Source organism: Kitasatospora sp. NPDC034035 (assembly GCF_055575755.1).
In genome coordinates this window covers 1-57,272 of the sequence record NZ_JBVISA010000024.1, presented here as the reverse complement: position 1 = coordinate 57,272, position 57,272 = coordinate 1, and the positions used below count along the sequence as shown (strand labels likewise).

Below are 57,272 nucleotides of genomic sequence, written 5' to 3'. Positions count from 1 at the left end.
ATGCTCGCTACCCGCCGCCCCCGCACGTTCGCTGTGCGTCTGGACTCCCGCACGGACTCGACCCCGGTCGCCCGCCACCTCCTGCGCGCCTACCTCGCCGCGCTCCCCGCCGGCGACCGCTACTGCGATGTCGCCGAACTCCTCCTCGGCGAACTGTTCGCGAACGCCGTCCAGCACTCCGACGCGCCCGCCGACCGTCTCATCGAGGTCCGCTTCGCCCTCGTCGGCAGCCGCCTGCGCATCGAGGTCCACGACGCCGGCACCGGACGCCCCGCCCTCAACTCCCCCACCCTCGACGACGAGCACGGACGCGGCCTGTTCCTCGTCAACGAGCTGGCCGAGCGCTGGGGTTGCTGCCCGCGTTCGGGCGGCATCGGCAAGTTCGTCTGGGCGCTGGTCGCGCCCTCCTTCTCCTTCGCCACCGTCTGAAGGAGTGCCGCCGATGCAGCCGCCCCTCGCCTCGCTCGCCCGGCACGCCCTCGCCCAGGGCACCGCCCCCGCCGAGGTCTACGCCCTCCTCGCCCGCCGCAGCAACGAACCTCTGCCGTCGGCCCGGGCGGTCTGCCTCGCCCTCGACATCCCCCTCGCCAAGACCACCCGCCGCCTCAACGACTGCTACCACTCCCTCCTCGCCAACCCCCGCCCCAACTCCGAGGCCGACACCGGCGAACTCCTCGAAGCCCTCGGCGTCTTCGACGTCCCCGTCACCCTCACCGACACCGACCGCGCCCTCATCGACCTCTTCCTGGTCGCCATCGACGCCATGGGCGGCATCCGCCCCGGCCACCAGCACGGCCTCGCCCGCTGGTTCACCACCGGCAACCTCACCACCGCCTACCTCTCCCTGGCCGCCGCCCACCCCATGCCCCGCACCGGCGACCCCACCACCTACTGGACCACCCTCATCACCGCCGGCGAACTCCTCGCCGCCGCCCCCAGCCCCGACTTCCGCATCAAACTCGCCCTCGCCCACTGCCGGAACCAGGCCCGGAAGGCCACCGTCGGGTGATCTACTGGATGCCCAACACACGTTTGCCGCCGGCTACTTGAGGCCTTCACCGTGTTCCGCGACGACCGCCCGCGCGACATCCGCGTCCCCACCGACCGCGAGACCGCCGAGCGCTGGGACGCCGTCACCGACCTCACCCTCCGCCCGCCGGCGGCGTTCTGAACCCTCCGACCCCGCCGGTCCGGATACCCGTCGTTGACCGCCCCGGCCCGACCTCCCAATCCCGGGGGACCGAACTACTCCATCGGGCACGAAGAATGGGGTTAGGCTGTGAAGATGGTTGCGAACTGCACAGAAGAAGTGGCCATCAGCGAACCGGAGTTCGTCAGTGCCCCCGCCCTGATCCTTCAGTCCCTCGCCGCCGATCCCGACCGACGGGCCATCACCACCGCCGACGGTGCGGTGATCACCGCCGGCGACTTCGCCGCCGCCACGTACCGCCTCGCCCACGAACTCCTCGCCCGGGGCGCGGCACGCGGCACCACCGTCACCCTGCTCACCGGCAACACCCCCGAGGCGTTGAGCGCCCGGTACGCCGCCGGGCTCGCGGGCGCGCGGGTGGTGAACCTCTACGACGGCATGAGCGCGCCGACCCTCGCCGAGATCGCGGCCAGCGTCGACACCGCCCTCCTTCTCGTGGACGCCGAACGGTACGCGACCGCAGCCGAGTTGCTCCCCCTCGTCGACGTGCCGACCGTCCTCACCCTGGGACCCGGCCCCGGCCCGTCGACCATCGGCGCGGACGTCATCGCCGCGTCCGCCCACCACCCCGCCGAGCCGCCCGCCGTCCGAGTCGGCCCCGACGACGACCTGGGCATCCGCCACACCGGCGGCACCACCGGCATCCCGAAGGGCATCCGCAGCCTGCACGGGCCCTACCGTCGCGTCTTCGACGCCCCGATCGGCAGCGACCCCGCCGACGGCGCGCCCCGGCTCCTCGCAGCCACCCCGCTCGCCCATCTCGCGGGCGTCCTCTGCGACCTGACGCTCCACCATGGCGGATCGGTGGTCCTCCAGCGCTCCTTCGACCCCGGCGCGGTGCTGGCCGCCGTCGAGCGCGAACGCATCACCGACCTCTGGGCGCTGCCCCCACTGCTCTACCAGCTGCTCGACCACCCGGCGGTCGGCCGGACCGACCTGTCCAGCCTGCGGCAGATCGCGTACGGGGGCTGCGCCGCCTCGCCGACCCGGATCCGCGAGGCGCTCAAGGTGTTCGGGCCGGTCCTGACGGGCGCCTACGGGATGTCGGAGGCACAGCTGATCTCCGTGCTCACCCCGCAGGAGCACGACCGGATCGGGCCGGGCGGCAGCCGGGTCCCGGTCGGCCGGCCCCTCCCGGGCGTCGAGGTGGTGATCCGGGCCGCCGACGGCACCGGGCTGCCGACCGGCGAGCAGGGCGAGATCCACATCCGCGCCGCCACCATCATGGCCGGGTACTGGAAGCGGCCCGACCTCACCGCCGAGGTCCTGCGCGACGGCTGGCTGAACACCGGCGACATCGGCTACCTCGACGAGGACGGCTACCTCTTCCTGGCCGACCGCCTCAAGGACAAGATCATCGTGGTCGGGGGGCACGTCTACCCCGACGAGGTCGAGGAGTTGCTCCTCACCCACCCGGCGATCGCCCGGTGCGCGGTCTACGGGGTGCGCGACGCCCAGGAAGCGGAGCACGTCCACGTCGCCGTCGTCCCCGCACCCGGGCAGCAGCCCGAACTGGCGGACATCCGCGCGTACGTCACGGCCCGCAAGGGCCGGATGTACGCACCGGAGGCCCTGCACGTGATGGCCGAGATCCCGCTGACGGCCGTGGGCAAGCCGGACAAGAAGCTGCTGCGCGACTCCCACGCGGGCTGAGGACGGCCCCGGGGGGCGTTTCCCTTCGATTCAATCAAACCCTCCGAAGGGAAACGCCCCGGTCGACAGCGACCGGTCGTCAGCCCACCAACAGTCGGGGCACACACCGTCGGGGCAACCCGGACGGGTACGCCATCATGGCGCCATGGCAGATGAAACGATCACCGCTCGCACTATCGCCGACCGTTACCTCGACCACGTGGCCGCCCAAAGCCCCTTGAACGCCGCCTGGTTGGGCCTGCACCCCGGCGACGACCGGCAGCCGGACCTCTCCCCCGAAGGATTCGAGGCGCTCGCCGACCTCGCCCGACGCGCCCTCACCGACCTCGACGCCACGACCGCCGCCACCGGCCCCGCCCCGGAAGACCCCGCCGACCAGAACTGCGCCCGACTCCTCCGCGAACGCCTCACCGCCGAACTGGCCGTCCACGACGCCGGCGAGAACCTCCGCCAGCTGCGCAACATCTCCGCGCACGTCCACCAGGTGCGGAAGATCTTCACCTACATGCCGACCGCCACCGACGACGACTGGGCCACCGTGGCCGGCCGGATGCGCAACCTGCCCGCCGCACTCGACGGCTACCGGGCCACCCTCACCGAAGGGATGAACCGGCGCCTGCTCGCCGCGCCCCGCCAGGCCGCCACCGTCATCGACCAGCTCACCGCCTGGACCGGCGAAGGCACCGGAAACGCGGGATGGTTCGCCGACTTCGTCACCCCCGGCCCCGAGCAGCTGCGCGGCGAACTGGACGCCGCCGCCCTCCGGGCCACCGCCGCCGTCGCCGAGTTCCGCGACTGGCTGCGCGACACCTACGCGCCGGCCACCGCCGACACCCCGGACGCCGTCGGCCGGGAACGCTACCGGCTCGCCGTGCGCCACCACACCGGCGCCGACATCGACCTCGACGAGGCGTACGCCTGGGCCTGGAGCGAATTCCACCGCACCGCCGCCGACATGCGTGCCGCCGCCGAACGCGTCCTGCCCGGGGCGGGCGCCCTCGCGGCGATGCGGCACCTGGAACGGCACGGCCACGCGGTCCAGGGCGAGGAAGCGATCCGCGACTGGCTGCAGCAGACCATGGACCGGGCGATCACCGCCCTCGACGGCACCCACTTCGACATCTCCGGACCACTGCGCCGGGTCGAGTCCCGGATCGCACCGGCAGGCAGCGCCGCCGCGCCTTACTACTCCGGCCCCAGCCTGGACTTCAGCCGCCCCGGCCGCACCTACCTGCCCACCCTCGGCCGGGACACCTTCCCGACCTGGCAACTCGTCAGCATCTGGTACCACGAGGGCGTTCCCGGCCACCACCTGCAACTCGCCCAGTGGGTCGCCGTCGCCGACCGACTCAGCCGCTACCAGACCACCCTGGGCATGGTCAGCGCCAACGTCGAAGGCTGGGCCCTGTACGCCGAGCGCCTCATGGACGAACTGGGCTTCCTCGACGACCCGGCCCACCGCCTCGGCTTCCTCGACGAACAGATGCTGCGCACCATCCGGGTGATCATCGACATCGGCATGCATCTCGGCCTCGCCATCCCCGCCGACGCGGGCTTCCACCCCGGCGAACGGTGGACTCCGGAACTCGCCACCGAATTCATGGCCACGTACAACGGCAGTCCCGCCGACATGCGCGACAGCGAGATCGTCCGCTACCTCGGCTGGCCCGGCCAGGCCATCGGCTACAAGATCGGCGAACGCGCCTGGCTCCAGGGACGCGAAGCCGCCCGCCACCGCCAGGGCGCCGCCTTCGACCTCAAGACCTGGCACATGAAGGCCCTCACCCAAGGCTCGCTCGGCCTCGACGACCTGGTCGAGCAGCTCGCCGCACTCTAGGAGCGGCGGGAACTCCAGGAACCGGCTCCGAACGCCGGGAACGGCGCCGTACTCGAGGAGCGTCGCACAACCCCCGCCAAACCCCCCGGAGACCCCCACCGGACTTCACCCCACCGTGGGGTTTCGCTCAACGAACCACCACCCCGCTGCCGAGAAGCCAAGAGGGGTGGCGGCGCTGAGGGCTGCCACCCCACCTCCCCCACCCGCACCGGCCCTGCCTGACTCCTCCGTCCGACTCGCCCTCGCCGCCTCCGACGACCACGTCCTAGTTCTCCTCCCGGCCCTCCTCCCGGCCCTCCTCCCGGCCCCGGAAGGCCCTGCGGTACTCGCGCGGCGCGACGCCGACCCGCGCCGTGAAGACCGGGCGCAGGGAGACCGCCGAGGTGAAGCCGCAGCGGGTGGCGACGGTGTCGACGGGGAGGTCGGTCTCCTCCAGGAGGCGTTGGGCGGTGAGGATGCGCTGGTCGAGGAGCCAGCGGGTCGGGGTGGTGCCGGTGGTGGCGGTGAAGTGGCGGGCGAAGGTGCGTTCGGACATCAGGGCGGCGGCGGCCATCCGGGGGACGGTCCAGGGGGTGTCGAGGGAGGCGAGGATCTCGGCGCGGACGCGGGAGAGCGGGTCGTCGGCGGTGGGGGCCGGGACCGGGGTGGGGATGAACTGGGCCTGGCCGCCGGCCCGGAAGGGGGCGGTGACCATGGCGCGGGCGATGGTGGCGGCGGCCTGCTGGCCGTGGGCGGTGCGGACGAGGTGGAGGCAGAGGTCGATGCCGGCGGCGACGCCGGCCGAGGTCCACAGGCCCTCGCCGCCGGTGAAGAGCACCTCGGGGCGGACCGTCACCGCCGGGAAGCGGCGGGCGAGTTCGGGGGCGAGGGCCCAGTGGGTGGTGGCTTCGCGGCCGTCGAGCAGGCCGGCTTCGGCGAGGACGAAGGCGCCCGCGCAGAGCGAGGCGATGGGGATCCCGGCGGCGGCGACGGCCCGCAGGGCGTTGAGGACGGCGGGGTCGAGGTCGGCGCCCGGGTCGTCGACGCCCGGCACCACGACCAGGTCGCAGTCGGCGAGCGCGGCCGGCCCGTGGTCGGGGACGCGTTCCAGCCCGCCGCCCAGCCGTACCCGGGCGCCGTCCGGGCCGCAGACCCGCAGGTCGAAGGCGGGCAGCCCGGGTCGGGAGGTCCGGTTGGCCCACACCTCGCCGATCACCGCGTAGTCGAAGGCCCGGACACCGTCGAAGATCAGGCAACCCACGGTTCGCATGGCAGAAATCTACTGGCAGGAATCTATCGATGGGTGACGTTTCTGCCCATCACGGCCCCGGCACCCGGACGAGCACGATGGACCCATGACGAACACCGACGCCTTCGACGCCCCGCTCACCCTCGACTCCGACGCCGTCCTCATCGTGATCGACGTCCAGAAGGGCTTCGAGGACCACGACTTCTGGGGCCCCCGCGACAACCCGCAGGCCGAGCAGCGGATCGCCGAGCTGATCGCCGCCTGGCAGGCCACCGGCCGCCCGATCGTCACCGTGCAGCACGCCTCCAAGGCGGGGCCGCTGGCCGAGGGCGCGCCGGGGTACGAGCTGAAGGACTTCGTCGCCGAGGTCACCCCGGCGCTGCACATCGTCAAGACCGTCAACAGCGCGTTCTACGGCACCCCCGACCTGCACGCCTGGCTCCAGGAGCGCGGCGCCCGTCAGCTGGTCGTCACCGGGATCATCACCAACGTGTGCAACGAGACCACCGCCCGGATGGCCGGCAACCTCGGCTACGACGCGATCTTCCCGACCGACGCCATGCACGGCTTCGACATGACCGGCCCCGACGGCACCACCCTCCCCGCCGCCGAACTCGCCCGCGCCACGGCCACGGTGCTGCACGCGATGCGGTTCGCCAAGGTGGTGACGGCGGACACGGTGCTCCAGGCGGCCAAGGCCTGAGCAGCCAGGGTCCGAACGCTCGGGCCTGAAAGCTCAGACCTGAAGACTCAGACCTGAAAGCTCAGGCCTGAACGCCGAGCCTGAACGCTACGGCCTGAGCAGCGGCTCGTACGCGTTGCCCTCCACGGCGTTGAGCAGCACGAACTCCGGCCCGAGGCCGAACGCGACCTCCCGCAGCCGCGCCAACGCCTCGGCCTCGGAGGGGACTTCGAGCCCAAGCGCGGCGGCGGCCGCGTCCCGGTCGGCGAAGTGCCCGGGCTCCTCCTCCAGGTAGTCCTCGGCGGCCTCCGCGCACTCCGCCGCCGTGAGCCGCCAGCAGTCCCGCCACCACGGCACGGCCAGCAGCAGCCGGACCAGCTCCGGCACCCCGACGGCCAGCAGGGCGGCGCCGCCCTCGGAGTCGGCGTACAGGACGGGCCGTTCCTCGCCGCCGTCGCCGCAGAGGAAGTAGGTGCCGCCCGCGCCGTCCTTGGCCACCGCCTCCAGGGCCGCGCCGGAGGCGAGCACCACCTCCTCGACGTGCTCGTAGCTCCGGGAGGGGTCGAACTCGCCTGTGCAGGTCAGGTAGTCGGCGGCGGCGTCGTTGGCGCGGATCGCGTCGAGGAGGGACATGGCGGCCACCCTACGGCGCACCGCTGACAGGGCTCACCCGGCCGGGAACCACCCCGCCGGGAACCACCCCGCAGGGGCTCACGCCGCCAGCCGCTCCGCCAGGAACTCCTCCCAGGTCCGCCGCCCGTGCTCCGCCCCGGTCAGGGTCAGGTTCTCCCCGGCCCGGTACGCGCGCCCGACCTTGCCCGGCACCCGTACGGGCAGCTGGCGGCGGCTGCGGCCCTGCGCCTCCAGGTACCGCCGGGTCAGCTCGCCCATCTCGTAGACGGTGGGGCCGGCCAGGTCGGGCACCGTTCCGGCCGGCTCGTCCAGCGCCAGTTCGACCATCCGGGCGGCGACCTCGCGCACGTCCACGGGCTGCCAGCGGATCCCGCCGGGCGCCGGGACGAGCGGCAGCTTCGCCATCTTCGCGACCACGGTGAACGCCAGGTCGTGGAACTGGGCGGCCCGCAGGATCGTGTACGGCAGGCCCGAGCCGGCCACCGCCTCCTCGGCGGCGTGCTTGGCCCGGAAGTAGCCGAGCGGGATCCGGTCGGCGCCGATCACCGAGATGTACACCAGGTGCCGCACGCCGGCCCGCCGGGCGGCGGCGACGAGCAGCCGGGTGGCGGTGTCGTCGCCCTTCGGGCCGCCCGCGAGGTGCAGCACGGTGTGCACGTCGGCCAGTGCCTCGTCCAGCCGGGCGGCGGCCTCGGCCGGGTCGCCGAGCAGGTCGCCGCGCACGTAGGTCACGCCGTCGGCGGCGGCCCGGTCCTGCCGGCTGAGGACGCGGACCGGCCACCCGGCCGCGCGCAGCAGCGGTACGACCTGCTTGCCGAGGGTGCCGGTGCCGCCGGTGACCAGCACGGGGTTGTTCGTCACGAGATCCACGGTCGTCTCCGATTCGTCCCTGGCGGGGAGTTGATCTCTCCGCCGCAGCCGTTGTTGGGTGGCTTCTGCTGCTCTGACCCACGGCGACGAAGGAATGTGACACGGTGGACGAGAATTCTTCTCCGGATGCCCGCAGCGCCCGAGCCGCGCTCTTCGAGGAGCAGCGCCCGCATCTGAAGGCCGTCGCCTACCGGATGCTCGGCTCGATCAGCGAGGCCGAGGACGCCGTCCAGGACACCTGGCTGCGGTACGACCGCACCGACACCGCCGGGGTGGAGAACCTGGGCGGCTGGCTGACCACGGTGGTCTCGCGGGTCTGCCTGAACCTGCTGCGGGCCCGCGCCCTGCGCCGGGAGGAGCCGCTGGAGCCCGCCGGGCCGGGCGGCGAGCCGGGCCCGCCGCGCATCCCGGACCCGCTGCTGCGGCGCGAGGGCGTGGTGGATCCCGAGCAGGAGGTGATGCTCGCGGATTCGGTCGGGCTGGCGCTGATGGTGGTGATGGAGTCGCTGTCGCCGGCCGAGCGGGTCGCTTTCGTGCTGCACGACCTGTTCGCCGTGCCGTTCGAGGAGATCGCCCCGCTGATCGAGAAGACGGCGGCCGCGACCCGGCAGCTGGCCAGCCGGGCCCGCCGCAAGGTGCAGGGGCAGGCACCCGCGCCGGACCCGGACCTGGGCCGGCAGCGGCTGGCCGTGGACGCCTTCTTCGCCGCCGCCCGCCACGGCGACCTGGACGCGCTGCTCGCCGTGCTCGACCCGGACGTGGTGCTGCGCTCGGACGGCGGGGCGGTCATGGCCCGGCACACGGTGGTGCTCTCGGGCGCCGCGACGGTGGCCGGCCAGGCCACCCTGTGGGGCACGCTGTCGCCGTTCGCCCGCCCGGCGCTGGTCAACGGCACCGCGGGCGCCGTGGTCATCGGCGACAACGGCCGGGCGCTGTCGATCATGGCGTTCACCGTGGTGGACGGCGCGATCGTGGCGATCGACGTGCTCACCGACCCCGATCGGCTGGCCGCGCTGGACCTCTCGGACTTCCGGAGCGTCTGAGACACGAAGGGGTGGGAGGGCAGGCGAGCGCCCTCCCACTCCGACAGCCTCAGCGACGTCCCGCCGGCGCCGACAGCCACCGCCGCCGCCCGTCAGCGCCCGACCGCGCCGTCCAGCTGCTCGCGGATGATGTCGGCGTGCCCGGCGTGCCGCCCGGTCTCCTCGATCATGTGGACCAGCACCCAGCGCATCGACGGCGCCTCGGCGTTCGGCCGCAGCGAGCGCACGCCCGGGCGGTCGAGGTCCGGGGCGGCCGCCGCCACCGCGTCGGCCCGGGCGATCGCGTCCCGGTACGCGGCGATCTCGTCGGCCACCGTGGCGCCGTCCAGCGGGATCTCGTCGGACTCCAGCGGCTCCTCCCCCAGCCCCTGGTAGGCCCACTCGAACCAGTTGAGTTCGACGGCCGTCAGGTGCCGCACCAGCCACAGCAGGCTGGTGCCGGAGGCGACGCCGGGGCGCCGGGCGTCCTCGTCGGAGACCCCGGCGAGCTTGCCGATCACCGCCTCGCGCAGGTATCCGAGGAAGGCCAGCAGAGTGGTCGGCTCGTCGGTGTTGACGCCGGGCGGGCGGTTGTCGGAGCGCTTGCGCGCGGTGCTCTCGGTCACCGCGCCACCCTAGCCAGGGCTTTGACGCTCGGTCACCAGCCCTGGGCGGAGACCCAGCCGGCGAGGTGCCGGGCGCAGTCGTCGACCGACTCCCGCCAGGTGTGCGCGGCGCCGCCCCCGGCCTCGTCGCTGACGTGCTTGACCAGCCGCACCGGCACCCCGGCCCGGTGGGCGACGGTGGCGACGGCGTAGCCCTCCATGTCGACCAGGTCGGCGTGCTCGGCGAGCCGGTCGCGGGCGGCGATGTCGGAGACGAACAGGTCGCCGGTGGCCAGCACCGGTCCGTCGCCCTTGCCGATCACCAGCGGGGCGCCGTACTGACGCCCGGTGAGCGCCTGCAGCGCGGGGGTGTCGAGGTCGTGCTGGATCACCTGGACCACGTGGTGGGTGCCCTCCCAGCCGGGGCGCAGCGCGCCGGCCGTGCCCAGGTTGATCACCTCGGAGGGCTTCTCGCCCTGGGCGAGGACGGTGGCCAGCGCGGCGGCGGCGTTGACCTTCCCGATCCCGGTGAGCAGCACGGGCAGTCGGTCGTCCAGGTGGGCGGCCTCCTCGCGGACGGCGACGACGAGCAGCGGGCGGTCGGGCGAGATCGTTCCAAGCAGGCGCATGGGCCCATCGTACGGAGCGAAGGGGTGCCGCACCCGGGAGCGCGCGCCCACGAACGGACCCGCGCGCTCCGCCCGGTCGGGGGAACCACGGAGGGTGCGGGCCGCGTCGGACGGTTCGCCACCTCTCCGTACGGGCCTCGGCCGCCGCGGTGCGACGGCGTGCGGAAACCGTGCACGACATGCTCAAGATCGGCGCAAGTCAGGTGTGGCCGGGGAGAGTCACGGCCATACTGCTGCCATCGGCCGGGCCCGGGGAACGGGCCGGCTCCAGGGGAGGATGAGGCGGGTGGCGACACCAGTAGGCAACGGCGCTCCGGGCGCCGCGATCCCGGCACGGCCGGACGGTCCACCGGGAGCCCCGGCCGCGCCGGGAACGCCGGTCGCCGTGCGGCCCGGCAGGGCCCCGGCGCCCAGACCCGGCGGAGCGCCCGCCCGGCGCCCCCGGGCGGTCGTCGCCACCGGCGTCCGCGCCCGGCTCGCGCAGGCCACCCGGACGGCGCCCGGCCGACTGCGGCTGGCCGGGGTGGTGCTCGCGGTGCTCACCGTGGCGTTCGGCGGGCTCACCGCCTGGCAGTTGGAGACCAGGGCGCAGGCCGCGGACCGGGTGGTCTCGTACAGCCAGCCGCTCAGTCGGGACGCCGCCGAGATCCACCGCAACCTGGCGGACGCCGCGACCACCGCGGCGAGCGGCTTCCTGCTGGCCGGGGCCGAGCCGAAGGACGTCCGGGCCCGCTACGAGCAGGACCTCGCCACGGCCGCCAAGCTGGTCGCGCAGGCCGCCGCCCGGACCACCGCGACCTCCCCCGCGCAGGACTCACTCGCCCGGCTGAACCAGCAACTTCCGACGTACGCCGGTCTGGTGGAAACCGCCCGGGCCGACAACCGGCAGGGCATCCCGCTCGGCGGCGCCTACCTGCGGTACGCCTCCGAGCAGATGCAGACCGTCCTGCTGCCGGCCGCCGCCGAACTGGCCGCCGCCGAGAACCAGGAGCTGGCGAACGACTACGCCGCGGCCAAGTCGGTGCCGTGGGGGGCGTACGGCCTGGCGGTGGTCACCCTGGCGGCGCTGGTCTGGGTGCAGCTGACGCTGTTCCGCCGCACCAACCGGGTGTTCAACATCGGCCTGCTGGGCGCCACCGCCGCCGTGCTGGCCGGCGCGCTCTGGCTCACCGTCACCGGGCTGACCACCAGTTCGGCGCTGAAGCGCAGCGACACCGAGGGCGCGACGCCGCTGCGGGCGCTCAACTCCGCCCGGGTCGACGTGCTGACCGACCGGCTGGCGGAGAACCTGCACCTCGTCGCCCGCGGCTCGACCACCAAGTACGCCGACCAGTGGACGAAGACCACCGAGCACCTGGAGGGGGCCGCGTCCCGGGACGCTCCGCTGGAGCGGCGCACCGGCTCGCTCCCGGAGGCCGTCCGGCTCGCGCCCTCGGCCGCCGAGCCGAGCGTCCGGGAGGCGGTGACCCAGTTCGACCAGTGGCGCGACCGGCACGACGCGGCCCGGAAGCTGGAGGTCGACGACGCCGACTACCAGGGCGCCCTGGACGCGACCGTGACGGCCACCGCCGACACCCACACCGCCGACGCCTTCTTCAACGCCACCGACCGGGCGCTCGCCCGGGCCGCCGACATCGAGCAGGACCGGTTCGAGCAGTCCGCCGAGGGCACCGGCGGGGACCTGCGGGCCGCCGCCGGCGCGGCCGCGCTGCTCGGCCTGCTGGCCGCGGCCGCCGCGCTGCGGGGCCTGGGCCGACGACTGGCCGAGTACCGGTAGCCGGTAACCGGCAGGGAGGAAACGGACAGATGCGCAAGAGAACCGTACGGACCAGGCCGGTCGCCGCCCTGGCGCTGCTGGCGGCCGGCGCCGTCGTGCTCGCCGGCGGCGGCCCGGTCGGCGCCGCACCGGCCGGGCCGGGTGCCACCGCGCCGCAGGCCGCGCAACAAGGGCAGCAGGGACAGCAGGCGCAGCAGGACCAGGCCGACTGCGACGTCTACAAGAGCGTGCCGCCGAGCACCGAGGACGGCCCGGCCGTGAAGGCCATCAAGGCCAAGCGCAGTCTGGTGATCGGCGTCGACCAGAACAGCTACCGCTGGGGCGCCCGCAACCCGAACACCGGCCAGATCGAGGGCTTCGACATCGATCTCGCCCGGGCGATCGGCACCGCCATCATCGGCGACCCGGACAAGGTGGTGCTCAAGCCGGTGGCGACCGCCGACCGGATCGACGCCATCCAGAAGGGCCGGGTCGACCTGATCGTCCGCACCATGACGATCAACTGCCAGCGGATGAAGGACGTCGCCTTCTCCAAGCCGTACTTCAACATCACCCAGCGCGTCCTGGTGCCGAAGGCGTCCCCGGCGAAGGACATCGACGACGCGGTCAAGGGCCGGACGGTCTGCGTCGCCGACGGCTCCACCGCCCAGACCGTACTCAAGGACAACAAGACCATCGGACAGGTCGTCACCGTGGGCAACCAGCTGGACTGCCTGGTGCTGCTGCAACTCGGCAAGGCGGACGCCGTCATGACCGACAACGGCCTGGCGGCAGGTCAGGCCGCCCAGGACCAGACCGTGCGGATCGTGGACGGCGAGGTGCAGCCGGAGGTGGTCGGCGTCGCCATGCTGAAGGAGAGCCCCGACCTGACCGCCCGGGTCAACCAGGTGCTGGCCGACTACTACGCGCGCGGCGACTGGGCCCGTTCGTACGAGCACTGGCTCAAGCCGTACATGCTCAACGACGCCGACCACTACTGGCCGGGCACGCACTGAGGCACCCGGAGGCACGCACTGAGGCACCGACAGGGCATCCGGGCCCGGGGCGTTGACGCGGTCTTGACGCCCCGCGCCCGTTCCGCCTCAACGGCCACCGGCTAGGGTTCGGGACGATCACCGCGGGGAGACCGGTGGTGGACACGGGGGGTTGTCGTGGGATCGCACGTCATGCGCGTCAGGCGCCTCGGGATCGCACGCGAGGAAGGAAGGACACCGCGGTGGCGGCATCGGCTGGCCCGGTACTGAGCCGGGAGGAGGTGGACCGCGCGCTCGCGCGCCTCGGCGCGGAACGGGACGCGGTCGAGTCGGCGCTGCTCGCCCTGCAGGACCACCCGGGCCTGCGGCTGCTGGACGGCGCCGAGCTGGCCGGGCGCACCCTGGAGCGCTGGTCGGTCGCCGGGAAGGGTCTGCCGCTGCTCTGGGCGCTGTTCGACCGCTACTCCGAGGCGCTGGCCTCGGCGCGCGCCGTGCGGGCCCGCAAGGCCAAGCCCGGCGCGCCCGAACTCGCCGAGCTGAGCGAGCTGTTGACCGGCGACGCGGTGACCGTCCCGGGCGGCGCGGTGCCGGACGGGCCGCAGCTGCTCGGCGCGCCCGCCAAGCTGGTCGAGCGGATCAGCCTGGACGCGCTGATGGCCCGGATGAACTCCTGGTACGCCTCCGTGCTGGAGGTGGTCAGCGCCGCCGACGCGGTCTGGTCGGCACTGCCGGCCCGGATCGACCTGCTGCTGGCCGAGCTCCACCGGGTGCGGACGCTGGCCGGCTCGCTCGGCGTACGGACCGGCGGCCACCCGCTGGCCGACGACATAGCCGCGATCGAGAAGGACCTCACCGAACTGCGCACCGAGGTGCACGGGGACCCGCTGGCGCTGTGGCGCCCGGCCCGGGTGCCCGCCCAGCGCGGCACGGTCCCGGAGGGTTCGGCCTTCGCCGGACCCGCCGGGGTGGTGGACACCGAGCGGTTCGACCGGGCCGGGCGGGCGCTGGACGGCGTCCGGCTGGAGCTGGAGGACCTGCTGCGGCTGCGCGACGAGGCCGAGGAGCGGCTGCAGGGCGTCGGCGACCTGCTCCAGCGGGCCGACGCCACGCTGGCCGAGGCCCGCCGGGCGCGCGGCGAGGTGCTGGCGAAGATAGCGGCCAGCGACGTCCCGGCGGTACCCGGCCCGGCCTCGGCACTGCGCGAGCGGATCGTCGCGGCGCTGGACCTGCGGCAGGCCGGGCAGTGGGGCCGGCTGGCGCCACTGCTGGACACGCTGGAGGACGCCGCCGCCAAGGAGCTGGCCCGGGCCCGGCAGGCGCTCACCGAGGTGACCCAGCCGCTGGCCGTCCGGGCCGAACTGCGCGGCCGGCTGGACGCCTACAAGGCGATGTCGGCCCGGCTGCGGGTCTCCGAGGACCCGGAAGTGATCGAGCGGTACGAGAAGGCGCGCTGGCTGCTGTGGAGCGCGCCGTGCGACCTGCGGGCGGCGGCCGCCGCAGTGGCCAGGTTCCAGCAGTCGCTGCGGCCGGCCCAGGCCGAGGCCGCGCAGGTTCAGGAGGCGACCGGCGAGGCGCCGGTCGACGGACAGGTCCAGGGGGGCTGAGGTTGATGGGCGGGACGTGCGTACGGCCGGAGTGCTCCGGCAGCGGCAGGATCGACGCCGACGGCTACTGCGACGAGTGCGGGCTGGCCCCGGCGGGCGGGACCACCGCGGCACCGAAGACACCGACGGCCGCTGCGGCGACCGCGGCGGGAGCCCGGGCCGGGGACGGTGCCGCCGGCCCCGGGGCGGCCTGCCCGCGTGACTGCTCCGGCACCATCGACGCGGACGGCTACTGCGACGAGTGCGGTCTCACCCCGCCCGGCGCCGACACCGGCGTCACCCAGCCCTACGTCCCCTCCGCCCGGGTCTCCCCGGACTCGGGGCGCAGCGGCTCGGTGCGCTCGATGTCGGCCCGCACCGGCTCCGCCCGCTCGATGTCCGGCCGCTCCCGCTCGCACCGCTCGACCCGCACCGGCTCCGCCCGCTCGGTCTCGGTGCGCTCCTCCCGGGCCAGCGCCAGCGCGGGCACCCGCAACCGGCTGGGCGCCGGCCTGGTCACCGTGCCGACCGTGGAGACGGCCGACCCGGCGCAGGCGGTGCTGGCCAACCCGGAGGTGCCCGAGCGCAAGCGGTTCTGCTCCAAGTGCGAGGCCCCGGTGGGCCGGGAGAAGAACGGCAACCCCGGCCGCCCGGAGGGCTTCTGCACCAAGTGCGGCACGCCGTACTCGTTCACGCCCAAGCTGCGCCGGGGGGACCTGGTCGGCGGGCAGTACGAGGTGGTGGGCTGCCTGGCGCACGGCGGGCTCGGCTGGATCTACCTGGCGGTGGACCGGCGGGTCAACGACAAGTGGGTGGTGCTGAAGGGCCTGCTGGACACCGGGGACGAGGACGCGCTGGCCGTGGCCGTCGCCGAGCGGCGCTTCCTGGCCGAGGTCGACCACCCGAACATCGTCCGGATCATCAACTTCGCCGAGCACCCGGACCTGCGCACCGGCTCCACCGACGGCTACATCGTCATGGAGTACGTCGGCGGCAAGTCGCTCAAGGACATCGCCAACGACCGCCGCACCCCGGACGGCCGGCGCGAGCCGCTGCCGGTCGAGCAGGCGATCGCGTACGCGCTGGAGGCGCTGCCGGCCTTGGGCTACCTGCACGGCCGGGGCCTGGTGTACTGCGACTTCAAGATCGACAACGCGATCCAGAGCGGCGACACGCTCAAGATCATCGATATGGGCGCCGTCCGCCGCCTCGACGACGACGGCCCGATCTACGGCACCATCGGCTACCAGGCCCCGGAGATCGCCACCGACGGCCCCTCCCCCGCCTCCGACCTGTACACCGTGGCCCGCACCCTCGCCGTGCTCACCTTCGACTTCCAGGGCTACAGCACCACCTACCGCGACTCGCTGCCCGGCCCGGAGGACGTCGAGGCTTTCGCCCGCTACGAGTCGTACTACCGCCTGCTGGTCCGCGCCACCGACCCGGACCCGGCCCGCCGCTTCTCCTCCGCCGAGGAGATGGCCGACCAGCTCACCGGCGTGCTGCGCGAGATCCTGGCCCTTCAGAACGACCGGCCCTACCCCGCGCTCTCCACCCTCTTCGGCCCCGAACTGCGCGTCGTGGACACCGAGTTGGTGCTGCCCACCGAGCAGGCCGGGCAGCTCCGGGTGGCCGCCCTGGACCCGGCCGCCGCCGCCCTCGCCCTGCCCATCCCCCGGGTGGACCCGAGCGACCCCAACGCCGGCTTCCTCGCCACCCTGCTCTCCCCCGACCCCGAGGAGGCCCTCGTCGCCCTGGCCGGCATCCCCGCCGTCTCGGTGGAGAGCCGGCTGCGCGAACTGCGCGCCCTGCTCGAACTCGGCCGCCACCGCGACGCCCTGACCCGCCTCGACGCGCTGGAGCAGGACCACCCCGACGACTGGCGGGTGGTCTGGTACCGCGGCCTCACCGCCCTGGTCGGAGCCTCCGAAGAACTCCCCGAGGGCAACGGCGAGCGCCCTGAGGGCGAGCACGCACCCCGAGTCACCGCGGAGGCGAGCGGGCGAATGACAGCCCTGCGGGCGGCGGCCGAGGCCTTCGACGCCGTGTACGACGCCTTCCCCGGCGAGGCCGCGCCCAAGCTCGCCCTCGCCATCTGCGCCGAACTGCTCGGCAACGGCGGTGACGCGGCCGAGTTCTACCGGCTGGTGTGGGCCACCGACCAGGCCTACCTGAGCGCCGCCTTCGGGCTGGCCCGGGTCCGGCTGGCCGAGGACGACCGGGCCGGCGCGGTCCGCGTCCTGGAGTCCGTCCCGGCCACCTCCAGCCAGTACACCGCCGCCCGGATCGCCACCGTCCGGGCCCGGCTGCGCGAGCGGCCCGCCACCGACGAGCTGGCCGCCGACCTCGACGCGAGCTCGGCGCAGCTGACCGCGCTGCGGCTGGACGACCGGCGCCGCGAGGAGCTCTCCGTCGAGGTGCTCGGCGCGGCCCTCGGCTGGGTCGGCGCCGGGTCGGCCGGGTCCCGGCAGGCCGCCGACCTGGCGGTACTGGGACGTCCCGCACAGGAGCGGGAACTGCGCTTCGCCCTGGAACAGTCATACCGGGTACTCGCCCGGTTGGCCGACCGGGCCGAGATCAGGATCGAGATGGTGGAACGGGCCAACCGTGCCCGTCCCAGGACGTGGGTGTAGCCGATGCCGCAGCAGACCGAGTGCCCGAGCTGTTCCGAGCCGATGGACCCGGAGGACGCCTACTGCGGCTCCTGCGGGGCCGGTCGGGACGGCCGGCCCGCCCAGGGCGCGATGCCCGCGGGCTGGGCCGCCGCCCGGGGTGAGGCCGTACCGCAGCAGCGCGGGCCGGTCTGCGTGCACTGCGGGCAGCCGCAGGTCACCGCGGACGGCTACTGCGAGGGCTGCGGCGGCGCCCAGCCGCGGCCGCGCGACCACATGGAGAAGGCGCTCGCGGGCGTTGCCGGGGTCAGCGACCGCGGCGTGCGCCACCACCGCAACGAGGACAGCTTCACCATCGCCGCGAGCTCGCTGCCCGGCGGCGAGCCGGTCGTGGTCGCCGTGGTGTGCGACGGCGTCTCCTCCTCCGACCGCCCGGACGAGGCCTCGGCGACCGCCGTCGACGCCGCCTCCGAGTCCCTGCTGACCTCGCTGGAGGCCGGCCAGGAGCCGACCGGGGCGATGCGCGCGGCCATCGCCGACGCCGCCAAGGCCGTGGCCGACCTGGCGACCGACGGCTCCGGCCCCGTGCGGCCCGACCTCAACGCGCCCGCCTGCACCTACGTCAGCGCGATAGCCGCGGGCGGCCGGGTCACCATCGGCTGGGTCGGCGACACCCGGGCGTACTGGATCCCGGACGACCGCGCCGCCGCCGAACCCTTCCGGCTCACCCAGGACGACTCCTGGGCGGCCCGGATGGTCGAGGCCGGGCTGATGAACGAGGCCGAGGCGTACGCCGACCCGCGCGCGCACGCGATCACCGGCTGGCTCGGCGCCGACGCCGAGGAGGTCGTGCCGCACACCCTCGACTTCACCCCGCACGTCCCCGGGGTGGTGCTGATCTGCACCGACGGCCTGTGGAACTACGCCGAGGCGGCCACCGACCTGGCGTACTACGTCCGGCCGGACGCCCGCACCGAGCCGCTCGCGACGGCGCAGACCCTGGTGAAGTTCGCGGTCGCCGCCGGCGGCCACGACAACATCACCGTCGCGGTGCTGCCGATCGACCCGCCGGTCGTGCCCGTCGAGGAGGCCGAGCAGACCCCCACGGCGCTCGACCTGCCCGTGCTGACCCCGTCCGTGCCGGCCGCGCGGCCGGCCGCTCAGGCGGCTCCCGGGGGCGGCGAGGACTACGAGGACTACGAGCCGACCCTGCCGGACATCCCGGTGATCGGCTCCCCCGCCGCACCGCTGCCGCCGACACCGCCGGTCCCGCCCGCACCGCCGGCGGTCCCCCCGGCCGTTCCCCCGGTTGTTCCCCCGGCACCGGCTCCTCCGGCACCGCCCGCCACACCGCCCGCCGCACCGCCCGTCCCGCCGCAGCCGCCGCACCCGCCGACGGCCTGACCGGCCGTGCGCCGGACGCCCCGGCGCCACGGTCCGCCGCTCCCGAGCGCCCAGCCGCCCGGGGCCGGCGGACCGCCCCACCGTCCTGATCGCATCCACCCCCTCACCCGACGGGAGCCGACCGCCCCATGGCAACACTGGCTAAGCCGAACCTGCCCAGGTTCGACGTGGAGATCTTCCAGAACGAGTACCTGGCCGACGGCGCCCGCGAGGTCAACGCCATCGTCACCGTCACCGCGACCGGCGGCGGCACCTCGGGCGGCCGCCCGCTCGGGATCACCGACGCGGGACCGGCGGGGGCCGAGGCCGCCGCGGCCGTGGTGATCCTGGTGGACTGCTCGGGATCGATGGACTACCCCAAGACCAAGATCAACGGCGCCCGGGACGCCACCGCCGCCGCCATCGACGCACTGCGTGACGGCACCGCCTTCGCCGTGGTCGCCGGCACCCACGAGGCCCGCGACATCTACCCCGGCGACGGCACCCTCGCCACCGCCTCCGCCGCCACCCGCGAGCAGGCCAAGCAATCGCTGCGCCGCCTCACCGCGGCCGGCGGCACCGCGATGGGCACCTGGCTCGCCAAGGCCGACAAGCTCTTCCTCACCCGCCGCGAGATCGCCATCCGGCACACCATCCTGCTCACGGACGGCAACAACGAGCACGAGTCGGCGGAGGACCTGGCCCGCAACATCGAGCGGGTCACCGGCCACTTCACCGCCGACTGCCGGGGTGTGGGCACCGACTGGCGGATCGACGAGCTGCGCACGATCTCCTCCGCATTGCTCGGCACCGTCGACATCGTCGCCGAGCCCTCCGGCCTGGCCGAGGACTTCCGCTCGATGATGGCCGGCGCGATGGGCAAGCAGGTCGCCGACGTCGCGCTGCGGATCTGGACCCCGGCCAACGCCACGGTGAAGTTCGTCAAGCAGGTCGCCCCCGCGGTCGAGGACCTGACCGCCCGCCGCACCGAGGCCGGGCCCCGGGCCGGCGACTACCCCACCGGCTCCTGGGGCGACGAGAGCCGCGACTACCACGTCTGCGTCGAGGTCCCGGCCGCCGCGGTCGGCAACGAGATGCTCGCCGCCCGGATCAGCCTGGTCCTTCCCCCGCAGGTCGGCGGCGGCGCCCCCGAGGTGCTCAGCCAGGGCCTGGTCAAGGCCGTGTGGACCGACGACCTGGCCTCCTCCACCCGGATCAGCCCGCAGGTCGCCCACTACACCGGGCAGGCCGAGCTCGCCTCCTCCATCCAGGCGGGCCTGGAGGCCCACCGAGCCGGGGACGTCGACACCGCCACCGCCAAGCTGGGCGCCGCCGTCCGGATCGCGCACGCGACCGGGAACGAGGGCACCTACAAGCTGCTGCAGAAGGTGGTGGACGTAGTGGACCCGAAGGAGGGTACGGTTCGGTTCCGTAAGAACGTGAGCGAGGCCGACTCGATGACCCTTGAGACCCGGTCGACCAAGACGGTACGTGTGAAGAAGTGACCGCTGAAGACGTGACCGGGCCGGCACCCCGGCGCGACGCCGCACCGAGCCGGCCCGAAACGAGGGGGACCTGATGCCGATCTGCCCGAGGGGCCACGAGTCGCAGGCCGAGGACTGGTGCGACTTCTGCGGCTTCCCGATGACCCCGCCGGCCCCGAACCCCGGCGCTCACGGCGCCCACGGGGGCTACCCGGGCGCGCCCGGAGCCGCCACCCCCGCCCCCGCGCCCGGCGCACCCGCCGGGTACCCGGAGCACGGCGGTGCGTCCTTCGGCGCGCCACCGCCCCCTCCCCCGATGCCGCCGGGGGCCTTCCCGCAGCCGCCCGCGGCGCCGCAGGGCCTCACCGAGGGCCTGGTCGTCTGCCCGATCTGCCGCAGCCCGCAGACCGGCCGGTTCTGCGAGGAGTGCGGCTACGACTACGAGCTCTCCACGCCCTCGCGCCGCCAGGCCCCGGCCACCGGCGCACCCGCGCCCGGCCCGGCCCAGTCGCGGCCGCTGAACATCCCGGCGGCGTACGGCGGGGCCCCGCAGCAGCAGCCGCAGTCCTCGTACGGCCAGGCGCCGCACGAGCAGCAGCAGTACGGCCACGGCCAGGCTCCGCACGAGCACCAGCAGCACGAGCAGCAGCAGTACGGCCAGGCGCCGCACCAGCAGCCGGCGGCCGGCCGGCAGGCCGTCGCCCCGCCCGTCCCGCAGCAGCCGCACGCCCCGGCGCAGCCGCACACCTACGGCTACCCGCCGGCGGAGGCCGCGTACCCCGAGTCCGCGTTCCCCGAGGCCCCGGTGCGCGAGGACTCCGGCCCGGTGTACGCCCAGCCGGCCGGTCCCGGCCCGAACAACCGCGGCGGCGACTTCGGCACCTCCTTCCACCTCGCCCCGCCGCAGCCACAGCACCCCCAGCAGGAGGCCGCCCCGGCCGAGCCGGTGCGGACCACCTGGATCGCCGTGGTCTCGGCCGACCGGGACTACTTCACCGACATGATGGCCCGCAGCGGCCCCGAGGCGGCCGGCCTGTTCTTCCCGCCGTACTGCCCCGAGCGCCGGATCCCGCTGACCGGCCGCGGCCAGCTGCGGATCGGCCGGCGCAGCCAGCACCGGGGCACCGTGCCGGAGATCGACCTGTCCGTCCCGCCGGAGGACCCGGGCGCCTCGCACCAGCACGCGCTGCTCGCCGAACAGGCGGACGGCAGCTGGGTGCTGGTGGACCAGGACTCGACCAACGGCACCACCGTGAACGGCGGCGCGGAGGCGGTCGCCCCGCACACCGCGGTGCCGCTGAACGACGGCGACCGGATCCACGTCGGCGCCTGGACGACCATCACGGTGCACCGCGCCTGACGGAAGATCACAGCTCCGAAAACTGTTCGGAACGATTTCCTGAGGAAGCGTCACCGACAACTCCGGCCGGGCCGGGCGGAATTCAACATCCGCCCGGCCCGGTTTTGTTCCAGAATCCTCAAGGAACCCACAAATTCACCGTCGCGGGTGTGCACAGGGACACGCTGAAGCCCTAGGCTCAGGGCACATGACTGCAGCTATATCCGCCGACGGCATCCGTCAGCGGTACGGGGATGTACAGGCCGTCGACGGGGTGTCCCTCACCGTCGAGGCCGGCGAGTTCTACGGGATCCTGGGCCCCAACGGCGCCGGGAAGACCACCACCATGGAGATCCTGGAAGGCGTCCGGAAACCGGACGAGGGCCGGGTCGAGCTGCTGGGGATGGCTCCCTGGCCGCGCAATCCGAAACTGCTGCCGCGAATCGGCGTGCAGTTCCAGGCCTCCGCTTTCTTCCGGAAACTGACGGCCCGGGAGACCATCCGCACCTTCGCGTCGTTCTACGGGGTCGGTCCCAAGCGGGCCGATGCGATGCTGGAGCGGGTCGGTCTGGCCGACAAGGCCGAGACCCTGACCGACCAGATGTCCGGCGGCCAGGCCCAGCGCCTGTCGATCGCCTGCGCGCTGGCCCACGACCCGGAGCTCGTCTTCCTGGACGAGCCCACCACCGGTCTGGACCCGCAGGCCCGGCGCAACCTCTGGGACCTCCTGCGCGACATCAACGCCGAGGGCCGCACGGTCGTGCTCACCACGCACTACCTGGACGAGGCCGAGGTGCTCTGCGACCGGGTCTCGATCATGGACCACGGGAAGATCCTGCACACCGGCGCCCCGGCGGCGCTGATCCGCGAGATCGACGACACCGTCCGGATCAGCGTGGCCTCCGGCCAGCTGCCGCTCGACCGGGCCCGCGAGCTGCTCACCGCGGCCGGCGCCGACATCGCCAACCTGGAGGACGACACCGTCTCGCTCTCCGTCTCCACCCGCCTTCCGGCCCCGGTGCTCAGCGTCCTGGCCGAGCAGAGCGCGCTACGCGGCCTCGAGGTGCGCGGCGCCACCCTGGAGGACGTCTTCCTCCAGCTGACCGGACGGGAGTTCCGCGCATGACCGCCTCTACCTCCACCGAGCCGAAGGTGCCCGCCCAGCGGGGCGGTTCGGCCGGCGCCGCCGACGGGCGGGAGCGGGTCAGCGCGTTCTGGAGCCTGTCCCGCGCGATGCTGCTCGGCATGAAGCGCGACCGCACCGCGACGTTCTTCATCCTGCTCTTCCCGCTGGTGTTCCTGGTCTTCTTCGGCACCGTGACCAAGGGCTCCGGCAGCCCGCACGCCAAGGTGGCGCAGGTCGGCGCGGTGAAGCTGTTCGACTCGATCCAGGGCGACGCGCGCAGCGGCCTGAACGATGTCCTCACGATCACCAGGACCGACGACGAGTCGGCCACGCTGGAGAAGGTCCGCAAGGGCGACTTCGACGCGATGATCACGCAGGGCCCGGACGGCAAGGTCGAGCTGCGCTACAGCGCCGCCGACACGGTCCGCGCCGGCGCGCTCCAGGGCATCCTCAACTCGGTGGTTCAGAGCGCCAACCAGGCCGCCACCGGACAGCCCCCGGCCTACGTGCTGGACGCCCAGCAGGTCGAGGACAAGTCGCTCAAGCCGATCCAGTTCCTCACCCCCGGCCTGCTCGGCTGGGCCATCGCCACCGGCGCGGTGTTCGGCGCCGCGCTGACGCTGGTCAACTGGCGCAAGACCAAGGTGCTGCGGCGGCTGCGGCTGGCCCCGATCAGCGCGGGCACGGTGGTCAGCTCCCGGGTCGTGGTCTCCCTGCTGACCGCGCTCCTGCAGAGCACCGTCTTCCTGGTCGTCGCCACGAGCTTCTTCGGACTCAAGCTCACCGGCGACTGGTGGCTGATCATCCCGCTGGTGGTGTGCGCGACGCTCGCCTTCATGTCGATCGGTCTGCTGGCCGGCTCGGTCGCCAAGACCGAGGAGGCCGCCAACGGCATCTCGCAGGTCATCGTGCTGCCGATGTCCTTCCTGTCCGGCTCGTTCTTCCCGCTGGACGGCGCCCCGGGCTGGCTGCAGACCATCTCCAAGGTCATGCCGCTGCACTACCTGGTGAGCGCCGCCCAGTCGGTGCTGACCCGCGGCGGCGGCGTCATGGACGCCCTGCCCACCATGGGCGGCCTGCTGCTCTTCGCGGCGGTGCTGACCGGCATCGCCTGGAAGCTGTTCAAGTGGGAAGACGCCTGACCGGCCTGACCGCTCGACCGGCCTGACCGCTTCGCGCTGATGCCTGACCCCGACGGGGTCGTACGCCCCTGGACCCCCGCCTTTGGTCCTGGTGTACGACCCCGTCGGCGTCTGCGACCATGGTCGGGTGAGAGAGATCCGGCAGGGCACGTTGAGCGAGGAGACCTTCTACGACCAGGTCGGCGGTGAGCCGACCTTCCGACGCCTGGCCCACCGGTTCTACGAGGGCATCGCCGAGGACGAACTGCTGCGGCCGATGTACCCCGAGGGCGACCTCGGCCCGGCCGAGGAGCGCATGGCGCTGTTCCTGATGCAGTACTGGGGCGGCCCGCGCACCTACAGCGACCGGCGCGGCCACCCGCGGCTGCGGATGCGGCACGCGCCGTTCAAGGTCGACCGCGCGGCCCACGACGCCTGGCTGAGGCACATGCGGGCGGCCGTCGACAGCCTGGAACTGGCCGCCGACCAGGAGCGGCAGCTGCTGGACTACCTGACCTACGCCGCCGCCTCGATGATCAACACCGAGGGCTGAGCCGCCCGTTCCGCCCGCCCGGGCCCGGCTAGACCAGCGCGCTGAGCCCGAGACCCGCGCCCGGCGCGGCCACGGTGCGCACCGCCACCGAGCCCGCCGGGGCGCTCAGCCGCAGCCAGCCGCCCGCCCGGTGCACGGACAGCGGGGCGCCGGGCTTCAGGAAGCCCATCACGTACGCGGCGTGCACCGCCCGCAGCGGCAGCTCCGGCAGCGCGGACACCGGACGGGACCAGATCTCGTCGGCCAGCGCGTCCAGCACCGTACGGGTCCGGTGGTGCGCCGGCACGGCCTCGCTGCGCTCGCGGAACTCCCGCACCCCGGCCATGAGTTCGGGGTACACCTCGGCCGCCGGCGGGGACCCGGCCGGCCGCCAGCCGGTGCGCGGCGGCAGCAGCCCGGCCCAGGCCGGGCCGGTCACCGGCGCGGGCAGCGCGACGGCGCCCTCCTCGGCGTCCACGCCGTCCAGCAGTTGGCCCGCCGAGACCGTCAGGTCCACCGGCTCGTCGAGGCGGTCCAGCCGCGCGGTCCGGATCGCCAGCGCGCCCGAACCGCCCAGCGGCAGCCGTCCGAAGACCGCCAGCACGCCGTCCTCGGCGGCCGGCTCCACCGCCTGCAGGCGGACGGCCGCCGCCTTGTCGAAGCGCAGCAGGCGCAGCAGGAAGGCGGAGAGGTCGGCGGCCTCCCCGGCGTCGGTCAGGGCGAGACGGGCGGTGACGGTCAACGCAGCTCAGCTCGAATCATCACGTGGCGGTCAGACCGCGGCGGGCACGGGCTCGTCCATGAAGCGGCCGAGGAACTCCCGCTCCACCGGCGAGATCCGGCGCGGCCGGCCCTCGGCCAGGTCGTAGGGGACGACCACGGTGGACGCCCGGACGTACACGATGTCGGTGCCGTCCTCGGCGACGTCCTTGACCTCGTACGAGACGGTCAGCGAGGCACCGCCGATCTTCGTCACCCAGGTCTCGATGGTGACCGGCTCCGGCCGGTGCACCAGCGGGCGCTTGTAGTCGATCTCGTGGCGCGCCACCACCGAACCGCCCGCGAACTCCCCGGCGCCGGCCGCGGCGGCCTGGGTGAACATGAAGTCGATCCGGGCCTCCTCCAGGTAGCGCAGGAAGACCACGTTGTTGACGTGCCCGAAGGCGTCCATGTCGGACCAACGCAGCGGGCAGGCGTAGATGTGGCGAGCCACGGGTGTTCTCCTCGGTTCCGGTCGCCCGCCGCCGCCGTCGCCTCGGTGGCGACGGGCGGTGGCGGCGGGCCGCGGCCCGGCAGGCCGCCCCGGAGGGCAGTCTGCCGGGCCGTTGTGACGGCTGGGTGTCAGCCTCGGGTCAGCTTCTTGTACGTGGCCCGGTGCGGACGGGCGGCGTCGGCGCCGAGCCGCTCGATCTTGTTCTTCTCGTAGGACTCGAAGTTCCCCTCGAACCAGAACCACTTGCTCTCGCCCTCGTAGGCGAGGATGTGGGTGGCCACTCGGTCCAGGAACCAACGGTCGTGGGAGATGACCACGGCGCAGCCGGGGAACTCCAGCAGGGCGTTCTCCAGCGAGGAGAGCGTCTCGACGTCGAGGTCGTTGGTGGGCTCGTCGAGGAGCAGCAGGTTGCCGCCCTGCTTGAGGGTGAGCGCCAGGTTCAGGCGGTTGCGCTCACCACCGGAGAGCACGCCGGCCGGCTTCTGCTGGTCCGGGCCCTTGAAGCCGAAGGCCGACACGTAGGCGCGGGACGGCATCTCGACCTGGCCGACGTTGATCCAGTCCAGACCGTCGGAGACGACCTCCCAGAGGGTCTTCTTCGGGTCGATGTTGGCGCGGCTCTGGTCGACGTAGCTGATCTTGACGGTCTCGCCGACCTTGACCGTGCCGCTGTCCGGGGTCTCCAGGTCCTGGAGCATCTTGAACAGGGTGGTCTTGCCGGCGCCGTTCGGGCCGATGATGCCGACGATGCCGTTGCGCGGCAGCGTGAAGCTCAGGTCGTCGATCAGGATCTTCTCGCCGAAGGCCTTGTTGAGGTTCTCGACCTCGATGACGACGCTGCCCAGACGCGGGCCCGGCGGGATCTGGATCTCCTCGAAGTCCAGCTTCCGCATCTTGTCCGCCTCGGCCGCCATCTCCTCGTAGCGGGCCAGACGGGCCTTGGACTTCGCCTGGCGACCCTTGGCGTTGGAGCGGACCCAGTCCAGCTCCTCCTTGAGGCGCTTGGCGCGCTTCGCGTCCTTCTGGCCCTCGACCTTCAGACGCGACTGCTTGGTCTCCAGGTACGTGGAGTAGTTGCCCTCGTACGGGTAGGCGCGGCCGCGGTCGAGCTCCAGGATCCACTCGGCGACGTTGTCCAGGAAGTACCGGTCGTGGGTGACCGCGACGACGGTGCCCTTGTACTTCTCCAGGTGCTGCTCCAGCCAGTTCACCGACTCGGCGTCCAGGTGGTTGGTGGGCTCGTCGAGCAGCAGCAGGTCGGGGGCCTCCAGCAGCAGCTTGCAGAGCGCGACGCGGCGCTTCTCGCCACCGGAGAGCTTGGTGACCGGCCAGTCGCCGGGCGGGCAGCCCAGGGCGTCCATGGCCTGCTCCAGCTGGGCGTCCAGGTCCCAGGCCTCGGCGTGGTCCAGCTCCTCCTGGAGCTTGCCCATCTCGTCCAGCAGGGCGTCCGAGTAGTCGGTCGCCATCAGCTCGGCGATCTCGTTGAAGCGGTCGAGCTTCCCCTTGATCTCCTTGACGCCGTCCTGGACGTTCTCCAGCACGTTCTTGGACTCGTCCAGCGGCGGCTCCTGGAGCAGCATGCCGACAGTGAACCCAGGCGAGAGGAAGGCGTCGCCGTTGGAGGGGTGCTCCAGGCCGGCCATCATCTTCAGCACGGTGGACTTACCGGCGCCGTTGGGGCCCACGACGCCGATCTTCGCTCCGGGGAGGAAGCTGAGCGTCACGTCGTCAAGGATGACCTTGTCTCCGTGAGCCTTGCGCACCTTGCGCATCGTGTAGATGTATTCCGCCACGTGAGATCGCTCCGGCGTCGTCGGGAGTATTCGGCTTGCAGCGTTCCATTGTGCCGCACCCGGCCGCGAGCCCCGAACCGCCGGGGTGCCCCTCCGGGGTATCCCGGCCGTGCCCCGCACGCGTCCTCCGCCCCTGCGTCGGCCCCCGACGGGGCGCCCCCGCCCGCCGACCTCCGCTTCCCTCCGCGCGCGACGCAAAAGCCCGGCCCCCCGCAGCGACTGCGGGGGGCCGGGCTCGGCTCTGCGTCAGGGCCTCAGGAGGTCAGTGCCTCGGGGCCCGCGGAACCGGTCAGGCAGTGGTGCGACCGTGGCGGCCGCGGCGGCGCAGGACGAAGACGGCGGCGCCACCGGCCACGACCAGGCCACCGGCAACGGCGGCGAGGATCGGGGTCGAGTCATTGGCACCGGTCTGGGCCAGGCCACCGGTGCCCGGGGTGGTGCTGGTGGGCGCCGGGGAGGGGTGGCCGGCGCCGGTGCTCGGGGTACCCGAGGGGGTGCCGGTCGGGGTGCCGTTCGGGGCCGGGGTGGACGGACCGGACGTCGGCGTGGTGCCGCCGGTGCCGGTCTTGCAGTCCAGGACACCCTCGAAGTCGCGGGTGTAGCCGTTCGGGCCGGAGACGGTGATCTTGTAACCGGTCTTCTCGGCGACCTGGACGAGCACGCTCTCGGTCTTGCCCGGCTGGACGGTCAGCTGCTGCTTGCCGACCGTGACGGTGCCGGCCTCGTCGCCACCGTTGGTGACGGCGACGCGCACGCCGCCGCTGGCGCACTCGACCTTGGCGGTGCTGTCGATCAGCGCGCCCTTGCCCTGCTTCCAGGTGGCCTTGGCCGCGTCGGCGACGCTGAGCTTGCTGGAGCCGGCCAGGATCATGGTCTGGCTGTGGTCCTCACGGGTGTAGCCCTTGCTGAGGAAGACACGGCCGCTGGGCACCACGGTGGAGGCGCTGGCGTTCACGGTGACCGAGCCGTCCGGGGTGCCGGCCGGCACGTCCAGGAACAGCTGGGTGTCCTTGGCGATCGGACCGGCGATCGAGCCGCCGACCGGCTTGCTGTCCTTGTCCAGCAGCTTGACCTTGTCGGCGGAGTCACCGCTGACGGCCAGCTTCACCTCGGAGGCGCTGGAGTTGAGGGTGAACGGGCCGAGCTTGGCGCCGGACTTGCCGGAGACCGAGTCCGGGCTGAGGCTCAGCGAGGGCTTGGGCTCGGCGGCGATGCCCTTGTTGGCGGCACCGGTCAGGTAGTCGCGGAGCTTCTTCGCGTCAGCGCTGTGCGGGACGGCGTTCTTGTTGTCCGAGTACTTCCAGATCGCGGCCTGGGTGCCCGCGGCGGCGTCCTCGGCGGTCAGGCTGCCCGTGCCGGCGGCCTTGGCGAGCGCCGTGAGGTCCTTCACCTGCGGGTAGGAGTTCTCCAGGATCCAGCGGATCTTGGAGGCCGCCTCGACCTTGTTCTTGTCGCCGAGGGAGCTGGAGGCCCAGTCGGACTCCTGGTACTGGATCTTCTTCCGGATGTCGACCGGGAAGCCGAAGTCGATGCAGTAGGTCTGCAGCTCACCGTCGGCGGTCTTGAGGGTGAACAGGCCGCCGTCGACGGTGCCCTCGCCCTCGACGTCGATCTTCTCGCCGAGCATCGTGGGCTGCACCACAGCGGTCACACCCGAGCCCGGGGTGTCCGCCGCGACCGCCGCACCGGCCGCGAACAGTCCTCCGCTCACCGCCAGTCCGGTCGTGAGCATGACAGTGGTTATCCGGGACAGACTCCGCCCCTGCCTCTGGAACATCTGGGATCCCTCCGGGCCGAGCCGCACCGATGGGGCGGTCCGCCGACTTGCCGTGCCGCGCGTGCCCCCTGGAGGCACTGCTGCGGGTATGAACCAGACGAATCCTATTGACCCCCACGAGCCCCGAAACCCCCATGCGAAATCAGGACGATTCCGTATCTGGATCGTTATCAACCCCCTCAGGTTCCACACAAGCTGACGGTCGGCCAGAAACTCTCCGCCACTTTCCGTTATCCGGTCGGGATTGCACGTGCGGGTACAACGACCTTCTCGATCAACATATTTGTCGACAGGGAAGGTCACCGACCGGTCAGTTCAATGCATCCGGCCCGTCACCTCCCCGCCCCCTCTCGGCCACCTCGACCTGTCCTCCCGTCACCGGCCGCGCGCCCGGCGGCAACGCCCGCGGACCGGGCGCCGAAGCCACCGCCGCCACCCCCGCCGGGGCCGCCGCCGGGGCCACCGCGGCCGCCCTGCGGGCCTCCAGTGCGCTCACGATCCACTCCGGCACCACCTCGCCCCCGGACTGCGCCCCGGCCGGCCCCGCGCCGCCCGGCGACTGCCCGCGCACCCCGGCCGCCCAACGGAACGCCGAGGTACCGCGGGTGAGATCGTGTCCGACCGATCGGGCGTCGATCTCCGCCCGACTGCGCCGCGCCTCCCCCTCCCTCCACTCCCGCACCCGCAGCCGGCCGCTCACCAGCACCGGATCGCCCTTGGCCAGCGAGCCGATCAGGTTCACCGCCAGCGCCCGCCAGGCCGTCACCGTCACCCACTGCGTCTCGCCGTCCACCCAGCACTCGCGCTGCCGGTCGTACCGCCGCTCGGTGCAGCCGAGCCGGAAGCTGGCCGTCGGCACCCCGCCGGCGCTTTCCCCGTAGCTCACCTCCGTGGCGACATTGCCGAGCACCGTCACATGCGACTCGTTCACAGCACACTCCGTTCTCGCCGATGCACCGTACGGAATCGACCGGTGCGCCTTGAGCGTGCACTTCGGGAGAAATCCCGGCCAGTGACTTACGAAATCCTGTGGATAACTCGGCCTCATGGAACAGTTGTCACTCGCAGGGGTGAATTTCAGCCTTCCCGGAAGCGCTTCGCCCCCGACTCTTCGCGGCCATGACAACAAACCCGCTGATCGCCGCCCCGGGCGCCGTGCGCCGGAACACCCGCCGGGGACCGTCCGCGCACGTCATCCGACCGACACAACCGCGATTACCGCCCCCACCCGCACCGTCGGCGACACATTCTCCGTGTCGAATCCATAACGGGTGAGGAGGCAGCCCCGTAACGACTGCACAACGTCCGGCGCGGAACACTCCCAGACCGCTGCACGCACGGCCTTCACCTGCGATTATCGGACCGCTCCACCGAACCGACACACCAACGACGGTGTCGTCACACTCGGACGAGGAACTGGACACCCTTATCCTGTCCCCGACAGGACGAGGGCCCGCCAACCCCCACCCCCACCCTCCGGCACGGGGCGGACCGCGCGCGCCCCGGCGCTCGTCGCCCGATCCCGGCCACGGTCACGCCCACCCGGGCGCCGCCCGTCCCGCCCCCATAGCTCAGCGGATAGAGCACCCGCCTTCTAAGCGGTAGGTCGCAGGTTCGAATCCTGCTGGGGGCACCATCCCGCAATTCCCGCAGGCCACCGGCGCCAATCGCGACTACGCGTAGCCGGGCCGACTCCCCCGGTAATGCCGAGCACCCACCGCGCATAAGCCGTGACAATGCGTGTCGTGCCCGCCGCGAAAACGACCGCCGGCCAATGCCGTCGGTTCCGGGAATCACGCGGCGGGAATGGCGCGGTTCGGACATTCCCGCCAGGCTCCGCAAACGGCGGAAATCCCGGGCGAATCCCCCACCCAGGAACATTCCGACAGCCTTCCGGCAGCCGGTCGGCCCGCCGGCCAGTCCACTGGCCGGCCTAGCGGTCAGTCCACCGGTCAGTCCGCCGGTCGGCCCGCCGCCCCTGCCAGATGGGCGTCCAGCAGGGCGATCTGCCGTTCCGGCGGGAACTCCTCCGGGGCGAACAGCGCCTGCACCACCAGCCCGAGCACGAAGGCCTGCGCCCCGGCGGCGACTTCGGCCGGGTCGGCCTGCGCCGGGAGCTCCCCGAGCCGCTGGGCGTCCGCGACGAGCTCGGTGAGCGCCACCCGCGAGCGGGCGTAGCGGCCCGCGTGCGCGGCCGCCAGCTCCGGATCGGCCAGGGCGTGGTCCCAGGAGCCGACCCAGATCCGGTTGCCGGCCGACGCCTCCGCGTCCAGCGGCAGGACGTCGAGCAGCGCCGCCCGCAGCCGGGGCAGTCCGGCGGGCGGCGGCGGGCTGCCGTCGGCGGGCGCGGTGCGCCGGGGCCGTTCGCCCGAGCGCCGGTCCAGTTCCTCCAGGGCGTGGCTCAGCAGTGCCCGCTTGTTCGGGAAGTAGTGCGTCAACAGTCCGGTGGAGGCACCCAGTTCGGCGGCCACGGCGCGCAGGGTCAGCCCCTCGAAGCCCCGGCTGGAGAGCACCCGCCACACCCCCTCGGACACGTCCGAGCGGCGGGCGTCATGGTCTCCACGGGCCGGCGTCATGGGGGCTATCGTACATACCAAACGTTTGTTATGAATGATTCCGACCAGTCCGCGCCCCACCCGCGAAAGGCCCGCCCGTGTTTGCCGTACCGCTCACCGACCACGCCGAACTGCGCCCGCTGGAGCCGTGGCAGGCCCCCGAGTTCCTGGCCCACATCGACCGGGCCCGCGCCCACAACGACCCGTGGATCCCGTGGGCCACCTTCTCCACCGACCTGGACTCGGCCCGCGCCACCCTGCAGCGCTACGCCGACGGCCAGGCCGCCGACCAGAAGCGGATCTACGGCATCTGGCTGGACGGCACGCTGGTCGGCGGCGTGATGTTCGTGGGCTTCGACACCAAGTCCGGCGTCTGCGAGATCGGCGCCTGGACCGAACCGGCCGGCGAGGGCCGCGGGCTGATCACCGCCGCCGTCCGGCAGCTCCTCGACTACGCCTTCGTCACCCGCGGCCTGCACCGGGCCGAGTGGTGGTGCACCTCCGTCAACACCCGCAGCCGCGCCGTCGCCGAGCGGGTCGGCATGCGGCGGGACGGCGTGCTGCGCGAGTGGTACCTGCACAACGGGGTCCGCCTCGACAAGGAGATCTGGGCGATCCTGGCCTCCGAGTGGGCCGCCCGGACCTGAGGCCGGAAAGCCCAGGGCCCGGTGGACTCCCCGCAGTCCACCGGGCCCCGCCCCGTCCGAGCGGCCGCTCGGACGCCTCAGGCCGCGAGCACCGGCCGCGCCTCCTCCGCCCCGGCGCCCGTGCTCCCGGCGCCCTCGGCCTCGCCCTGCGCCGGCCGCAGCCGCAGCGCGAGCAGCAGCGCCAGCGCCAGCACCCCGCCCGCCGACAGGAACACCACGTCCACGGCGTCGGTGAAGCTGCGCACCGCGTGCTCGTGCGCCGCGCCGGCGAGCGTACGGACCGCGCCGAGCGTCCGCCCGGGCTCGCCCGTCTCGTAGGCCCGGGCCAGCACGGTGCCGAACAGCGCCGCGCCGAGCGCGCTGCCGAGGGTCTGGAAGAAGCGCACCCCGGTGGTCGCGACACCGAGCTGGTGCCGGGGCACGGCCTCCTGCACCACCGTGATCAGCTGGCCGATCAGCTGGCCCAGCCCGCAGCCCAGCAGGGCGAGTTCGGCCAGCACCGCCCAGAGCCCGGTGTCCGGCCCGCTGAGGCCGAGCAGGCCCAGGGCGAGCGCCGCGCAGCCCGCACCGGCCACCAGGAAGGTCCGCGTCGAGTGGCCGCGGGCGGTCAGCCTGCCGACCAGCAGGCCGACCGCGGTCATGCCGGCGGCCATCGGGATCAGGTAGAGGCTGGCCGAGGTCGGGGCGACCTCGCGGGCGATCTGCAGGTAGAGCATCACGTAGACGATCGAGCCGGTCATGGCGACGCCGACCAGGCCCTGGATGGCGAAGCCGAGCCGCACCGCGCGGATCCGGAACAGTGACAGCGGCAGGATCGGCTCGGCGGCGGTGGCCTGGCGCCACAGGAAGAGTCCCAGCGCGGCCAGGACGGCGGCGCAGAGCCCGAGGATCACCGGGGAGTTCCAGGCGTGGTCCTTGCCGCCCCACTCGGTGATCAGCAGCAGCCCGGTGGCGAAGGCGGCGGCCAGGGCCGCGCCGAGGAAGTCCAGGCTCCGGCGGCCCGCGGCCGGCGGCAGCTTGACGGCCAGGGCGATGCCGGCCAGGGCGAGCAGGCCGAGCGGCAGGTTGATGTAGAAGATCCAGCGCCAGCTCAGGTGGTCGGTGAACAGCGCCCCGATCAGCGGGCCGACCGCCATGCCCAGGCCCGCGACGATCCCGCCCATCGCGCCGCCCTTGCCGCCGCGTCCGGCCGGCTCCTTGAGGTGGGCGATGACCACCATGGTGACGCTCATCAGCCCGCCGCCGCCGATGCCCTGGACGGCGCGGAAGGCGATCAGCTGGCCCATCGACTGCGCGGCCCCGCACAGCCCGGAGCCGAGCAGGAAGGTGCCGAGGGCGCCGATCAGCACCCGCTTGGCGCCGTACAGGTCGCAGAGCTTGCCGTACAGCGGCAGCAGTGCGGTGGCGGCGAGCGAGAACGCGCTGATCAGCCAGGGCAGCCGGTCGACGCCGTGCACGGGGTCGAGGTCGCGGACGATCGGCACGGTGGCCGCCGACACGATGTTCATGTCGAGCACGGCCAGCACGATCGTGACCAGGCAGAGCAGCATGGCCAGCCTTTGTCGGGCCGGTGTCATCGGGGCGGGTGCGGTCAAGGCGGCGGATGCCATAGGGAAGTCCCCCCAGCGTCAGTGGAATTCGGCCCGGACGGATGCGGTCGGGCGGGCTCGCCCTCACCATGGCAGGATTTTTATACCCGGTCAACACTTCATCCCGGCACATCTTTCAGCCTGGTCAACCTTTGATCCTGGTACAGTTCCCCCATGGAGACGCGCACCGGCACGGACGTCGGCCTCGACCTCGACCTCGACGCACTCCCCCTGCGCGAGCGGAAGAAGATCCGGACCGCCCGGCGGATCTGGCGCACCGCCGTCACACTGTTCGCCGAACGGGGCTTCGACCAGGTCTCCGTGGCCGAGATCGCGGCCGCCTCCGAGGTGTCCAAGATGACCGTCTTCAACTACTTCCCGTCCAAGGAAGACCTGGTCCTGGGCCCGATGGAGCACCACCTCGACGAGCCAGCCCGGGTGGTGCGCGAACGCGCCCCGGGCACCTCGGCGGTGGCGGCACTGCGCGAACAGTTCCTGTCGGCGCTCGCGGTGTTCGACCCGGCGACCGGCCTGAGCGACCAACAGGTCGTGCTCGACGTGGTCCGGCTGATCCACCGCACCCCGGCCCTGCTGATGCGCACCACCGCCGGCTTCGACCACCAGGCACAGGCCCTGCTGGCCGCCGAGCTGCTCGCCCAGGACCCGGCCCACGACGAGCTGACCGCCCAGCTCGCCGCCGCCCAGCTGATGGCCGCCCGGCTCACCCTGACCGGCCGCAACCAGCGCCGGATGCTGACCGGCGAACGCGCCGAAGACGCCCTGCCCGCCGCGCTCGACGCGGCCCGCCGCGCCTTCGCCCTGGTCGAACGGGGCCTCGGGGACTACTGCGCCGGTACCGCCTGACAGAGTGGGCGCACCACGACCGACCGGAGGTGCGCATGGACCAGCCGCTGCTCACGCGGGACCGCTCCGCCCTGCCCGCCCAGGCCGAGGGCCTCAACGCGTACGTCGGCGAGGACGGCGTCGCGGTGCTGGAGTTCGCCCGCCCGCACCGCCGCAACGCGGTGACCCTGGCGATCTGGGCGGCCCTGCCCAAGGTGCTGGAACAGCTCGCCGGGCACGAGGGCGTGCGCGCCCTGCTGCTCACCGGCGCCGGCAATACCTTCAGCGCGGGCGCCGACATCGGCGAACTCGCCGAGGTGTACGGCGATCCGGAGCGCGCGGACGCCTACCACGCGGTCAACGTCGCCGCCGAGGAGGCGCTGGCGGCCTTCCCGCACCCGACGATCGCCGTGGTGCACGGCGCCTGCGTGGGCGGCGGCTGCCAGCTGGCCGTCGCCTGCGACCTGCGCTTCGTCGCCGAGGACGCCCGGCTGGGGATCACCCCGGCCAAGCTCGGCGTGGTCTACCCGGCGGTGCCGACCCTGCGGCTGGCCCGGCTGGTCGGCCCGGCCCGCGCCAAGTACCTGCTGTTCTCCGGCGAGTTGGTGCCGGGCCGGGACGCACTGCCGCTGGGCCTCGCCGAACGCGTCCTGCCGGACGCCGAACTCGACGCCGCCGCACTGGACTTCGCCCATGTGCTGACCCGCCGCTCGCCGCAGACCATCGGCGCCGTGAAGGCCGCCCTGGCCGTCCCGCCGGAGCGGGCGGCCGAGGCGCTGGCCCCCTGGGAGCGCCGCTCCCGCGAGGCCTCGGACGTGCACGAGGGCCTCGCCGCCTTCCTGGAGGGCCGCCCGGCCCGCTTCTGAGCCGGCCGGCCCGGCGGCGGGTGCGGCAGTCGGCCCGGCGGCGGGCGCGGCAGCGAGACACATACGATCATCCCGCCGGCACCGCCGACCGGCGGCCCGTCCCGCCCCCTTCACCACCGGAGCAGCACCCCGATGACCACCGAGGCCACGGCCGCCACCACGAGCCGGACGACCTGGGCCCGCCGGATCACCGACGGCGTCGAGCCGAAGAACGTGATCATCGCGGTGCTGCCGCTGATGGGCGGCCTGCGCCACGGCTGGCCGGGCCTCGGCTGGGCGGCCTTCGCCGCCCTGTTCGCGGCCGTCATCCCGACCCTGTTCATCCGACGCGGCATCCGCAAGGGCACCGTGGAGGACCGCCACGTCGGCCACCGGCAGCGCCGGCTGACCGTCCTCCCGTTCATCATGGGCTCCGTGCTGACCAGCTTCGCGGTGATGATCCGGCTGGACGCCCCGGCCGACCTGACCGCGATGGTGCTGGCGATGTTCGCCTCGCTGATCCCGATCCTGGTGATCACCGTCTGGTGGAAGGTCTCCGTGCACACCGCCGTCCTCAGCGGCGCGGTGGTCTGCCTCGGCATCGCGCTCGGCCAGCTCTGGCTGCTGCTCTACCCGCTGGTCGGGGCGGTCGGCTGGTCGCGGGTGGTGCTGCGGGACCACACCACCGCGCAGACCGTCGTCGGCGCGGTGGTGGGCGCCCTGACCGCCGGGCTCACCTTCTGGCTCGCCCGGTAGTCCCGGCCGTTCGGCACGGCCGTCAGGCACGGCCGCTCAGCGGATCAGCGGTCAGCGGATCAGCGGTCAGCGGTCAGCGGTCAGCGAAGATAAGTGGAGATCAGTGGCTCAGCGGATCGGCATCCCCGAGATCGCCCGGGCGATCACCAGCCGCTGGATCTCGCTGGTCCCCTCGAAGATCGAGTAGATCGCGCTGTCCCGGTGCATCCGCTCCACCGGGTACTCCCGGGTGAAGCCGTTGCCGCCGAGGATCTGCATCGCCTGCGCCGTGACGTACTTGGCCGTCTCGCCCGCGTACAGCTTGGACATCGAGCCCTCGGCCGCGGTGAACGGCTGGTTGGTGACCGCCATCCAGGACGCCCGCCACACCAGCAGCCGGGCCGCGTCGATCCGGGTCTTCATGTCGGCGAGCTGGAAGGCCACGCCCTGGTTGTCGATGATCGGGCGGCCGAACTGCTCCCGCGTCTTCGCGTAGTCCAGCGCCACCTCGTACGCGGCCCGGGCGATGCCGATCGCCTGCGCGCCGACCGCCGGGCGGGAGGCCTCGAAGGTGGCCATCGCCGCGTTGCCCCGGCCGCCCGGGCGCTTGACGCCCTCGCGGGCCCGGGCCAGCCGCTCGTCCAGCTTCTCCTTGCCGCCGAGCAGGCAGCTGCCGGGCACCCGGACACCGTCCAGCACCACCTCGGCGGTGTGTGAGGCCCGGATGCCGTGCTTCTTGAACTTCTGGCCCTGGCTCAGCCCGGGCGTGCCCGGCGGGACGACGAAGGAGGCCTGCCCCTTGGCGCCGAGCTCCGGGTCGACGGTGGCGACCACGACGTGGACGGCGGCGATCCCGCCGTTGGTGGCCCAGGTCTTGGTGCCGTTGAGCACCCACTCGTCCTTGGCCTGGTCGTACACCGCCCGGGTGCGCAGCGCGGAGACGTCGGAGCCGGCGTCCGGCTCGGAGGAGCAGAAGGCGGCCACCTTGAGGTCGTCCGGGGTGCCGAACATCTGCGGGGTCCAGGTGCCGATCTGCTCGTCGGTACCGTTGGCCAGCACCGCGACGGCGGCCAGCGTGGTGCCGACGATGGACAGCCCGAGGCCCGCGTCGCCCCAGAACAGCTCCTCCATGGCGATCGGGATGCCGACGCCGGAGGGGTCGAAGTACTGCTGGGCGTAGAAGTCCAGCGAGTAGATGCCCAGCTTGGCGGCCTCCTGGATGATCGGCCAGGGGGTCTCCTCGCGCTCGTCCCACTCGGCCGCGGCCGGGCGCATCACGTCGGCGGCGAAGCCGTGCAGCCAGTCGCGTACGGCGAGCTGGTCCGCGCCCGGGTCCAGCGAGAACGTGCTGCTCATGGGTACTTGCCTCCGAAGACGTGTGCGGCCGACCGGGGTGTTACCTCGGGTAACATCGTCGGAGTCTGCTACTGATTGGTAACCGGTGTCAACGCCCGTACCCGGGGTCAACGCCCCTGACCGGTGCCGATGCCGAGTCAGCCCCCCAACTCCGAGGAGCAGCGCATGTCCCGAGAGCCCCGCCGCGAGCAGCTGCTCAACGCCGCCGACCGGGTCATCCAGCGCGAGGGACCGGGCGCCAGCATGAACACCATCGCCGCCGAGGCCGGCATCACCAAGCCGATCCTCTACCGACACTTCGGCGACCGGAACGGCCTGATCAGAGCCCTCACCGAGCGCCACACCGGGGGTCTGCTGGCCGCCGTCCGGGCCGCCCTCGCCGAGCCGCTGGAGCGCCGCGACCGGGTCGAGCACGTGCTGGACACCTACCTCGCCGGGATCGAGGCCCGCCCCCAGGTCTACCGGCTGCTCACCCACCCCGAGCCGGGCGACCCGAGCGGCGCCGGCAACGCGCTCGCCCCCGCGCTCAGGCAGATCGCCGAGGAGATCACCCGGGCCGTGCAGAGCCAGGTCGACCTCGGCGCCGACCGCGACCTGCTCGCCGAGGCCTGGGGCCGGGGCATCACCGGCATGGTGCTGGCCGCCGGGGACTGGTGGCTGGAGACCAAGCCCTGCTCGCGCACCCGGATGGTGCAGGCACTGGCCGATCTGCTCTGGGGCCGTCTGGCCGCCGCCGCGGACCTGCCGACCGCCGTCCTGCCGACCGCCCTCGTCGAGCCGGCGGCCCCGGCGGCCGACTGAACTCCCGCCGGCCGAAGGCCCCCGAGCGCTCCTCCGGCCGAACGGCCGCTGCGCGCACGACCCTTGTGCGGCAGGCGGCACCAGGGGCATCATCGGGCCCCCACCCCCCCGCCGTGCGAGGTCCCCGATGCGCCTGCGCCGCACCGCCGTCGCCCTGCTGCTCGCCGTCACCGCCGCCCTGAACGCCGCCCCTGCCCAGGGCGCCCCGGATTACGGCACCGCGGATTACGGCGCCCCGGACTACGGCGCCGCGGATTACGGCGCTCCGGCGGCACGCTTCCCCACCGGCACGGCCACCGGCCCGGACGGCCGCACCGCCCTCACCGACGCCCGGGGCCGCCGGCTCCAGCTGCGCGGCTTCAACCTCGACAAGTACGCCGAGGCCACCGAGGCCGACCTCGAAGCCGTCGCCACCCAGGGCTTCACGCTCGTCCGGCTGCCGGTCTCCTGGACCAGGCTGGAGCCCCGGCGCGGCACGCTCGACCCCACCGAACTGCACCGCCTGCAGCAACTCCTCGGCCGGGCCGACCGCCTGGGCCTGCTCGTCCTGATCGACTTCCACCAGGACGTCTACGGACCGGAGTTCGGCGGCGGCACCAACGGCATCCCGGTCTGGGCCACCCGGGACGACGGCCTGCCCTTCACCCCGGACCCGGACGACTGGTTCGCCGGCTACTTCCAGCCCGCCGTCCAGGCCGCCTTCCGCCACCTCTACGACGACCCCGACCTGCGCGCCTGGCAGGCCGACTTCTACACCCGGCTCGCCCGCGAACTGCGCGGCCACCGCTCGCTGTTGGGGTACGACCTGTTCAACGAGCCGTTCGGCCCGGTGGACGGCGACCCGACCGACCCGGCAGTGCTGGCCGCCGCCTCCGCCGCCCTGGAACAGGGGCGGCTCGCCGACATGTACCGCCGCCTGATCGCCGCCGTGCGCCGGGCCGACACCCGCGCCTGGCTGTTCGTGGAGCCGACGGTCCTGGTCGGCCAGGGCGTGCCGACGCGACTGCCCGGCTTCACCGACCCGCGCCCCGGCGCACCCCGGCTCGGCTACGCGCCGCACTTCTACGACACCGCCGTCGAGAACGGCGCCGACTGGGACCCGTCCGACGGCTTCGTCGAGCAGTACACCGCCGCGATCACCGCCTACCCCGCCGCCCACCGCCTGCCGGTGCTGGTCGGCGAGTGGGGGCCGCCGAACTCCCGTACGCCGGGCAACCGCCTGCTGGTCCGCCGGCAGGTCGCCGCGATGGACGGCTTCGCCGAGGGCTGGACCATGTGGTACTGGTGCCGGGGCACCGGCGGCTACTGCGCGCTCGACCCGGCCGGGCTCCCCGCCCCCGGCGACGAGCCCGCCTTCGGCCCGTACCCGGCCGCCGTGGCCGGCACCGGCGTCCGCACCGACGGCGGGACCGTGCGCTGGAGCGCCGACGGCACCGGGCGCGGCAGCGAACTCGTCCTGCCGCCCGCCGCGTTCCCGCACGGCGCGAGCGTGGCGGTCTCCCCCGCCGATGCCCACGTCGAGGTCGAGCAGCCCACGGCCGGACACGCGGGAACCGTACGGATCCGGCTCCCGCACGCCCGACCGGGCACCGCCGTGGCGGTCACGCTCAGCCCGAAGTGATCAGGCCAGCCCCCGGCGGGCCAGCAGCGGTCCGGTCTCCGGCGCCCGGCCGACCACCGCGCGGAAGGATTCCAGCGGGTCCCGGCCGAACCCGCGCGCCAGCAGCTCGCGCCGGAACAGCTCGCCGCTCTCCCGCACCGACCGCCCGTTGCCCTCGAACCACTGCACGGTGTCGGCGTCCAGCACCTCCGACCAGATGTAGGCGTAGTACGCCGCGCTGTAGCCGCTGGCGAAGATGTGCTGGAAGTACGCCGTCCGGTAGCGCGGCGGGATGGCGTCCACCGCGACCCCGGCGGCCGCGAGCGCCCGGGCCTCGAACTCCTCGGCGTCCGCGATCTCCGCGCCCTGCGGCACGGTGTGCCAGGCCCAGTCCAGCAGCGTGGCCGCCAGGTACTCCACCGTCCGGAAGCCCTGCCCGAAGCCCTCGGCCGCCACCATCCGCTCGACCAGCTCGGCGGGCAGCGGCTCCCCGGTCTCGTGGTGGCGGGCGTAGTTGGCCAGTACCTCCGGCCGGACCATCCACATCTCGTTGACCTGCGACGGGAACTCCACGAAGTCCCGCGGCACCGAGGTGCCCGAGAACCGCCGGTACCGCACGTCCGAGAACAGCCCGTGCAGCGCGTGCCCGAACTCGTGGAAGAGCGTGCGCACCTCGTCCCAGGACATCAGCACCGGCTCGCCGGGCGCCGGGCGCGGGATGTTGAGGTTGTTCAGCACCACCGGCCGCTGCCCGGTCAGCCCGGACTGCTCGACCAGCGAGTCCATCCAGGCCCCGCCGCGCTTGGACGCCCGGGCGTGGAAGTCCCCGATGAACAGGCCCAGCGGGGTGCCGTCCTCCTCGAACACCTCGTAGACCCGCGCGTCCGGGTGGTGGGCCGTCAGGTCCGGCCGCTCGGTGAAGCTCAGCCCGTACGCCAGCCGCGCCGCGAAGAACACGCCGTCGCGCAGCACCCGCTCCAGCTCGAAGTACGGGCGCAGCACCGCCGCGTCCACCTTGAAGGAGTTCTGCCGGACCTTCTCCGAGTAGTACGCCCAGTCGTGCGCGGCGATCTCCTCGATCCCGTCCTCGGCCGCCGCCTGGGCCAGCTCCACGGCCTCCCGGCGGGCGTTGGCCACGGCCGGACCGACCAGGCGGGCCAGCAGGGCGGAGACCGCCTCGACCGTGCTGGCCGTCTCGTCCGCCACCACGTACGCGGCGTGGCTCGGGTGCCCCAGCAGCGCGGCCCGCTCGGCGCGCATCGCCGCCATCCGGATCGCGATCGGGCCGTTGGCCTCGATGCCCCGGCCGAGCGAGGCGGCGAGCAGCCGCTCGCGCACCGAGCGGTCGGTGAGCTGGGACAGCACGGGCTGGCCGGAGGTGTTCTGCAGGCTCAGCACGAACTTGCCCTCGTGGCCGAGCACCCGGGCGTTCTCCGCAGCGCCGGCGATCGCGCCCTCGGACAGCCCGGCCAGCTCCTCCGCCGAGTCCAGGACCAGCGCGTTGGCCCGGTTCGCGGCGTTCACGTTCTGCTGGAACGTGGTGCCCAGCGCGGCGAGTTCGGCGTTCAGCTCACGCAGCCGGGCCTGCTCGGCCTCGCCCAGCCGCGCGCCGGAGCGCTCGAAGCTCGTGTACCAGCGCTCCAGCAGCCGCAGCGACTCCGGGTCCAGGCCGAGCTCGGCGCGGGTCCCGTACAGCGCCTCGACCCGGGCGAACAGCGCGCGGTCCAGGTGGATCGCGTCGTGGTGGACGGCGAGCAGCGGGCTGACCTCGGCGTCCACCTCGTCCAGCAGGTCGGTGGTGTCGGAGGAGGACTGGTTGCGGAACACCGCGTCCACCCGGCGGAGCAGTTCCCCGGAACGTTCCAGGGCCACCAGGGTGTTCTCGAAGGTCGGCAGGCTCCGGTCGGCGGTGATCGCCGCGATCTCGGCCAGCTGCTCGGCCATCCCGCGCTCGTAGGCGGGCAGGTAGTGCTCCTCCCGGATCTCCGCGAAGGGGGGCAGCTCGTAGTCCAGCGTGCTGGGCTGGAAGAACGGGTTCTCGGTCATTTCGCCGACCCTACGCGGTGTCACCCACCCTGCCTATGCGGCCCTCCGCCCGTTGTCGTACCCACCCGTTAACGTCAGCTCAGCAGCCTTGTGGTCCGTGCGGCCGCAAGCCCGCACACCGTAAAGCCCGCACACCCGTAAGCCGCACATCCGTAGGCCCGCACACCCGTGCCCGTACCCGCACGCCCCACCGCGCGCCGGAGAGGAGCAGCCCCCGTGGCACCCAGGACCGCCCTCGCGCCCGACCCGCACGGCCCCGGCGGCCGGCTCCAGCCGCTGGACGACGCGGGCGCCCCGCTCGGCCCGCCCGAGACCGTCCGCGACCTCGCCGCCGCGGTCGCCGCCCGGGAGGCCGCCGGGAGCGATCGTCCGCCGGGGCCCCGCTGGGTCTGGGCCGCCGCCGACTCCGCGTACGCCCCGCTGCTGGCGCGCCTGCCCGACCGGCTCGCCCGCTGCCACGACCTGCGGCTGGTCGAGGCCCTGCTGCTGGCGCACGAGGGCAGGTTCGGCGCGCCCCGCTCGCTCGGCGCCGCCTGGTCCCGGCTGCGCGGCCTGCCCGTCCCGGCGGACCTGCCAGAGCCCGGCCTGGCCGAGGCCGACGGCGGCCAGGACACCCTGTTCGCCCCCGACCGGCTGCAACTTCCGCCCGGCGCCGACCCGTTGGCCGCCGTGGTCGCCGTCCACGCGGAGCAGCAGCGCCGGATCGCCGCGATCGCCGACCCGGGCGCCCGGCAGCGGTTCCGGCTGCTGGTCGCCGCCGAATCGGCCGGCGCCCTGGTGGCCGCCGAGATCGCGCACGACGGCCTGCCCTGGCGCACCGACGTCCACGACCGGCTGCTGACCGAACTCCTCGGCCCCCGCCCGACCGTCCCCGGCACCCAGCCGCGGCTGCTCGCCGACCTCGCCGCCGAACTCCAGCAGGCCCTCGGCGGCAAACCGTTCAACCCCGACTCGCACACCCAGGTGCTGCGCGCCTTCGCCGACGCGGGCATCCAGCTCGGCTCCACCCGCTCCTGGGAGCTCAAGGGCACCGACCACCCGGCCGCCCAGCTGCTCATCCGCTACAAGGAGCTCTCCCGGATCCACGTCGCGCACGGCTGGGCCTGGCAGGATGCCTGGGTCCGCGGCGGCCGCTTCCGGCCCGAGTACGTGGTCGGCGGCGTGGTCTCCGGCCGCTGGGCCAGCCGCGGCGGCGGCGCCCTGCAGATCCCGCGCATCCTGCGCCGGGCCGTGGTCGCCGACCCGGGCTGGCTGCTGGTGGTCGCCGACGCCGCCCAGCTGGAGCCCCGGGTGCTCGCCGCGCTCTCCCAGGACGCCGGGCTGGCCCGCACCGCGGCCGGCGGCGACCTGTACGAGGCGCTCGCCGCCACCGCCTTCCAGGGCGACCGGGAGAAGGCCAAGCTCGGCCTGCTCGGCGCCATGTACGGGCAGACCAGCGGCGACATCGGCCCGCTGCTGAACACCCTGCGCCGCCGCTACCCGGCCGCGATGGGCTACGTCGAGGCCGCCGCCCGCACCGGCGAGGACGGCGGCGTGGTCGCCTCCCGGCTGGGCCGGGTCTGCCCGCCGGCCTCCGCCGACTTCCTCGACCTCACCGAGGCCGACACGGCGGGCGAGGCCGGCGGCCGCACGGCCCGCGCCCGCGGCCGCTTCACCCGCAACTTCGTCATCCAGGCCAGCGCCGCCGACTGGGCCCTCGCCCTGCTCGCGGCGCTGCGCCGGCGGCTGGCCGAACTGCCGGCGGCCGGCCCGGCGGACCGCCCGCACCTGGTGTTCTTCCAGCACGACGAGGTGGTGGTGCACACCCCGGCCAACCTGGCCGACGAGGTGGCCGCCGCCGTCGCCGAGGCCGCCGACGAGGCCCGCCGCCTGGTGTTCGGCGACACCCCGGTGCGCTTCCCGCTCACCACGGCGGTGGTGGACTGCTACGCCGACGCCAAGTAGCCGACGCCGAGCAGCGCCACCGCGGCCGGGATCAGGGCTTCCGGGATCAGAGCTTGCGGGATCAGGGCTTGCGGGATCAGGGCTTGCGGGATCAGAGCTTGCGGGATCAGGGCTTGCGGGATCAGAGCTTCCGGAATCCCCGCGCGTCCTCGGCCGCCGCGACCACCTCGGCCAGCCCCGCCCCGGTCGAGGCGGTGACGGCGGCGGCCACCGCGCCCTCCACGAACGGCGCGTCCACCAGCTTCACGCCCGGGCGCGGCTCGTCCTCCAGCACCGTGACGGCGGTGAGCACCGAGCTGCCGAGGTCCGGCAGCACGACCACGCCCGCCCCGCCGTCCGCCCGCGCGATCGCCCCGGCGATCAGCTCGTAGCTGGTGCCGAGCCCGCCGTCCTCCGTCCCGCCCGCGACCACCACCCGTACGCCGTCCGGGGCGAGTTCGCCGAGCAGCTCGCGCAGCCCGTCCGCGAGCCGGGCGCTGTGCGAGACCAGAACAATGCCCACGTTTTCGCTCATGCCGTCGACCCTACGGTCCGGTCCCACTGCTCCGGGAGAGTGACCGGAATCGTGCGTGTCGCACCCCGTGCCCACCACCCCCGTCTGGCGTAGCGTCGGGGCAGGCTGTTGCGTCCTCACCAAGGGAGCGAAGAGCGTTGAAGAAGCTGATCAACACCCCGGAGAGCGTCCTGGAGGACGCCCTGGCCGGCTTCGCCGCCGCCCATCCGGAGCTGACGGTGGACATCCCGAACCGGGTGATCACCCGGGCCGCCCGCCCGGCCGGGCCCAAGGTCGCGCTGATCTCCGGTGGCGGCTCCGGCCACGAGCCGCTGCACGGCGGCTTCGTCGGCCCCGGCATGCTCGACGCCGCCTGCCCGGGCGAGGTGTTCACGTCCCCCGTTCCGGACCAGATGCTGGCCGCCGCCAAAGCGGTGGAGAACGGCGCCGGCGTCGTCTTCGTCGTGAAGAACTACACCGGCGACGTGATGAACTTCGAGCTCGCCGCCGAACTGGCCGCCGAGGAGGGCCTGGAGGTCCGCACCGTCCTGGTCAACGACGACGTCGCGGTCGAGGACTCCACCTGGACGGCCGGCCGCCGCGGCACCGGCGCCACCGTGCTGGTCGAGAAGACCGCCGGCGCACTGGCCGAGCGCGGCGCCCCGCTGGACGAGGTGGCCGCCCTGGGCGAACGGGTCAACGCCGCCTCCCGCTCCTTCGCGATCGCGCTCACCGCCGCCACCGTCCCGGCCGCCGGCAAGCCCGGCTTCGACCTGCCCGAGGACGAGATCGAGGTCGGCGTCGGCATCCACGGCGAACCCGGCCGGCGCCGGGAGAGGCTCCGCCCGGCCCGCGAGCTGGCCGCCGAGGTCGTCGAGACCATCCTGGCCGACCACCACCTGACCCCGGGCGACGAGGTGATCGCGCTCCTCAACGGCCTGGGCGCCACCCCGCTGCTGGAGCTGTACGTGGTCTACGGGGAGGTCGCCGCCCGGCTCGCCGAGCACGGCATCACGGTGGCCCGCAGCCTGGTCGGCAACTACGTGACCAGCCTCGACATGGCGGGCTTCTCGCTCACCCTGACCAAGGCCGACACCCAGCTGCTGGAACTCTGGGACGCCCCGGTCGACACCCCCGCCCTCAAGCGGGCCTGAGGAGGATCCGCGATGGACCCCGACACCCCGATGTCCGGCACCCCGATGTTCGACACCACGCCGGCCGAGGCCTGGATCCGCGGGATCGCCGCGGCCGTCGAGAAGGAGCAGTCCCGGCTCACCGAGCTGGACTCGGCGATCGGCGACGGCGACCACGGCAGCAACCTCCGGCGCGGCTTCGCGGCCGCCCTCACCGCCCTCGACGGCCTCCGGCCGGCCGGGCCCGGCGCCGTCCTCACCAAGACCGGCACCACGCTCATCTCCAAGGTCGGCGGCGCCTCCGGCCCGCTCTACGGCAAGGCCTTCCGCGCCATCGGCGCCGCCCTGCCCGGGCCCGCCGACCCGGCCGCCCTCGCCGAGGCACTGTCCGCCGGGCTGGACGCCGTCCGCCTCCTCGGCAAGGCCGAACCCGGGGACAAGACCATCGTGGACGCCTGGACCCCGGCCGTCGCCGCCTTCCGCGCCGCGGCCGCCAAGGGCGCCGCCCTCCCCGAGGCCGCCGGCGCGGCCGCCGACGCCGCCGAACAGGGCGCCCGCGACACCGTCCCCCTCCGGGCCCGCAAGGGCCGCGCCTCCTACCTCGGCGAACGCAGCATCGGCCACCAGGACCCCGGCGCCACCTCCACCGCCCTCATCTTCCGCGCCCTCGCCGACACCCTCACCGACACCATCGCCCACGCCTGAGCCCCACCCACCCCCTCGCCCCTCTTCTCCCCGCGCCCCGACCGGGGCGCGGGGAACCTCGCCCCGACCAGACCCCCGCCCGCACCACGCCCCCCGAACCCCGGCCGCCGGCCGCCGGCCGCCGATCAACCGTCCGTCCGCGCGATCAGCAGCAACAACGCGTCGTCCCGCAGGTCCCCGCCGGTGTGCGCCATCAGGTCCCCGTACACCCGCCCCACCGCCGCCTCCAGCTCCCCCGCCGAGCGCGCGGCTCCCCGCACCAGCGCCCCGACCCGCTCCGCCAGCGGGTAGAACTCCCCGCTCGTCCGGTGGCGCGCCTCGATCACCCCGTCCGTGCAGAGCACCAGCACGTCCTCCGGCCCGAACGGCTGCCCCCAGGTGGTCGGTTCCCCGGTGGCCAGTCGGCCGAGGCCCAGTGGCACCCACGGGTCGGGCGCGTCCAGGACGTGGGCCCGTCCGTCGCCGTCGACCCGGATCGGCGGCACGTGCCCGTACTGCAGCAGTTCCATCGCCCCGGGCGTGCGGAATTCCGCGAACAGCGCCGTGGTGAACTCCCCGGCCGGCACGTGCCGTTCGACGCTGGCCTCGATCCGCGCGGCGACGCCCCGCAGCTCGGCCTCGTCGTACGCGGCCTCGCGGAACGCGCCCAGCACCACGGCCGCGGTCTGCACCGCCGCGAGCCCCTTGCCCCGGACGTCGCCGACCGCGACCCGGGTCCCGTGCGGTGTCTCCAGGACCGAGTACAGGTCCCCGCCGATCCGCGAGGCGTCCGCCGCCGACACGTACCGGACGGCCAGCCGCAGCGGTCCGACGACCGGTCCGGGCAGCCGGAGCAGTGCCCGCTGGGCGGCCTCGGCGACGGAGCTGACGGCCGCGAAGGCCGCCGCGCGCCGCATCCGGATCTTGGCGACCCAGGCCGAGAACAGCGTCAGCACCAGGTAGCTGACCATCGCGCCGTAGAGGAAACGCGCGTCGTTGATGTTGTCGACCTCGTCGTAGTGGCTGAGCCCGAACACCGCGAGCAGCCCGAGCGAGCAGACCGCGAGCAGCTCGCGGGGCCGCAGGGTCAGTGCCGCGATGGCCGGCACGACGGTCATCAGCGGGGCCAGGTAGCGGTCCTTGCCGGAGAGGAAGTCCGCGAGCGCGACCAGCAGGATGGCGAGCAGCGACGGGGCGGCGCGCCGCCAGAGCGGCACGTCCTGGAGGTCGGCGGCCAGCAGGGCGCCGCGCTGCCGGTCCGGCGGCAGTCCGGCTGCCTTGGGAGCCGAGGGGGACTGGGCGCGGCGGATCGGAAACACATATCGAACATAAGGGACGATCACGACACCCACCCGCCCACCCCGTCGCCTACGATGCGATGCACCTCCCCCGCCACCCCATGGAATACCCCACAGGGGTATGGTGTCATCATCGTAGGAACCCGCACCGATCTTCCGGAGGCCCCGATGTCCAGCACCATCACCTACACCGTGTCCGGCATGAGCTGCGGCCACTGCGAGAAGGCGATCAGCGAGGAGCTCTCCGCCCTCGCCGGTGTCACCGAGGTCGCCGCCGACGCCAAGGCCGGGACCGTGACGGTCTCCTCCGCCGCGCCGTTGGAGGACGAGCAGGTCCGCGCCGCCGTCGACGAGGCCGGCTACGAGCTGGTCGGCCGCAGCGCCTGAACCACCGAGGTACGGCGGGGCCGGACCAGCGGCCCCGCCGTAAGCCCAGCAAGGAGCTGATCCGCATGAGCACGTCCGCCCCGGACCTCGAGGCCCGGGACCGGGTCGAGCTGTCGATCGGCGGGATGACCTGCGCCTCCTGCGCGGCCCGGATCGAGAAGAAGCTCAACCGGCTGGACGGCGTCGAGGCGACCGTCAACTTCGCCACCGAGAAGGCCCGGGTCGACTACGGCCCCGGGGTCACGGTGGCGGACCTGATCGCCACGGTCGAGCGCACCGGCTACACCGCCGAGCTCCCCCCGCCCCCGGCGCCCGCCGCCCCCACGCCGGCCGGTGCCGTGCCGACCGGTGCCGTGCCGGCCGGTCCCGCCGCCGCGCCCGAGCAGCCCGCCGCCGACCCCCTCCGCGACCGGCTGCTGATCGGCGCCGTGCTCAGCGTCCCGGTGGTCCTGCTGTCGATGGTCCCGGCCCTGCAGTTCACGAACTGGCAGTGGCTGGCCTTCGCGCTCACCGGCCCGGTCGTGGTGTACGGCGGTCTGCCGTTCCACCGCGCCGCCTGGACCAACCTCAAGCACGGCGCCGCCACCATGGACACCCTGGTCTCGCTCGGCACCCTGGCCGCCTTCGGCTGGTCGTTCTGGGCGCTGTTCTGGGGCCACGCCGGCCTGCCCGGGATGCGCCACGACTTCTCGCTCTCCGTCGGCGACACCGACCCCTCCTCCGCGCTCTACCTGGAGACCGCCGCCGCCGTCACCGTGCTGATCCTGCTCGGCCGCTGCCTGGAGGCCCGCTCCAAGCGCCGGGCGGGCGCCGCGCTGCGCGCCCTGCTCGACCTCGGCGCCAAGGACGTCGCGGTCCTGCGAGGAGGCCGCGAGGTGAGCCTGCCGGTGGACCGGCTGACCGTCGGCATGCGCTTCGTGGTCCGCCCCGGGGAGAAGATCGCCACAGACGGCGTGGTGGCCGAGGGCAGCTCCGCCGTGGACGCCTCGATGCTCACCGGCGAGTCCGTCCCGGTCGAGGTCACCGTCGGCGATCCCGTCACCGGCGCCACCGTCAACGCCGGGGGCCGCCTGGTGGTCGAGGCCACCCGGGTCGGCGCCGACACCCGGCTGGCCCGGATGGCCCGGCTGGTCGAGGAGGCCCAGAACGGCAAGGCAGCCGCCCAGCGGCTGGCCGACCGGGTCTCCGCCGTCTTCGTCCCCGCCGTCATCCTGATCGCCCTGGCCACCCTGGTCACCTGGCTGCTGGTCACCGACAGCCCGACCGAGGCCTTCACCGCCGCCGTGGCCGTCCTGATCATCGCCTGCCCCTGCGCGCTGGGCCTGGCCACCCCGACCGCGCTGCTGGTCGGCACCGGCCGCGGCGCCCAGCTCGGGATCCTGATCAAGGGCCCCGAGGTCCTGGAGTCCACCCGCGCGGTGGACACCGTCGTCCTGGACAAGACCGGCACCGTCACCACCGGCCGGATGACGCTGCTCGCCGTCCACACCACCGACACCACCACCGAGGCCGAGGCGCTGCGCCTGGCCGGCGCCGTCGAACACGCCTCCGAACACCCGATCGCCGCCGCCATCACCGCGGCCGCCACCGAGCGGACGGGCGAGCTACCGCCGGTCGAGGGCTTCCGCGCCGTCCCCGGCCGGGGCGTGGAGGGCGTCGTGGCGGGCCGCACGGTGGTCGCCGGGCACGAGGCCCTGCTCGCCGACCGGGCGCTGCACCTGCCGCCCCCGCTGGCCCGCGCCAAGGCCGCCGCCGAGGCGGCCGGCCGCACCGCCGTCGCGGTCGGCTGGGACGGCGAGGCCCGGGCCGTCCTCGAGGTCGCCGACACGGTCAAGCCGACCAGCGCCGAGGCGATCACCCGGCTCCGCGCGCTGGGCCTGCGCCCGGTGCTGCTGACCGGAGACCACCGTGCGGTCGCCGAGGCGGTCGCGGCCGAGATCGGCATTCCCGCACCGGACGTGATCGCCGAGGTGCTCCCCGAGGACAAGGTCGCGACGGTCGAGCGACTGCAGGCCGAGGGCAGGGTCGTCGCGATGGTCGGCGACGGCGTCAACGACGCCGCCGCGCTCGCCCAGGCCGACCTGGGCCTGGCGATGGGCACCGGCACCGACGCCGCGATCGAGGCCGGCGACCTCACCCTGGTCCGCGGCGACCTACGCTCGGTGGCCGACGCCATCCGGCTCTCCCGCCGCACCCTCGCCACCATCAGGGGCAACCTGTGCTGGGCCTTCGGCTACAACGTGGCGGCGATCCCGCTGGCCGCCGCCGGACTGCTCAACCCGATGATCGCCGGGGCCGCGATGGCCTTCTCCTCGGTCTTCGTGGTCACCAACAGCCTGCGCCTGCGCCGCTTCCGACCCGCCTGAGCCCTGACCCGGGACGACCCCCCTGAGCTCTGACCCCGCACAACGCGAAGGCCCGGACCGCCGTCGGTCCGGGCCCCTCGCCGTACGTCAACGTCCCAGCAGCTCGCCACCGTTGCAGTGCAGGATCTCGCCGGTGATGAACCCGGCCTCGGGCGAGGCGAGGAAGTGCACGGCCGCCGCGACCTCGCCGCTCTCCCCGATCCGGCCGAGCAGGGTGCGGGCCGCGCGCCGGGCCACCTCGGCCTCGTCCAGCCGCGGCCCGAAGAACTCGGTGCCGCTGACCGTCCCCGGCGCGACGATGTTGGCGGTGATGCCCGAGGTGCCCAACTGGGCGGCCAGGAAGTGGTTCCAGGCGTGCAGCGAGGCCTTCGCCGCGCCGTACGAGCCGGCCCCGCGCAGGGCGGCGATGGAGCTGATGGTGACCACGCGGCCGGAGCCGGGGGTGAGCCGGTCGCGGATCGACTCGGTGAGCAGCACCACGGTCAGCACGTTGCGCTCGAAGTCGCCGCGCCAGCGGGCCAGCAGGGCGTGCGGCCCACCGCCGACGACGGTCTCCCGGCTGCCGGCGTTGTTGACCAGGACGTCGATCTGCTCGGGCAGTTCGCGAAGGGCGTCCTCCACGGCATCCGGGTCGGCGAGGTCGCACACCAGCGGGGTGACGTTCGGTCCGAGGTCAGCCGCGGCCTTCTCCAGGACCGCCCGGCGGCGGCCCACGATCACCACGTGGTCGTCCAGGTCGGCGAACCGCCGCGCGACTTCGTACCCGATTCCCGTGCCACCGCCGGTGACGACGACGTTCCTGGCCATCTGCGCACTCCCTCCCCAGTTCCGCCGTCGCGCTGCGAGTGTGCGCGACGGTCCGTACCGGAATGCCACGATTCCTATCACGCTCGGTTGCCGTGACTGCGGGGAGGGTGACGTCCCGCCCGAGTGAAGGTGTGGTATGGGCGGGGTACGACGCGCACACGGAGCGTGGCGAGAGGCAGCTCACACCCCCCGGGCGTAACTTCTCGCACCCTGATACGTCTTAGGTTGGTAGTGCGGCAGTTTTTCCGGTGGGCGAGGACACACTGAACGGCAATGTGTCCCCGCGCTTGCATCGGCTGCCGCCGACGGGGCTCCGGCGGGCCCCGGGAACGGTCGTCGTCCTCGACGGCCTTCGCGCACGGCGCCGGGGTTCTGGCGGGCCAGGGACGCTTTGAGCGGCCGTCCACGGCTGCGGCCGGCCCCGGAGTCGTGCGTCGTACGGTTCCGTCTTCGCGCGGCCCCCTCCGGGGGTACGGCGCGGGGACGCGAAGGGGCCCGGTCGCTCAGACGGCAACCGGGCCCCTTTCAGCTTCCGTCCGGGCCGGAGCCCGTCGTCGGCGTCGTCGCGCGCGTGGTCAGCGGCCCTCGAGCGGGACGTAGTCGCGGATCGCGGTGCCGGTGTAGATCTGGCGCGGACGGCCGATCCGGCTGGTCGGGTCGTTGATCATCTCGTGCCAGTGGGCGATCCAGCCCGGCAGCCGGCCGAGGGCGAACAGCACGGTGAACATGCTGGTCGGGAAGCCCATGGCGCGGTAGATCAGGCCGGTGTAGAAGTCCACGTTCGGGTACAGCTTGCGCGAGATGAAGAAGTCGTCCTTGAGGGCGTGCTCCTCCAGCTTGAGCGCGATCTCCAGCAGCTCGTCGCTCTTGCCGAGCTGGCCGAGGACCTCGTGCGCGAGCAGCTTGACCTGGGCGGCACGCGGGTCGAACGCCTTGTAGACCCGGTGACCGAAGCCCATCAGCTTGACGCCGGCTTCCTTGTTCTTCACCTTCGTGATGAAGGAGTCGACGTCGCCGCCGTCCTTCTGGATGCTCTCCAGCATCTCCAGGACCGCCTGGTTGGCGCCGCCGTGCAGCGGGCCCCACAGGGCCGAGATGCCGGCCGAGATCGAGGCGAACAGGTTGGCGTGGCTGGAGCCGACCAGGCGCACGGTGGAGGTCGAGCAGTTCTGCTCGTGGTCCGCGTGCAGGATGAGCAGCTTGTCCAGGGCGTTGACGACGACCGGGTTGAGCTCGTAGTCCTCGGCGGGGACGGCGAAGGTCATCCGCAGGAGGTTCTCGACGTAGCTCAGGTCGTTGCGCGGGTAGACGAAGGGCTGGCCCATCGCCTTCTTGTACGCGTACGCGGCGATCGTCGGCAGCTTGGCGAGCAGGCGAACCGTCGACAGGTGGCGCTGGGCCGCGTCGAACGGGTTGTGGCTCTCCGGGTAGAACGTGGACAGCGCGCCGACCACCGAGGACAGCATGGCCATCGGGTGGGCGTCCCGCGGGAAGCCCTGGAAGAAGCGCTTGACGTCCTCGTGCAGCAGGGTGTGCTGGGTGATCTCGCGGCTGAACTCCGCCAGCTGGTCCGCGTTGGGCAGCTCGCCGTTGATCAGGAGGTACGCGGTCTCGATGAAGCCGCCCTGGGAGGCGAGCTGCTCGATCGGGTAGCCGCGGTACCGCAGGATGCCGTTGTCGCCGTCCACGAAGGTGATCGCGGACTTGTACGCGGCGGTGTTACCGAAGCCGTTGTCCAGGGTGACCAGGCCGGTCTGCGGGAGCAGCTTCGAGATGTCGAAGCCGGCGTTGCCCGCAGTGCTCTCGACGACGGGGTACTCGTACTCGCCGTCCTGGTACCGCAGTACTACCGAGTTGTCGCTCACGTCTTCCTCACCGACGAAATGAATCCTCTTCCAAGGTGCCCTGACTGTCTCTACGATCCCCCATCCGGAGGACAGCCGCGCACCCGGGGTGACCCGAAAGGGCCCACCCCTACAAAACCTGCCGCCGCAGCCGGTACGAACCGGACAAGATCGGCACAAGCCTAGGTTCTGCCGTAAATCTCTTCACGTCAAGAGAACATTAGAGGCAACCATCCTGCTGGACAATCATCCAGTAGTCAGCCGGTGATCGAGCGCGGTATGCCTCCGACCTGCGCTGACAGCCCGTACGGCCTGTCCGATCGCCTTCCGTGACCCGACCAGCACCACGAGTTTCCGGGCCCTGGTCACAGCGGTGTAGAGCAGGTTCCGCTGGAGCATCGTCCAGGCGGACATGGTGACCGGAATCACCACCACCGGGTACTCACTGCCCTGCGAGCGGTGGATCGTCACCGCGTACGCGTGGGCCAGCTCGTCCAGTTCGTCGAAGTCGTACCCCACCTCCTCGTCCTCGTCGGTGAGCACCGTCAACCGCTGGTCGTCCACGCTGAGGGCGGTCACCACTCCCACTGTGCCGTTGAAGACCCCGTTCCGCCCCTTGTCGTAGTTGTTGCGGATCTGCGTGACCTTGTCCCCCACCCTGAACGTCCGGCCACCGAAGCGGCGTTCAGCCAGGCCCTCCCGGGCCGGCGTCACCGCCCCTTGCAGCAGGGTGTTCAGGTTCCCCGCGCCCGCCGGACCGCGGTGCATCGGAGCCAGCACCTGGACGTCCCGGCGCGGGTCGAAGCCGAACTTCTGCGGGATCCGGCGCGCCACCACGTCCACCGTGAGCCCGGCCGCCCGCTCCGCGTCGTCCTCCGCGAACAGGAAGAAGTCCGCGAGACCCTCCGTCAGGGGCGGCCTGCCCTCGTTGATCCGGTGCGCGTTGGTCACCACGCCCGACTGCTGCGCCTGCCGGAAGATCCTGGTCAGCCGCACCGACGGGATCGGCCCGCCCGCCGCCAGCAGGTCCCGCAGCACCTCCCCGGCACCCACCGAGGGCAACTGGTCCACGTCCCCCACGAACAGCAGGTGAGCGCCCATCGGCACGGCCTTGACCAGCTTGTTCGCCAGGATCAGATCCAGCATCGAGGCCTCGTCGACCACCACCAGGTCCGCGTCCAGCGGCCGGTCCCGGTCGTACGCGGCATCCCCGCCCGGCTTCAGCTCCAGCAGCCGGTGCACCGTCGACGCCTCCATCCCGGTGAGCTCCGACAGCCGCTTCGCCGCCCGGCCGGTCGGCGCCGCCAGCACCACCTTGGCCCGCTTCGCCAGCGCCAGCGTCACGATCGACTTCACCGTGAACGACTTGCCGCAGCCCGGACCGCCCGTCAGCACCGCGACCCGCTCGGTCAACGCCAGCCGCACCGACTGCTCCTGCTCCGGCGCCAGCTCCGCCCCGGTCCGCTTCGCCAGCCACTCCAGCGCCACCGGCCAGTCCACCCCGGCGAACCAGGGCATCCGGTCCGTGCCCGAACGCAGCAGCCGCAGCAGCTGGTTGGCCAGCGAGATCTCCGCCCGGTGGAACGGCACCAGGTACACCGCGGTGATCGACTCGCCGCCCTCCCCCGGCACCGACTCGCGCACCACCCCCTCGGTCGCCACCAGCTCCGCCAGGCAGTCGATCACCAGCCCGACATCCACCTGCAGCAGCTTCACGCCGTCCGCGATCAGCCGCTCCTCCGGCAGGAAGCAGTGCCCCTGGTCGCTGCTCTGCGACAGCGCGTACTGCAGCCCGGCCTTCACCCGCTCCGGGCTGTCGTGCGGGATCCCCACCGCCTGGGCGATCCGGTCCGCCGTCAGGAAGCCGATGCCCCACACGTCCCCGGCCAGCCGGTAGGGCTCGTTCTTCACCACACCGATCGAACCGTCGCCGTACTGCTTGTAGATTCGCACAGCCAGCGAGGTCGACACCCCGACCCCCTGCAGGAAGACCATCACCTCCTTGATGGCCTTCTGCTCCTCCCAGGCCGCCGCGATCTTCTTCGTCCGCTTCGGCCCCAGCCCCGGCACCTCGATCAGCCGGCCCGGCTCGGTCTCGATCACCTCCAGGGTGTCCACCCCGAAACGCTCCACGATCCGCTCGGCGAACCGCGGCCCGATCCCCTTGATCAGCCCCGAGCCCAGGTACCGCTGGATCCCCTGGATGGTGGCCGGCAGCACCGTCGTGTAGTTCTCCACCGTGAACTGCCGCCCGTACTGCGGGTGCGAGCCCCATCGCCCGTGCAGCCGCAGCGACTCCCCGACCTGCGCCCCCAACAGCGCGCCCACCACGGTCAGCAGATCGTTCCCGCCCCGGCCGGTGTCCACCCGGGCCACCGTGTAGCCGGTCTCCTCGTTGGCGTAGGTGATCCGCTCCAGCACGCCCTCGACCTGCGCGAGCTGGCGCGGCTGCTGCTCCGACGGCGCCTGCTTGCTCACCGGACCCCCTTCGACCGGTACGGGTGGATCATTCCGCTACGCACCGTACCGCCCGGCCCCGACAACCCCACAGCCCGGAGCCCGCGGATCCACGCCCGGAGGCTGCCGTGCAGCGCCTCCGCCGAGGTGCCAGGCTGTGAGTAGGCAGGGGGGCCGTCGACCGCGCCCCGCCCGGGCCGGCCCCGTCCGAGGAGCAGTGCCGACATGCTCAACACCGCCTTCCGCCCCGGCTCCCCGAACTGGCTCGACCTGAGCAGCCCCGACACCCGGGCCTCCGTCGACTTCTACACCGCCCTGTTCGGCTGGACCTTCGCCTCGGCCGGCCCCGAGGCCGGCGGCTACGGCTTCTTCCAGCGCGACGGCCGGACCGTCGCCGCTCTCGGCCCGCTCACCGAGGAAGGCGCCCGGCCCGACTGGACGCTGTACTTCGCCACCCTCGACGCCGACCGCACCACCGAACTGGTCGAAAAGGCCGGCGGCCGCGTCCGGTTCGCCCCCTTCGACGTCTTCACGGCGGGCCGGATGGCCGGCTACACCGACCCCACCGGCGCCGACTTCGCCGTCTGGCAGCCGCACGACACCCGCGGCCTGGACCTCGTCGACCAGGAGGGCAGCCTGTGCTGGGCCGAGTGCCACAGCATCGACGCCGAGCTCGCCAAGTCCTTCTACCGCACCGTCTTCGACTGGCAGGAGCAGGACGTCCCGTTCGAAGGCACGAGCTACACCGTCCTCACCCCGGCGGGCGGCGGCACCGACGACGCCCACGGCGGTATCGTGCAGCTCAGCCCCGAGCAGACCGCCGCCGGCACCAGCTCGCACTGGCTCCCGTACTTCGAGGTCCCCAACACGGACGCCGGCCTCGCCATCGCCACCAACCTCGGCGCGACCGTGCGGATCCCCGCCACGGACGTCCACGGCGTCGGCCGCCTCGCCCAGCTGGCCGACCCGCACGGCGCGGTGTTCGCCGTCATCACCAGTGCCGAGCCCGGGGAGTGACACCGGCTCACCCCTCCCCATCACCCCTCCCCCGGATCGCCCCTCCCCGGAGCGGGCCTCAGAAGGGGCCTGAGGGGGTGCTACGGGCGTAGACACGTAAGGGTGGGCAAGAAGAGGGCTTCTATTCTCTGATCATGAGCGACACGACCGATCTGACGATCCGCCCGGCGACCGAGGCGGACCTCCCGGCCATAGTGGCGATGCTCGCGGACGACCCGCTGGGCGCCACCCGCGAGAACCTCGCCGACCTCACCGCCTACCGCACCGCCTTCGCCCGCATCGACGGCGACCCGCACCAGCACCTGGTCGTCGCCGACCGCGCCGGCCGGACCGTCGGCACCCTGCAACTGACCCTCATCCCGGGCCTCTCCCGGCAGGGCTCCACCCGCACGATCATCGAGGCCGTCCGTATCCACGCCGACGAACGCGGCAGCGGACTCGGCACCGTCCTGATCGAGTGGGCCATCGAGCGCTCCCGCGAACTCGGCGCCGCACTCGTCCAGCTCACCTCCGACGCCACCCGCACCGACGCACACCGCTTCTACGAGCGGCTCGGGTTCGTGCCGTCGCACGTCGGTTTCAAGCTGAAGGTCTGACACGGCGCCCGAGGCGTCGCCCGAAATACCGTCCGGAAACCGTCCGGAAACGCGAAGAACCCCCATCCGGGATCCGGATGGGGGTTCTTCTGAAAGATTGTTCGGCGGCGTCCTACTCTCCCACAGGGTCCCCCCTGCAGTACCAT

General features: G+C 73.3%; 48 protein-coding genes and 1 tRNA gene. 30 read left to right on the top strand and 19 right to left on the bottom strand.

Features of this window, described 5'->3' with window-relative positions:
- The 4 genes from ACZ52J_RS29280 (at position 1) to ACZ52J_RS29265 (ending at position 4,700) form a co-directional block, all read left to right on the top strand.
- Entirely contained in the window at positions 1 to 429 is a 429-nt protein-coding gene (locus ACZ52J_RS29280; protein ID WP_465623008.1) for an ATP-binding protein, read from the top strand.
- Between the two features lie 13 nt (positions 430 to 442).
- A complete protein-coding gene (locus tag ACZ52J_RS29275) occupies positions 443 to 1,009 on the top strand; it encodes a hypothetical protein (protein ID WP_465623007.1) in 567 nt (188 codons plus the stop codon).
- A 300-nt stretch (positions 1,010 to 1,309) separates the two neighbouring features.
- On the top strand, positions 1,310 to 2,863 hold the full coding sequence (locus ACZ52J_RS29270) for an AMP-binding protein (protein ID WP_465623005.1): 1,554 nt from the start codon (positions 1,310 to 1,312) through the stop codon (positions 2,861 to 2,863).
- 145 nt (positions 2,864 to 3,008) lie between these two features.
- Positions 3,009 to 4,700, top strand: a complete 1,692-nt coding sequence (locus ACZ52J_RS29265; RefSeq protein WP_465623003.1) for a DUF885 domain-containing protein — start codon at positions 3,009 to 3,011, stop codon at positions 4,698 to 4,700.
- 265 nt (positions 4,701 to 4,965) lie between these two features.
- On the opposite strand, the gene ACZ52J_RS29260 is transcribed toward ACZ52J_RS29265, so the two are convergent.
- Positions 4,966 to 5,949: a GlxA family transcriptional regulator gene (locus ACZ52J_RS29260; protein WP_465623001.1), complete on the bottom strand. Its 984-nt coding sequence runs from the start codon at positions 5,947 to 5,949 to the stop codon at positions 4,966 to 4,968.
- Positions 5,950 to 6,034: 85 nt separating this feature from the next.
- On the opposite strand from ACZ52J_RS29260, the gene ACZ52J_RS29255 reads away from it, so the two are divergent.
- A complete protein-coding gene (locus ACZ52J_RS29255) occupies positions 6,035 to 6,631 on the top strand; it encodes a cysteine hydrolase family protein (RefSeq protein ID WP_465622999.1) in 597 nt (198 codons plus the stop codon).
- Positions 6,632 to 6,718: 87 nt separating this feature from the next.
- Here the strand turns inward: ACZ52J_RS29255 and ACZ52J_RS29250 are convergent, their stop codons facing one another.
- Both ACZ52J_RS29250 and ACZ52J_RS29245 read right to left on the bottom strand, forming a co-directional pair.
- Positions 6,719 to 7,243 (bottom strand): hypothetical protein, encoded by a 525-nt coding sequence (locus tag ACZ52J_RS29250; protein WP_465622997.1) that lies wholly within the window; start codon positions 7,241 to 7,243, stop codon positions 6,719 to 6,721.
- A gap of 78 nt (positions 7,244 to 7,321) precedes the next feature.
- Positions 7,322 to 8,104: an SDR family oxidoreductase gene (locus ACZ52J_RS29245; RefSeq protein WP_465622995.1), complete on the bottom strand. Its 783-nt coding sequence runs from the start codon at positions 8,102 to 8,104 to the stop codon at positions 7,322 to 7,324.
- Positions 8,105 to 8,217: 113 nt separating this feature from the next.
- Between ACZ52J_RS29245 and ACZ52J_RS29240 the strand changes: the two genes are divergently transcribed.
- Positions 8,218 to 9,156 (top strand): sigma-70 family RNA polymerase sigma factor, encoded by a 939-nt coding sequence (locus tag ACZ52J_RS29240; protein WP_465622993.1) that lies wholly within the window; start codon positions 8,218 to 8,220, stop codon positions 9,154 to 9,156.
- Positions 9,157 to 9,248: 92 nt separating this feature from the next.
- On the opposite strand, the gene ACZ52J_RS29235 is transcribed toward ACZ52J_RS29240, so the two are convergent.
- Together ACZ52J_RS29235 and ACZ52J_RS29230 are read right to left on the bottom strand one after the other, a co-directional pair.
- Entirely contained in the window at positions 9,249 to 9,761 is a 513-nt protein-coding gene (locus ACZ52J_RS29235) for a DinB family protein (RefSeq protein WP_465622992.1), read from the bottom strand.
- A 32-nt stretch (positions 9,762 to 9,793) separates the two neighbouring features.
- Positions 9,794 to 10,369, bottom strand: a complete 576-nt coding sequence (locus tag ACZ52J_RS29230; RefSeq protein ID WP_465622991.1) for a nucleosidase — start codon at positions 10,367 to 10,369, stop codon at positions 9,794 to 9,796.
- Between the two features lie 286 nt (positions 10,370 to 10,655).
- Here ACZ52J_RS29230 and ACZ52J_RS29225 point away from each other — a divergent pair, with 286 nt between their 5' ends.
- The 10 genes from ACZ52J_RS29225 to ACZ52J_RS29180 all read left to right on the top strand — a co-directional run bounded on the left by ACZ52J_RS29225 (position 10,656) and on the right by ACZ52J_RS29180 (position 24,321).
- Positions 10,656 to 12,146, top strand: a complete 1,491-nt coding sequence (locus ACZ52J_RS29225; protein WP_465622989.1) for a hypothetical protein — start codon at positions 10,656 to 10,658, stop codon at positions 12,144 to 12,146.
- Between the two features lie 29 nt (positions 12,147 to 12,175).
- Positions 12,176 to 13,141: a glutamate ABC transporter substrate-binding protein gene (locus ACZ52J_RS29220; RefSeq protein WP_465622988.1), complete on the top strand. Its 966-nt coding sequence runs from the start codon at positions 12,176 to 12,178 to the stop codon at positions 13,139 to 13,141.
- A 221-nt stretch (positions 13,142 to 13,362) separates the two neighbouring features.
- On the top strand, positions 13,363 to 14,724 hold the full coding sequence (locus tag ACZ52J_RS29215) for a hypothetical protein (RefSeq protein WP_360503493.1): 1,362 nt from the start codon (positions 13,363 to 13,365) through the stop codon (positions 14,722 to 14,724).
- Between the two features lie 5 nt (positions 14,725 to 14,729).
- A complete protein-coding gene (locus tag ACZ52J_RS29210; protein ID WP_465622986.1) occupies positions 14,730 to 17,336 on the top strand; it encodes a serine/threonine-protein kinase in 2,607 nt (868 codons plus the stop codon).
- A 3-nt stretch (positions 17,337 to 17,339) separates the two neighbouring features.
- Positions 17,340 to 18,719, top strand: a complete 1,380-nt coding sequence (locus ACZ52J_RS29205) for a PP2C family protein-serine/threonine phosphatase (protein ID WP_465622984.1) — start codon at positions 17,340 to 17,342, stop codon at positions 18,717 to 18,719.
- A gap of 128 nt (positions 18,720 to 18,847) precedes the next feature.
- Positions 18,848 to 20,203: a vWA domain-containing protein gene (locus tag ACZ52J_RS29200; RefSeq protein ID WP_465622982.1), complete on the top strand. Its 1,356-nt coding sequence runs from the start codon at positions 18,848 to 18,850 to the stop codon at positions 20,201 to 20,203.
- A gap of 73 nt (positions 20,204 to 20,276) precedes the next feature.
- A complete protein-coding gene (locus ACZ52J_RS29195) occupies positions 20,277 to 21,542 on the top strand; it encodes an FHA domain-containing protein (RefSeq protein ID WP_465622980.1) in 1,266 nt (421 codons plus the stop codon).
- A gap of 187 nt (positions 21,543 to 21,729) precedes the next feature.
- Complete coding sequence (locus tag ACZ52J_RS29190) at positions 21,730 to 22,647, top strand: ABC transporter ATP-binding protein (protein ID WP_465622978.1); 918 nt, start codon at positions 21,730 to 21,732, stop codon at positions 22,645 to 22,647.
- On the top strand, positions 22,644 to 23,789 hold the full coding sequence (locus ACZ52J_RS29185) for an ABC transporter permease (RefSeq protein WP_360503510.1): 1,146 nt from the start codon (positions 22,644 to 22,646) through the stop codon (positions 23,787 to 23,789). The genes ACZ52J_RS29190 and ACZ52J_RS29185 overlap by 4 nt, the downstream gene beginning before the upstream one ends.
- Positions 23,790 to 23,916: 127 nt before the next feature.
- A complete protein-coding gene (locus tag ACZ52J_RS29180; protein WP_360503513.1) occupies positions 23,917 to 24,321 on the top strand; it encodes a globin in 405 nt (134 codons plus the stop codon).
- 28 nt (positions 24,322 to 24,349) lie between these two features.
- On the opposite strand, the gene ACZ52J_RS29175 is transcribed toward ACZ52J_RS29180, so the two are convergent.
- From ACZ52J_RS29175 to ACZ52J_RS29155, 5 genes are all read right to left on the bottom strand, one after another.
- A complete protein-coding gene (locus ACZ52J_RS29175) occupies positions 24,350 to 25,042 on the bottom strand; it encodes a DUF8185 domain-containing protein (protein ID WP_360503516.1) in 693 nt (230 codons plus the stop codon).
- Between the two features lie 30 nt (positions 25,043 to 25,072).
- Complete coding sequence (locus ACZ52J_RS29170; RefSeq protein ID WP_360503519.1) at positions 25,073 to 25,513, bottom strand: acyl-CoA thioesterase; 441 nt, start codon at positions 25,511 to 25,513, stop codon at positions 25,073 to 25,075.
- A gap of 128 nt (positions 25,514 to 25,641) precedes the next feature.
- Positions 25,642 to 27,306, bottom strand: coding sequence for an energy-dependent translational throttle protein EttA (gene ettA / locus ACZ52J_RS29165; protein WP_360503522.1), 1,665 nt, complete (start codon positions 27,304 to 27,306; stop codon positions 25,642 to 25,644).
- A gap of 289 nt (positions 27,307 to 27,595) precedes the next feature.
- Positions 27,596 to 29,038 carry a Cys-Gln thioester bond-forming surface protein gene (locus tag ACZ52J_RS29160; RefSeq protein ID WP_360503525.1) on the bottom strand — a complete coding sequence of 481 codons (1,443 nt, stop codon included), beginning with the start codon at positions 29,036 to 29,038 and terminating at the stop codon, positions 27,596 to 27,598.
- Positions 29,039 to 29,393: 355 nt separating this feature from the next.
- A complete protein-coding gene (locus tag ACZ52J_RS29155) occupies positions 29,394 to 30,014 on the bottom strand; it encodes a single-stranded DNA-binding protein (RefSeq protein WP_465622976.1) in 621 nt (206 codons plus the stop codon).
- A 629-nt stretch (positions 30,015 to 30,643) separates the two neighbouring features.
- On the opposite strand from ACZ52J_RS29155, the gene ACZ52J_RS29150 reads away from it, so the two are divergent.
- Positions 30,644 to 30,719 (top strand) — tRNA-Arg (locus ACZ52J_RS29150).
- Positions 30,720 to 31,035: 316 nt separating this feature from the next.
- Here ACZ52J_RS29150 and ACZ52J_RS29145 read toward each other — a convergent pair.
- Entirely contained in the window at positions 31,036 to 31,659 is a 624-nt protein-coding gene (locus ACZ52J_RS29145; RefSeq protein WP_465622975.1) for a TetR/AcrR family transcriptional regulator, read from the bottom strand.
- Positions 31,660 to 31,736: 77 nt separating this feature from the next.
- Between ACZ52J_RS29145 and ACZ52J_RS29140 the strand changes: the two genes are divergently transcribed.
- Positions 31,737 to 32,285: a GNAT family N-acetyltransferase gene (locus ACZ52J_RS29140; protein ID WP_465622973.1), complete on the top strand. Its 549-nt coding sequence runs from the start codon at positions 31,737 to 31,739 to the stop codon at positions 32,283 to 32,285.
- Positions 32,286 to 32,362: 77 nt separating this feature from the next.
- Here the strand turns inward: ACZ52J_RS29140 and ACZ52J_RS29135 are convergent, their stop codons facing one another.
- On the bottom strand, positions 32,363 to 33,895 hold the full coding sequence (locus ACZ52J_RS29135; RefSeq protein WP_465622971.1) for an MFS transporter: 1,533 nt from the start codon (positions 33,893 to 33,895) through the stop codon (positions 32,363 to 32,365).
- Between the two features lie 153 nt (positions 33,896 to 34,048).
- Between ACZ52J_RS29135 and ACZ52J_RS29130 the strand changes: the two genes are divergently transcribed.
- From ACZ52J_RS29130 to ACZ52J_RS29120, 3 genes are all read left to right on the top strand, one after another.
- Positions 34,049 to 34,738 carry a TetR family transcriptional regulator gene (locus ACZ52J_RS29130; protein ID WP_465622970.1) on the top strand — a complete coding sequence of 230 codons (690 nt, stop codon included), beginning with the start codon at positions 34,049 to 34,051 and terminating at the stop codon, positions 34,736 to 34,738.
- A 35-nt stretch (positions 34,739 to 34,773) separates the two neighbouring features.
- Positions 34,774 to 35,583 carry an enoyl-CoA hydratase/isomerase family protein gene (locus ACZ52J_RS29125; RefSeq protein WP_465622969.1) on the top strand — a complete coding sequence of 270 codons (810 nt, stop codon included), beginning with the start codon at positions 34,774 to 34,776 and terminating at the stop codon, positions 35,581 to 35,583.
- A gap of 132 nt (positions 35,584 to 35,715) precedes the next feature.
- Positions 35,716 to 36,318, top strand: a complete 603-nt coding sequence (locus tag ACZ52J_RS29120) for a hypothetical protein (RefSeq protein WP_465622967.1) — start codon at positions 35,716 to 35,718, stop codon at positions 36,316 to 36,318.
- Positions 36,319 to 36,426: 108 nt separating this feature from the next.
- On the opposite strand, the gene ACZ52J_RS29115 is transcribed toward ACZ52J_RS29120, so the two are convergent.
- Positions 36,427 to 37,653: an acyl-CoA dehydrogenase family protein gene (locus ACZ52J_RS29115; RefSeq protein ID WP_360503546.1), complete on the bottom strand. Its 1,227-nt coding sequence runs from the start codon at positions 37,651 to 37,653 to the stop codon at positions 36,427 to 36,429.
- A gap of 165 nt (positions 37,654 to 37,818) precedes the next feature.
- Between ACZ52J_RS29115 and ACZ52J_RS29110 the strand changes: the two genes are divergently transcribed.
- Both ACZ52J_RS29110 and ACZ52J_RS29105 read left to right on the top strand, forming a co-directional pair.
- Positions 37,819 to 38,454 (top strand): TetR/AcrR family transcriptional regulator, encoded by a 636-nt coding sequence (locus ACZ52J_RS29110; protein WP_465622965.1) that lies wholly within the window; start codon positions 37,819 to 37,821, stop codon positions 38,452 to 38,454.
- 127 nt (positions 38,455 to 38,581) lie between these two features.
- Positions 38,582 to 40,075 (top strand): cellulase family glycosylhydrolase, encoded by a 1,494-nt coding sequence (locus ACZ52J_RS29105; RefSeq protein WP_465622963.1) that lies wholly within the window; start codon positions 38,582 to 38,584, stop codon positions 40,073 to 40,075.
- On the opposite strand, the gene ACZ52J_RS29100 is transcribed toward ACZ52J_RS29105, so the two are convergent.
- Positions 40,076 to 42,100, bottom strand: a complete 2,025-nt coding sequence (locus ACZ52J_RS29100) for a M3 family metallopeptidase (RefSeq protein WP_465622962.1) — start codon at positions 42,098 to 42,100, stop codon at positions 40,076 to 40,078.
- Between the two features lie 216 nt (positions 42,101 to 42,316).
- Between ACZ52J_RS29100 and ACZ52J_RS29095 the strand changes: the two genes are divergently transcribed.
- Positions 42,317 to 44,044: a bifunctional 3'-5' exonuclease/DNA polymerase gene (locus tag ACZ52J_RS29095; RefSeq protein WP_465622960.1), complete on the top strand. Its 1,728-nt coding sequence runs from the start codon at positions 42,317 to 42,319 to the stop codon at positions 44,042 to 44,044.
- A gap of 121 nt (positions 44,045 to 44,165) precedes the next feature.
- Here ACZ52J_RS29095 and dhaM read toward each other — a convergent pair whose 3' ends face one another.
- A complete protein-coding gene (gene dhaM, locus ACZ52J_RS29090) occupies positions 44,166 to 44,558 on the bottom strand; it encodes a dihydroxyacetone kinase phosphoryl donor subunit DhaM (protein WP_360503561.1) in 393 nt (130 codons plus the stop codon).
- Between the two features lie 137 nt (positions 44,559 to 44,695).
- Here dhaM and dhaK point away from each other — a divergent pair, with 137 nt between their 5' ends.
- Positions 44,696 to 45,691, top strand: coding sequence for a dihydroxyacetone kinase subunit DhaK (gene dhaK / locus ACZ52J_RS29085; protein WP_465622958.1), 996 nt, complete (start codon positions 44,696 to 44,698; stop codon positions 45,689 to 45,691).
- A gap of 12 nt (positions 45,692 to 45,703) precedes the next feature.
- Positions 45,704 to 46,375 (top strand): dihydroxyacetone kinase subunit DhaL, encoded by a 672-nt coding sequence (gene dhaL / locus ACZ52J_RS29080; RefSeq protein ID WP_465622956.1) that lies wholly within the window; start codon positions 45,704 to 45,706, stop codon positions 46,373 to 46,375.
- Positions 46,376 to 46,500: 125 nt separating this feature from the next.
- Here the strand turns inward: dhaL and ACZ52J_RS29075 are convergent, their stop codons facing one another.
- Positions 46,501 to 47,673: a PP2C family protein-serine/threonine phosphatase gene (locus ACZ52J_RS29075; RefSeq protein ID WP_465622954.1), complete on the bottom strand. Its 1,173-nt coding sequence runs from the start codon at positions 47,671 to 47,673 to the stop codon at positions 46,501 to 46,503.
- A gap of 147 nt (positions 47,674 to 47,820) precedes the next feature.
- On the opposite strand from ACZ52J_RS29075, the gene ACZ52J_RS29070 reads away from it, so the two are divergent.
- Together ACZ52J_RS29070 and ACZ52J_RS29065 are read left to right on the top strand one after the other, a co-directional pair.
- Positions 47,821 to 48,039 carry a heavy-metal-associated domain-containing protein gene (locus ACZ52J_RS29070; RefSeq protein ID WP_360503569.1) on the top strand — a complete coding sequence of 73 codons (219 nt, stop codon included), beginning with the start codon at positions 47,821 to 47,823 and terminating at the stop codon, positions 48,037 to 48,039.
- Between the two features lie 65 nt (positions 48,040 to 48,104).
- Positions 48,105 to 50,405 (top strand): heavy metal translocating P-type ATPase, encoded by a 2,301-nt coding sequence (locus tag ACZ52J_RS29065; protein WP_465622952.1) that lies wholly within the window; start codon positions 48,105 to 48,107, stop codon positions 50,403 to 50,405.
- Positions 50,406 to 50,492: 87 nt separating this feature from the next.
- Here ACZ52J_RS29065 and ACZ52J_RS29060 read toward each other — a convergent pair whose 3' ends face one another.
- From ACZ52J_RS29060 to recD2, 3 genes are all read right to left on the bottom strand, one after another.
- Positions 50,493 to 51,212 carry an SDR family NAD(P)-dependent oxidoreductase gene (locus tag ACZ52J_RS29060; protein ID WP_465622950.1) on the bottom strand — a complete coding sequence of 240 codons (720 nt, stop codon included), beginning with the start codon at positions 51,210 to 51,212 and terminating at the stop codon, positions 50,493 to 50,495.
- Positions 51,213 to 51,787: 575 nt separating this feature from the next.
- Positions 51,788 to 53,077 (bottom strand): citrate synthase, encoded by a 1,290-nt coding sequence (locus ACZ52J_RS29055; protein WP_465622948.1) that lies wholly within the window; start codon positions 53,075 to 53,077, stop codon positions 51,788 to 51,790.
- Between the two features lie 225 nt (positions 53,078 to 53,302).
- Positions 53,303 to 55,534, bottom strand: a complete 2,232-nt coding sequence (gene recD2, locus ACZ52J_RS29050) for an SF1B family DNA helicase RecD2 (RefSeq protein ID WP_465622946.1) — start codon at positions 55,532 to 55,534, stop codon at positions 53,303 to 53,305.
- A gap of 204 nt (positions 55,535 to 55,738) precedes the next feature.
- Here recD2 and ACZ52J_RS29045 point away from each other — a divergent pair, with 204 nt between their 5' ends.
- Positions 55,739 to 56,530, top strand: coding sequence for a VOC family protein (locus ACZ52J_RS29045; protein WP_465622944.1), 792 nt, complete (start codon positions 55,739 to 55,741; stop codon positions 56,528 to 56,530).
- A 134-nt stretch (positions 56,531 to 56,664) separates the two neighbouring features.
- Positions 56,665 to 57,126: a GNAT family N-acetyltransferase gene (locus ACZ52J_RS29040; RefSeq protein ID WP_465622942.1), complete on the top strand. Its 462-nt coding sequence runs from the start codon at positions 56,665 to 56,667 to the stop codon at positions 57,124 to 57,126.
- Positions 57,127 to 57,272 lie beyond the last annotated feature (146 nt).

Excerpts from the sequence above, each read along its gene's own strand:
- ACZ52J_RS29280 (WP_465623008.1), top strand. The coding sequence starts at position 1 with ATGCTCGCTACCCGCCGCCCCCGCACGTTCGCTGTGCGTCTGGACTCC.
- ACZ52J_RS29275 (WP_465623007.1), top strand. The coding sequence starts at position 443 with ATGCAGCCGCCCCTCGCCTCGCTCGCCCGGCACGCCCTCGCCCAGGGC.
- ACZ52J_RS29265 (WP_465623003.1), top strand. The coding sequence starts at position 3,009 with ATGGCAGATGAAACGATCACCGCTCGCACTATCGCCGACCGTTACCTC.
- ACZ52J_RS29260 (WP_465623001.1), bottom strand. The coding sequence starts at position 5,949 with ATGCGAACCGTGGGTTGCCTGATCTTCGACGGTGTCCGGGCCTTCGAC.
- ACZ52J_RS29255 (WP_465622999.1), top strand. The coding sequence starts at position 6,035 with ATGACGAACACCGACGCCTTCGACGCCCCGCTCACCCTCGACTCCGAC.
- ACZ52J_RS29250 (WP_465622997.1), bottom strand. The coding sequence starts at position 7,243 with ATGTCCCTCCTCGACGCGATCCGCGCCAACGACGCCGCCGCCGACTAC.
- ACZ52J_RS29230 (WP_465622991.1), bottom strand. The coding sequence starts at position 10,369 with ATGCGCCTGCTTGGAACGATCTCGCCCGACCGCCCGCTGCTCGTCGTC.
- ACZ52J_RS29220 (WP_465622988.1), top strand. The coding sequence starts at position 12,176 with ATGCGCAAGAGAACCGTACGGACCAGGCCGGTCGCCGCCCTGGCGCTG.
- ACZ52J_RS29210 (WP_465622986.1), top strand. The coding sequence starts at position 14,730 with ATGGGCGGGACGTGCGTACGGCCGGAGTGCTCCGGCAGCGGCAGGATC.
- ACZ52J_RS29205 (WP_465622984.1), top strand. The coding sequence starts at position 17,340 with ATGCCGCAGCAGACCGAGTGCCCGAGCTGTTCCGAGCCGATGGACCCG.
- ACZ52J_RS29200 (WP_465622982.1), top strand. The coding sequence starts at position 18,848 with ATGGCAACACTGGCTAAGCCGAACCTGCCCAGGTTCGACGTGGAGATC.
- ACZ52J_RS29195 (WP_465622980.1), top strand. The coding sequence starts at position 20,277 with ATGCCGATCTGCCCGAGGGGCCACGAGTCGCAGGCCGAGGACTGGTGC.
- ACZ52J_RS29190 (WP_465622978.1), top strand. The coding sequence starts at position 21,730 with ATGACTGCAGCTATATCCGCCGACGGCATCCGTCAGCGGTACGGGGAT.
- ACZ52J_RS29185 (WP_360503510.1), top strand. The coding sequence starts at position 22,644 with ATGACCGCCTCTACCTCCACCGAGCCGAAGGTGCCCGCCCAGCGGGGC.
- ACZ52J_RS29160 (WP_360503525.1), bottom strand. The coding sequence starts at position 29,038 with ATGCTCACGACCGGACTGGCGGTGAGCGGAGGACTGTTCGCGGCCGGT.
- ACZ52J_RS29145 (WP_465622975.1), bottom strand. The coding sequence starts at position 31,659 with ATGACGCCGGCCCGTGGAGACCATGACGCCCGCCGCTCGGACGTGTCC.
- ACZ52J_RS29135 (WP_465622971.1), bottom strand. The coding sequence starts at position 33,895 with ATGGCATCCGCCGCCTTGACCGCACCCGCCCCGATGACACCGGCCCGA.
- ACZ52J_RS29130 (WP_465622970.1), top strand. The coding sequence starts at position 34,049 with ATGGAGACGCGCACCGGCACGGACGTCGGCCTCGACCTCGACCTCGAC.
- ACZ52J_RS29125 (WP_465622969.1), top strand. The coding sequence starts at position 34,774 with ATGGACCAGCCGCTGCTCACGCGGGACCGCTCCGCCCTGCCCGCCCAG.
- ACZ52J_RS29120 (WP_465622967.1), top strand. The coding sequence starts at position 35,716 with ATGACCACCGAGGCCACGGCCGCCACCACGAGCCGGACGACCTGGGCC.
- ACZ52J_RS29115 (WP_360503546.1), bottom strand. The coding sequence starts at position 37,653 with ATGAGCAGCACGTTCTCGCTGGACCCGGGCGCGGACCAGCTCGCCGTA.
- ACZ52J_RS29110 (WP_465622965.1), top strand. The coding sequence starts at position 37,819 with ATGTCCCGAGAGCCCCGCCGCGAGCAGCTGCTCAACGCCGCCGACCGG.
- ACZ52J_RS29105 (WP_465622963.1), top strand. The coding sequence starts at position 38,582 with ATGCGCCTGCGCCGCACCGCCGTCGCCCTGCTGCTCGCCGTCACCGCC.
- ACZ52J_RS29100 (WP_465622962.1), bottom strand. The coding sequence starts at position 42,100 with ATGACCGAGAACCCGTTCTTCCAGCCCAGCACGCTGGACTACGAGCTG.
- dhaM (WP_360503561.1), bottom strand. The coding sequence starts at position 44,558 with ATGAGCGAAAACGTGGGCATTGTTCTGGTCTCGCACAGCGCCCGGCTC.
- dhaL (WP_465622956.1), top strand. The coding sequence starts at position 45,704 with ATGGACCCCGACACCCCGATGTCCGGCACCCCGATGTTCGACACCACG.
- ACZ52J_RS29070 (WP_360503569.1), top strand. The coding sequence starts at position 47,821 with ATGTCCAGCACCATCACCTACACCGTGTCCGGCATGAGCTGCGGCCAC.
- ACZ52J_RS29065 (WP_465622952.1), top strand. The coding sequence starts at position 48,105 with ATGAGCACGTCCGCCCCGGACCTCGAGGCCCGGGACCGGGTCGAGCTG.
- ACZ52J_RS29060 (WP_465622950.1), bottom strand. The coding sequence starts at position 51,212 with ATGGCCAGGAACGTCGTCGTCACCGGCGGTGGCACGGGAATCGGGTAC.
- ACZ52J_RS29045 (WP_465622944.1), top strand. The coding sequence starts at position 55,739 with ATGCTCAACACCGCCTTCCGCCCCGGCTCCCCGAACTGGCTCGACCTG.
- ACZ52J_RS29040 (WP_465622942.1), top strand. The coding sequence starts at position 56,665 with ATGAGCGACACGACCGATCTGACGATCCGCCCGGCGACCGAGGCGGAC.